We start from the raw sequence: 45,049 nt of genomic DNA on the forward strand, positions 1-45,049 counted from the left end.
AGCGGCTCCGGGCATGTGGGCGCGCCGACGTCCGCCGCATACGCGAGCGACGGCAAGGAGGGACAGATGGCAGCGGCTACGAGCATGCTCCGTAACTTAGACCTCGTCTCGATTGGCTGCGATAGAAGGACGAGCCCGGCCGTGGATCTCGGGCGCTTCTGCTAGGTCCTCGGTCAGATTGTGTTGGCAGCGCCGTGTGGACGATCATGCTTCGATGGAGATGGACTATTGGGCGGTGCTCGCAGACTCGGAGCGGGAGCAGTGGGACTACGTTCCCTGCCAGACGGTGGGGCCGCTGAGCTTCGGAGACGATCGACATGAGGCGATAGCGATCATGGCGGGGCATGGTTTCGCCGCCGAGCAGCGTGAGATCGAGCGGTGGAATCCGCAGCGGGCCCAGTGGCGCATCGAGTTTCGCAGGGCTGAGTCGGACAAGCATCGGTCTGCCGTGAAGTGCTACTTCGTTGAAGGCGTGGGCTTGACCTGCGTGCTCGTCGATGGGCTGCGCGGGCCCCAGGTCACCTGCGAGGGGATCCGCCTGATCGGCCGTGTGCCATCGGAGCTGGACGCGGAGATGGAGGCGCGAGCTGATGAACGCGGCTTGGGCATCATGTACTGCCTGACGGGCGACCTGTGCTGGCCCCACTTTGCGTTCGATCGGGGCGGGCAGCGCGCTGGCGATATGGTCCTGAGCTGGGCATCGTTCTTCAACACAGGGGAGATCGCGGGCACTTCCTGGGACATCACTCCTGCCGAGGTCTGGCACCACTGGTAGATCGCTCCTGGGATTGGGCCCGGGGGAAGGTGCGCCTCAGCGGATGAGTCGGCGGTAGCAGATGAGGGTGCTGCCGATGCCGACGAAGGCGAGGAAGTGTTCAGCCGTTCGCTTGTAGCGGCGGTGCAGACGGCGGCAGCCGTTCAACCAGGACATCGTGCGTTCGACCACCCAGCGATGTCGGCCCAGACGGCCGGACGGCTCGATGCCGCGGCGGGCGATGCGAGGCACGATCTGTCGACGGCGCAGCCAGCCGCGCAGGTGGTCGAAGTCGTAGCCCTTGTCGGCGTGGAGTTTGGCCGGGCGGCGGCGTCGGGGCCCGAATCGGGAGCGGATCGGCGGGATGCCGCGCATCAGCGGTATCAGGGCTTGGCTGTCGTGGAGGTTGGCCCCGGAGATGCCCACCGAGATCGGCAGCCCGTTGCGGTCACAGATGACGTGAATTTTCGAACCGAGCTTGCCGCGATCGGTCGGATTCGGTCCAGTCAGGGGCCCCCTTTTACAGCCCGGACACTGGCCGAGTCGATAGCGCAGCGCGACCAGTCCAGCTCGCCGCTCTCGCCGAGCCGGTCTAGCACCACGCGGTGCAGCTTGGCCCACACCCGGGCCGCCGACCAGGCGGTGAAGCGGCGGTGGACCGTCTGCCATGAGGCGCCGAAGACCGGTGGCAGTTGCCGCCAGGTGCAGCCCGAGGTGGCGACGAAGACGATCGCAGCCAGTACCGCGCGGTCGTCGCACCGCCGCCGGCCTCCGCCTTGGGCGCGCACCGGCGGCTCCGGCGCCACCATCTGGAAGATTTCCCACAGCCCGTGCGGCACCAGCCGCTCAACTATGTCCATGCTCGGCGCAACGAGCCATCGCCAATCAAGACACCGTCTAAGGAGGGGGGTTCTGAATGCTGCGGAGTCCCGTTCGAACGGCGTGGGTGAGTTCGTCAAGGGTGAAGGCGGCGCGGCTCGGCAGGTCGGGGCAGTCCCCTGGGACGCGCCACGCTCCGCCAAGCACACACGGCGCACCGGCCACCGTTTCCCCAGCTACGCAGCCCTGTTGGCGATCGAGATCGACAGTCCTTCGGTGAGCCACCTGTGAGCCACCGTCATGTTCAGCACACGCCCGCCGGTGACGGTGCCGACCAGGGCCCAGTAGCGTTCCAGACGGGGGTCGAAGCCGGAGGAGCTCGACACAAGCCCATGCAGGTGTTCGCGGAAGGCGGGGGTGTCCGACTCCCGCCGGGCACGTGCGTGGGCGGATACGAAGGCGTTCACCGCGTCCCCGGGGCCGGGCTGGAGGCCCTGGGCCAGTGCTGCGGCCGTGAGATCGGCAGCGTCGTCGATCTCTCCGTAGAAGGCCGGGGCGTCCCGCATCTCTTCGTCGTGGTCCCGGGTCCAGCGGTTGAAACCGGGTGTGGAGATGAGCAGATGAAGCTCGGCGTATGCCAGGACCGTAGCGGGATCAGGGTCCTGCGGCGGGTCGGGGGACAGCATGGCGATCATGATGTCGAGCCGGCGCTTGGGCATCGTCGCGGGTAGCGCGCGATACCAGTGGTCGGTGAGGGTGCGATGCGCCTGCGGGAGCCGCTGCACGCGAGAGAGGATCTCCAGGCGTCGGAGCCGTTCCTCGCTCGGGCAGTCGTCCAGGGACTTGAGTGTGGCCTGACGCCACCGCAGTTCGGTCAGTCGTTCCTGCACCACTTCGAGCTCGGTTGCTACCAGTTCACCGAACGAGCACTCGCCGGTGACCACCTGCGCGATGGTGGCGATCGGGGTGTCCAGCGCCCGTAAGCGCCTGATGAGACGGATTCGCTCCCACGCCTCAGGACCGTAGCGCCGATGACCACCGGCGCTACGGCCGGCGACGGGCAGCAGACCGCTGTCGGAGTAGTAGCGGAGGGTCTTCACCGCGACCCCCGTGCCGGCCGCCAGTTCACCGATGCTCCATGTGCGCTGCGTCACAGTCTCTTGAACCTCCAGCGCGCGGGAGGTCCTAGCGTACTGAGCACTGACCGCGGCAGTCCGGCCATTCCCTCATCTCTCAGGCCTCGTTGCGGCCTGACCGGGCTTGTCCGATCCCGTCCGACCAAGAACGGTGGGTACGCATGTCCCCGACCATCACAGCACCGAATCCCTCCCGAAGAGACAAGCTCCGTGCGGTGCTCTTCCCCTTGCTCTGCGCGGTGGTACTGCTGGCAGCCACCGCCCTGCCGGCGACCGGCGCGCAACCCGCTTCCCCGCACCCTGCGAGCCGGAGCGGGGCCGTCGTACGGACCGACCACGGCCTGATACGCGGTGCGTCACACGGCTCGTACACCACCTTCAGCGGCATTCCCTATGCGGCGCCGCCGACCGGACCGCTGCGCTGGCGGGCTCCGGTGCCCGCCGCCACGTGGCATGGTGTCCGCGATGCGACGACGGCCGCTCAACGCTGCGTACAGATGCCGACACCGGGTGCCGGCGCGGTCCTCGGGTCGGAGGACTGCCTCTACCTCAACGTCACGATGCCGACGCCAGAGCCCGCCGGGCGCAAGCGGCCCGTGCTGGTGTGGATGCACGGCGGCGCGTTCCTGGGCGGATCCGGCAGTGACTACAGCACCGAAGCGCTCGCGGTCCGGGGCGACACGGTCGTCGTCACGGTCAACTACCGGTTGGGGATCTTCGGCTACTTCGGACACCCTGGCTTGGGCTCCGCCCCACCGTTCGGTCTGGCGGACCAGCAGGCCGCGCTGCGCTGGGTGCGCGCGAACGCGGAGCGCTTCGGCGGCGATCCGGGCAATGTCACGCTGTTCGGCGAGTCCGCAGGCGCCCTCAGCATCTGTGCCCACCTCACCTCGCCGACAGCCGTCGGACTCTTCCAACGGGCCGTACTTCAGAGCGGTTCCTGCCTCATGTCCTTCCCACGGGGCGCTCTTGGACCAGGAACCCCGGCGTACGAGCCGTTCGCCTCGCAACGCGCCGTCCAGACGGCCGGTGCACAGGCCGCCCGACAACTGGGCTGCACAGTGGGCGGCGCAGACCAGGTGCTGGCATGCCTGCGCGGGCAGAGCACGGATCGCCTCGCCACCGCGGAACTGATGCAGTCCTTCAACCGGCCCGCCTTCGGAAACACGCTGCTGCCCATGGCGCCGGACCAGGCGTTGACGTCGGGACGCTTCCACCGCGTGCCGGTCGTCCAGGGCACCAACCACGACGAGATGCGGATGTTCGTCGGCCTGTCGCTCGCGGCGTTCCCGATCCGCACCGAGAACGACTATCGCGCCCGTCTGGTGGACGCCTTCGGGCGTGCGGCCCCGGCCATTGAGGCGCGGTATCCGGCAGCACGCCATCCCACGCCCGCACTGGCCTGGGCCGCGGTGCTGACCGACCGATCTCTCACATGCACCACACTGGCAGCCGGCCGGGCCATCGCCGCAAATGCCCCCGGCCTGCCGGTCTACGGCTACGAGTTCAACGATCCGGACGCTCCGGTCCCCACGGGTCTGCCGGCGAACCCGGGCTTCCCCTATGGTGCGGCGCACGGCTTCGAGATGCCGTACCTGTTCTCCTCCATCCCCACCGAGCGGCCGCTGGCCGATGCTCAGCGGACCCTGTCGGACCGGATGGTCGACTACTGGACGAACTTCGCACGCACCGGCAACCCGAACGCCCCCGACGCCCCGCTCTGGCCTGTCCTCCGCCCTGCGTCCCCTCACGCACGGTCGGTGCAGTCATTGACTCCTGGACCAGGCGGAATCCACCCCGTCGATGCGGCCTCCGCACACCACTGTTCGTTCTGGGACCGCCTGCGTCGGTAGAGTTTCCCGAGGAAGCGGGGGCGATCGGGGGACCCGAAATTGCGGCTCGCTGCCCCCGGCTCCGCGACAGCACCTGTGGTCCGAGGAAGGACTCGGCACATCACGCAGATTGTCCTGCGCCGCGACCTTCGGCTCACCTGATCTCCCCGTCGGCGTACCAGCGCGATCGACGTGTCGATCGCGCTGGCCGAGCCGAGAGCCCTGACATCACATCCCGGCGCATGGCGGCCTACAGGGCGTTGTGCACAGCCGGGGCCCTTCCCCGGCCGCGCCCACCGTTTTCCAGTGGCCGTGTGGACGCACTTCACGACGCCCAGCCGCTGCTCGTTGCCCAGACCATGGCCAAGGTGTGCCGAGGCAGTGAACACAGCACCAGGCGCACATGCCGCAGGTCGCCGCCCCGGGATGTGAGTGACAGCTCAACCCCTGTGGCCCACCCCGGCCCGTCGGCGGCGGTGGTGTCGCCTCCGGCTCGTAAAGCCACGGCATGGATGCCATGTGGATAACGCTTCCTGGCCTGGCCTGGCCTGGCCAGGCCAGACCCGCCAGCGCCTGACGCACGTCCACCTCCCCGTCCCGGATCAGCTCCGCCTCCAGGTCGGGCGCCAGGCGGCACCGTTGGAGCGCCTGCCGCGGGTCGGGCAGAGCGGCGAAGGCCTCGCGAGGCATGGGTACGCCGGTGTGGTGGGCGAGCAGCGGGGCCGCTCGCACCTCGGGGTCGGTGTCGGTCAGCAGCCGCTCGCGCAGTGGCGCAGCGAGGTTCTCCCACCGGGCACAGACTGCGGCCCGCGCCCGGGGATCGGTGTCGGCCGCGAGGCCGGGGAGGTGTCGTGCGGGGAGCCCTGGGAGTTCGGCGGCCCCCGCGCGGGTCGGGCCGGGGAGTTGCGTGACAGCCCACACATTCCCGCACGGCCGAGCACATCAGGCGCGACGCACAAGTTCAGCCGTTGGCTGACATGCTGGAGACGCGGAAGCGAAACGCTCAGCGTGCATCTCCGAAGCGCAGGGTGCGCTGGATGGCGACGATGGCCAGGTCGTCCCGGAGTTGCAGCCCTGCATAGGTGCCCACGTCACTGCTGACGTACTGCAGGAGTCGACCGGGGGAGTCCCACGTCCATGTTGTGGCACGGTCGAGGACGGGGAAGAAGTCCCCTGCGGCATTACGGGCCTCGGAAAGGCCATCGGTGTAGAGCAGAAGCGTGTCGCCACATTCGAAAGCGGCAACTTCGAGGTTGAAGGCGTCGGGGGTGTCTCCCGCGAGCCCCAGCGGCGGGGCGGGCCGGATCATACGCAACGGCGTCACCTGGCTGTGGTGGCGCAGCAGGGGCGGTGGATGACCGCAGCTGACGGCCCTGACGATCTCTTCCTCATCGGCGAGTTCGATGAGCAGGACCGTGATGAACCGTTCGGCGCTCTGGGGATCGCCTTCGTCTGCCAGCTCGCCCAGGTGCCAGCGGACGCTGCGTTCCAGCGAGGCCGCCAGCCCGGGTAGCGTGCGCTGCTGATGCGTCGATTCACGGAATGCGTCGAGGACGACCGACGCGTCCTCGACGGCGGGAAGGCCCTTGCCCCGCACATCTCCGATGAGGATGCGAGTGATCTCCCCGGCACGGGAAGACGCATACAAATCACCCCCGACCAGGGCTTGTGTTGTTGCTGTGCGGTATGTCGAGGCAACGCGGAAGGGACCCAGCTCCTGCGGGAGCGGCCGGAGCAGAACCCGCTGGGCCGCCTCGGAGACAGCCCGTACTCGGGCGAGTTCCTTCTGGTCGCGCTGGTGCAGGGCTGCTGTGGCGAGGACGAAAACCGAAACGGTCAGTACTGCTCCGATGTGAATGGGCAGCAGCGGCGAGTGGAGCAGTCCGTCGTGCCGGTCGATGACCACCACCGCTGCGGTCGTGATGAGCGCGATGACGGCCGTGAGGCGCGTTCGCGCGCGGGTTCCCGTCAATGTGGGGGCCGCCACCAGCAGTCCGGACAGGTGCACTGTCAAAGGAGCGAGCAACGCGCCCGTGGTGATCGCCGCGATCAGCAGGAGCGAAGGGTAGACCTGACCGCGCTTTTTCCCGGATGGCGCGCCGGCGTCGCGGGCTCTGCGCCACGCACGGGGGCCAAGGCCGGAGGACCGGAACAAGCGGGCCCTGTGGCCGGTCGGGGGTTCTGTGACAGGAACGCGTGAGAAGAAGTACATGGCGGACCGTGAGTGATCGGATTCTTATGGGATGGCTGCTTCCCGCTGGGTGCATGATTTTTGTGCCACCTGCCCAGCGAACGGTTTTCCCAACCAGATGGGTCCAACGACCTGAGGCCGGCGACCAAGGTCAATCGGCCAGGTGGAGAGGCAGCAAGGAAAAATCAAAGCGCCGCACTGGGCGTCGCGGAACTGCAGGAGGATTACGTCTACTTGCCCTGAGGGGACAGCGAGACTGGATGAGGCCCGTCACCGGTGCGGTGATGCCCTCGACATGCACACAGTTGCATGGATCACAACTCCGCCCGTCCTTGGTTCTTCCGCATTGCGGAAGTCATCTTTTGATGTCGAAATCAACTGTGCGACGTGCGATTCGTCACGTCAAGCGAAATTCATCGCTCCTTCGCCGAGTCTGGCACGGTAGGTGCCACCTAGAATCAATCCTGCCCCAGGCGTGGGAAGTTGGGAAACCTGAAGCCACGGCAAGCGCACAAAGACCAGACGAGCGATGGCATGTCCACGTTTTCGCGTATGGAAGAAGTGATGCCGGAAAGCGATGGTCAATGCGATTTCATTGCTCTATTTTTGTGTTTCGGAAATTGTTCGGAGCCTTCACAAACCCGGGACCGGGCCGTTGGCGTCGACTTCCACCCCGGGCGGCAAGGTGATGCCGAAAGCCAGCCGCCACGCCCGGCGCAGCCCCGCCGGATACCCGCACCCGGCCAGCACGCCCTCCACCGCCTCGATGAACGCCGTCGCCCCGTCGGCCGGCGCCTGCTCCATGGCCGGGACGTGGGTGCGCCCACCGATCCTGATCGACCGATTACTCCTGGCCCTGCCGAACAGAGGTCTTCAGGATTCGGCTGTCGCACATCGATCAGCCCGTCTGTCAGTTGGGCTGCATGGCGGGGACTCGGCCGACCGGTGGAGCGCCGACACCCCTGTGCGCGAACCAGTGATCTCCAGTGGTCAGGCCGGACCTGTGGGCTCGGCGGCGTCCGCAGACCCCTGCTTGGCGGCTCAGTGAAACTCGGCGAATCGGCGGCGCAGTCCCAGGGCCACGAGTCCTGCGGCCAAAAGTGCGGTTCCGGCGAGGCCCACGTACGTGGTCAGCGCCCGGTCCGCGCCCCTGGCGGAGGCGTTTTCGTAGGCGGACGTGTTGATGGAGATCAGCTGGCGGAGTGCGGTGTCGTACTGGTCGAAGTCGTAGTTGGAGTTTCCGGGGGCATGGCTGGTGCAGAAGGAGATCACCTTGGCGACATCCCCGGAGGAGGCAAGCTCACGGATGGTGCGGTCGTCACGCTGGTAGACCTGGTAGGCGAGGAGTGCACGTTCTGCTGCGGACCGCTCGCCGGTGAAGGTGATGTTGCGGAATTCGTCGCCGAAATAGCCGGTGAAGGGCAGGTCGGTATGGTCGGCGCGGTACCTGCTGAAGGCAGCCGCGAGGTCGGCATCGTAGGTACCGACAGTGGCACCGGGCAGGTTCATGAGCTGCTGACTCGTGACGAGGAAGTGCCGTTCGTGCCCGGCGGTGCCGGCGCGGTCCAGGAGGTATCGGGACTCGTCGGCGTTGGCGTCGTACGAGACCGCCCGCGCCCGTGTGAGGGCGACGACGGAATCGAAGGCGTCATGCCGCGCGATACGCAACTGCTCGCGTTGGCCGGAGATCTCGACCAGCCCGGTGACCAGCACAACGAGCACGAGGGCGCTGGCGGCTGCCGCACCGGGGTTGATCACGCGACGGAAACGCGAGAACAGGTAGAGCTGCAGTGCGGTCAGAAGCGCCAGCAGTACGAGTGTGGTCAGGAGGAACGCGATGCGGATGGCGGACTGGGTGCCCGAGCTGTCCTGATAGGTGCGCTCGAAGGCGGCGTCGTTGACGGTGACCAGGCGATCGGCCTCCGGCAGCAGATGCGTGCGCATGAGGTCCGAGGCGGAGTTGTACGTGGCCACCGCCGCAGGGCGGTGGCCCTGCTCGCCGAGCAACAGGGCGCGGGCAGCCAGTTCCTCGTAGGCGCCGAGGTCGCTGATGGCCTCGGCAACGTCGCGTTCGGCCTTCGGATCGTCCCCGGCCGCTTCCGCGAGTTCACGGAGGTGGCCGGCGGCCTCGGCACGCCGCTGGTCGTAGAGCGCGGAGGCCTCGGTCTGCTGGACCCCCGGCATCAGCCGGTTGGCGAGCTGGGCGTCCATGTCGTTGAGGGTGAAGTACAGGCCCGTGGCACTGGTCACCTGAGGCGCGGAGTGGTGACGTATGTCCGACCACGATCCGCTCAGCGTGATGCCGCCCGCCGTGAGGATGCCCGCCAGTCCGGCCGCAGTCGCGCATAACACGGCACGCAGCAGTCGGAGCCGGGAGGGGACGGTGCCGGGGTGGTGGCGGGACGGCTGCGATCACCCCGGGGGAGTGGTCGGAGATGACGGGAAGGGGCGCGATCTGTGGGGGCCGTCGGGATTCGACGGCACTTCCGGCCCGTTTTCCGGACCTGAAGAAGGGGTCCCTTGAAGTGCGGCAACGGCGACCGTGTCCGGCATCGCGCAGTGTCTCCCCTTCGCGCCCCCGGAGCGGCCTTGGCGCCACTCTGCCTCGCGAGCCATCACTGTCGCGCGGTGCCGGCGGGCGCGGAGTTTCCCTGGCGAGGCCTTGACGCCGGGCCGGGCGAGCTTGATGAATTCCTGATGCCCCGTGACGTGCGTGCCCGATGTCGTCAGAATGGCGTCAGCAGCGCGGCCCGCGGCACCAGGGTTGTGGAACGACACGGGAGAGCCGTGCGGTTCCGCCTTCGCGCGCATGACGGAGACCACCGACCCCGCACCGTCGACGACCACCTGCACCGACGACACCGCCAAGGACTCCCGCGGTCTGGAACCTCCCGCACCCGACTCCGTCGCCGGCGTCTTCTCCGCGACCTACGACGCGGACAGCGACCTCGCCACCCGGAGCCCCAGCCATGGTGGTCCTCCTCCGCGCGGGCCGCCGTGTCGCGGGCCGGGCGCGGTACGGCGGACGAACCCACACCCGCATGCCGATGCCGGGATGCGGTGTCCGCCCGGACCTGTCGTCAGGGCGCCATCAAAAATGAGAGCGGTCCCAGATGATGGCCGCGGTGGATCGCCGTCACCGGCCCGCGGGGTGCCCGGGCCCCGGTCCTCCGGATCGGGCCCACCCGATTCCCACTTCTTTCGAGGGGCACGGCCCAGGGCGGCCGGGGCGTACGGCCCGATCGCCCAGTCGGCCCTCATGGATCGGTTGCCCCCCTGTCCGTGCAACGGCTGTCTTCCTGACTCACCACAGCTGCCGCCACGCCCGTCGCACTTCCCGGCGCATTCAGGTGAACACGGACAAGAGGTCTGAAAAGCACGGTTGTTAAGGTCTCATCAGCACCTCTGTGGCGTTCGACCGGCTGTTCCTAGTGTGACTCGCGGCCCTGTCCGGGCGAGAGGAGCAGAGGACGTGCAACACATTCCGGGTGCCGGATCCGTGGAACTTGCGGGACCCAAGGTCATGAGGGACTGTCCGACCGGTTTGCCAGGACTGATCAGGGACGTGGCGGAGCGGCACCCGGACCGCCCGGCCGTCCGGTCCGGGGTGGACGTCCTCACCTATCGGCAGCTCGACGCGTGGTCGGACGCCATCGGCCGGACCCTGCGTGACCGGGCTCCGGAGGGCGTGCCGGTGGTGGTGGCCGTGCCCCGCAGCAACGGGCTTCTCGCGGCGCTGCTGGGCGTTCTGAAGGCCGGGTTGCCCTACCTGCCCGTCGACCCGAACGAGCCGCCGGCCCGGCTGGCCGCCGTCCTGGAGACCGCGGGCAGCCGGGTGGCGCTCGTCGGCGGGCAGGCCGGACCGGTGCTGGCCGAGCACGGACTGCGCACGGTCGAGGTCGATGCGCTGCGTGTCGCGGCGGACTTCGGGGGCCCCGGGTTCGTGGCGGATCCGCTGCCGCAGGTGGCCGACGACCAGCCTGTGTACGTCCTGTTCACCTCCGGCTCCACGGGCGCGCCCAAGGGCGTCGTGCTGCCGAGCCTGGCGCTGTGCAACCGGCTGCTGTGGATGCGCGACACCTACGACATCGGGCCGGAGGACCGGATCCTGCAGAAGACCCCGGTCACCTTCGACGTCTCCGGCTGGGAGCTGTGGCTCCCGCTGATCTCGGGATCCACCTGCGTCTTCCTGCCGCCGGAGGAGCACCGCGACCCGGCTCTGGTGGCGCGCGCCGTCCAGGACCACCGGATCACCGTGTGCCACTTCGTGCCGTCGATGCTCCGCGAGTTCCTGCGCGGGCCCGCCGCGCGGGACTGCACCTCGCTGCGACATGTCTTCTGCAGCGGCGAGGCCCTGCCCGTCGCCGTGGCACGCGACTTCACCGCGAGCCTGCCCGCCCGGCTGCACAACCTGTACGGCCCCACCGAGGCGGCCATCGACGTCACGCACTGGACCTGTCCGCAGGACGCCGCCGACGTCGACCGGGTCCTCATCGGGCTGCCTGTCGACAACTGTGTCCTCGGCGTCTTCGGCGGCGACGGCAAGCCGGTCCCCACCGGGGAGGAAGGCGAACTGCGCATCGGTGGCATGCCACTGGCCCTGGGCTACCTCAACCGGCCGGACCTGACGGAGCGGGCCTTCGTCCCCGCGGACGCCGACGCGTCCGTGCCTGTCTGGTACCGCACCGGAGACCGGGTGCGCGTGGTGGACGGCGGCCTCGAGTACCTGGGCCGAGTCGACGACCAGGTGAAGATCCGCGGCCAGCGCATAGAACCGCAGGAGGTCGAACACCACCTGAACGGTCACCCCGAGGTGGCCGAGGGCACCGTGGTGGCGGCCAAGGTGGGCGAGGACGTGGAACTGGTGGCCTGGGTCCGTCCCACCGCCGACGCCGCCGGGACGCCGGCCGGGGACGGCCTGCCCCGCAGGCTCCGCGAGCACCTGGCCGACCGGGTACCGCCCGCCTACGTGCCGACCCGCTTCCTCATCGCCGCCGAACTCCCCCTCAGCAGCAGCGGCAAGCGGGACCGCAAACTCCTGCGGCAGCGAGCCGAGGAGCAGTTGAACGCGCAGCGGTCCGCGTCAGGCACCGGCCCGGTGGACGGCGGACGTCCGCTGCTCCAGCGCCTCCTGCGCGAACGCTCCGGCCGGACGGGCGCCTCCGCCGAGGAGGACGACCCGGACGCCGTGGCGTCGATCTGGTACGAGTCCCTCCCGCAGGCCTCCGAGGCAGGCGATCCGCAGGCCCGCTTCGTGGCGCTCGGGGGGCACAGCCTGCCGGGCCCACGCGTGGCCGCCGAGATCCACAACCGGCTCGGGGTCTCCCTGCCGCCCCTCGACGCGGAAGGCGGTGCCCGATGACGCCGTCCACCATCCACTCGCCGGGCAGCGACCAGGACCGGCTGCGCGCCCTGCTGGCCACTCGAGCCGCGGCCGCCCGGCAGGGCGCCCCCCGCGACGACGACGCCACCGCGCCGCTCAGCACGGCCCAGGAACGCCTGTGGTTCCAGGCACAGTTGCAGCCCGAAAGCCCGGCCTACCTGGTACCCGTGCTGCTGCGGCTGCGAGGCCCCCTGGACCGGGAGGCCCTGTTCGGCGCGGTGCGCGACCTCGCCGAGCGCCACCGGGTGCTGCGCGGCGTCGTGGACGCCTCCGGTCCACGGCCCGTGCTGCGGACCCGCGCCGTCGCCGACGTTCCCGTGGAGGACGTCGACCTCACCGCCCACCCCGACCCCGACGAGGAACTGGACCGCCAGGTCGGCGAACGCGTCCGCCGGCCGATCGCGCCGGAGCAGGAGTGCCCCCTGCGCGCCGCCTGCTTCACCGTGGGCGAGCAGGACCATGCGCTGCTGCTGGTCGTCCATCACATCGCCACCGACGCGTGGTCCAACGGCCTGATGGTCGCCGACCTGGCCGCGCTGTACGCCGCCCGCCGCGGACTCGGTCCGGTACCGCAGGCGGCACCGCAGTACGCGGACGTCGCCGACCGGCTGCCCGCGGAACTTGAGGACGCCCGCCTGGGCTGGTGGGAGGAGCGGCTGTCCGGCTGCGGTGCGGGACTCGACCTGCCCGCCGACCGTCCGCACCGTCCGGTCCCCTCCGACCTGGGCGGCTCGGTGCCGCTGGTTTTCCCCGCCGAACTCCACGCGCGGCTGCGTGCACTGGCCTCGTCGTCCGGCTGCACACCCTTCATGGTGCTGCTCGCGACCTGGCAGACCCTGCTGGCCCGCGTTTCGGGCAGCACGGACATCCCCGTCGGCGTCCCGGACGGCGGCCGACGCAACCCCGGCAGCGACCGGGCGGTGGGCCTGTTCGTCAACACCGTCGTGATGCGCACCGACCTGTCCGGCGACCCCTCCGGGCGGACGCTGCTCGAACGGGTGCGGAGCACCGTCCTGGACGCCATCGGCAACGGAGACGTGCCGTTCGAGCGGGTGGTGGAACGGGTGCGACCGGAGCGCTCGGCAGGTGTCAACCCGCTGTTCGACACCATGGCCAACCTCTACCGCCGCCCCGACGTCAGCGAACTCTTCGCGGGCCTCACCACGGAGTTCCGCGAGGTGCCGACCGGTTCGGTCAAGGCCGACCTCGCCCTCCAGCTCTTCGAGCGGGAGTCCGACGGCACCCTCAGCGGCGTCCTGGAGTACCGGGCCGAGCGCTTCGAGCGCGACAGCGCTGAACGGCTCGCCGACTGGTACCGGCGGCTGCTCGACGCGCTGCTGGCCGACCCCGACGCCCCCGTGGGCGCCCTCGCGCTCGACGAGCCCGGCGCCGGCGTCGTCCACGGTCCGGTCCGGCGCTTCCCGCTGGACCGCCCCGTGCACGCCCTGATCGAGGACTGGGCGGACCGCACTCCCGACAGCGTGGCGGTGGTGGCCGCCGAGGGCTCGCTGACCTATGCCGAGCTGGACCGCCGGGCCAACCGCGTGGCCCACCGGCTGCTGGCGACGGGAGTCCGACCCCAGGACCCGGTCGCCGTTCTCGCCGAACGCGGTCTCGACCTGGCGGTCGCCGTCCTCGGAACCCTCAAGGCGGGAGCGGCCTTCGTACCGCTGGAGCCCTCCTACCCCGACCAGCGGCTGGCGGCCACGCTCGCGGCCGCCGGGAGCGAGCACCTGCTCGTCCAGTCCGGTCTCGCCGCACGCGCCACCGCCCCCCGACGCACCCTGATCGGTGAGACCGCCGCGGACGCGACGCTTCCCGACACCAGGCCGGACCCCGGGACCTCCCCGGCCGACCTCGCGTACGTGATCTTCACCTCGGGCTCCACCGGCACCCCCAAGGGCGTGGCCGTCGAGCACCGCAGCCTCGTGCACTACACGCACGGAGGACTGGAACGCGTCGACGGCCACGGCAGTTCCTTCGCCCTGCTGTCCACCGCGGCCGCCGACCTCGGCTACCTGTCGGTCTTCGGCGCCCTGATCAGCGGCGGAACCCTGCATCTTGTCGACCGCGAGACCGCTACCGACCCGCAGCGGCTCGCCGCGTACTTCACCACGCACCCCGTGGACGTGGTCAAGATGGTGCCCAGCCACATCGAACTCCTCGCCGGGCACGGCGACCTGGCGGCCGTCCTGCCGCGCCGCACCCTGGTACTGGCGGGGGAGCCCTGCCCGTGGGAACTGGCCGACCGCATCCGCGCCGCCCGCCCCGACCTGGTCCTGCACAACCACTACGGCCCCACCGAGACCACCGTCTCGGTCCTCGGCTGCGACCTCGGCCAAGTGGATCCGGACTGGCGCGGCGGGCCGGTGGCCCCGCTCGGCACGCCCTTCCCCAACGCCGTCTGCTTCGTCGTGGACCCGGCGGGGCGGCCGCTGCCGCCCACCGTTCCGGGCGAACTCCTCATCGCGGGCCCCGGTGTGTCCCGCGGCTACCTCGGCAACCAGCAGGCCACGGATCGGGCCTTCGTCCCGGACCCCCTGGACGGAACCCGCCGCTGCTACCGCACAGGTGACCGCGTCCGCGTGCGCGCCGACGGCCTCATCGAGTTCCTCGGCCGCCTTGACGACCAGGTCAAAATCCGCGGCTACCGGGTCGAACTCGGCGAGGTCGCTGCCGCCTGCCGCGCCCTGCCCGACGTACGCGAGGCCGTCGTCCTGGCCGTCGGTTCGGGCAACCAGCGCCACCTCGCGGCCTGGCTCGTCCCCGCCGGTGACGAACTGGACATCAAGGCCGCCCGCACCGCGTTGCGCGCCGACCTGCCGAGCCACATGGTGCCCACCGCGCTGATGGCCGTTCCCGCGATCCCGCTGACCCCCAACGGGAAGGTGGACCGCGCCGCCCTGCCCCAGCCGTCGGGCCAGACCCCGGCCGAGCGGGTCACGCCGCGCACCGGGACCGAGCGCCGCATCGCCGCCGTCTGGCAGGAGGTGCTGGAGCTCCCCGACGCCGAACTGGACGTCGACGAGGACTTCTTCGCCCTCGGCGGTGACTCCTTCCGTGCCCTGCGGGCCGCCCGTGCCATCGACCCGGACCTTCGGGTCATCGACCTGTTCACCCGCCCCACGGTGCGCGACCTGGCGCTCTTCCTGGACGGGCCCGCCGAGCGGGACACCCGGCTGCTCCAGCGGCTGGCCGGACCGGCGCAGGGGGCCACCGTCGGACTCACCGTGCTCTGCGTCCCGTACGCGGGCGGTTCCGCCGCCTCATACGGCCCGCTGGCCGCCGAGCTGGCGGCGCGTCACCCCGACGCGGAGGTCCTCGCCCTGGAACCGCCGGGGCACGACCCGGCCCGTCCGGACGAGGTCATGCCGAGCCTTGCCGAGCTGATCGACGGCTGCCGGGACGAACTCGCCGGACGCGACGGACCGGTGCTGGTCTACGGGCACTGCGTGGGCACGGCCACGGCGGTGGGCCTCGCCCTGGAACTCGAGGCGCGCGGCACCGAACTGGCCGGCGTCGTCCTCGGCGCGTCCTTCCCGACGGCCCGACTGCCCGGACGCCTCTCCTCCCTGGTGGACCGCTGGTTCCCCAGCGACCGCTGGACCTCCGACCGGGCCTACCGCGAGGTCCTCTCCGCCCTCGGCGGCCAGTTGGAGGAGGCGACCGAGGAGGCCGTGATCCGCGGCGTGCGGCACGACGTGCGCCAGGCCGTGGACTGGTTCAGCGCGCGCCTCGCGGCCCCCGAGGCGGCACGCCTGCGTACGCCCGTACTGTGCGTCATCGGTGACCGAGACCGCACGACGGAACTGTCCCAGGAGCGGTACGCCGAGTGGTACGCCTTCGCGGACCGGGTCGACCTGGTCCGGATCCCCGACGCCGGCCACTACTTCGTCAAGCATCAGGCGGCCCGACTGGCGGACCTGATCTCCGGACGGATCACCGCCCCTCCGGCCGCGGACGCCACTGCCGGCAGCACGCCACCCGGCGTCCCGGCACGTCCCGGCAGGCCCGCCGGCCAGGACCTGCGGGATCTGAGGAGGTTCGCCCTGCTGGCGCTGAGCCAGACGATCCTGCTGACGGGCGCGAGCCTGACCGCCTTCGGCCTCGGCGTCTGGGTCTACCAGCGCACCCACAACGTCGGCTACTACTCGATGATCACCATGCTGGCCCTGCTGCCCGCCGTACTCGGCGCCCCCCTCGGAGGCGCGGTGGCCGACCGGTACGAGCGGCGCAAGGTCATGCTGGGCTGCACGGCCGTCTACGGCACGGCTCTGGCCGCGCTCACCGCGGTCGCGGCCGCCGGGGCGCTCCAGGTGTGGCAGATCGCGGTGTTCGCCGGGCTCACCTCGCTCACCGCGGCGTTCCAGCGCCCCGCCTACCTCGCGGCCGTCGGCCAGCTCGTACCGAAGCCCTACCTGGCGCAGGCCAACGGCGTGGCGCAACTCGGCACCGCGCTGAGCACGCTGATCGCCCCCGTCCTCGGCGGAGCGCTCATCACACTGGCCGGTCTCAGCGGCGTGATCGCGCTGGACCTCGTGGGCCTCGCGGGCGGTGCGGCGGTCCTGCTGGCCGTGCGTTTCCCGGACCGCCTCTTCCGCAAGCGACGGGAGACCTTCGCCTCCGCCATCACCGGCGGCTGGCGCTTCATCACGCGCCGCAAACCCATGGTGGCGATGGTGGTCTTCTTCGTGGTGGTCAACTACATCACGGCCACCACCACGGTGCTCACCGCCCCGCTGGTGCTGTCCTTCAGCACCCCGGCGGTCCTCGGCCTGGTGACCGCCGCCGGAGGACTGGGCGCCGCGGTCGGCGGACTGGCCATGGCCTTCTGGGGCGGCACCCGCCGCCGCGCGGACGGCATGATCGCCACCACGGTCGGCATGGGCCTGGCCACCGTCCTGATCGGCCTGCGGCCGGCGCCGGTGCTGATGGGCATCGGCCTGTTCCTGTGGTGGGCGCTGAACGCCGTGCTCAACGCGCACTGGCTGGCGATCATCCAGGCGAAGGTCGGCCTGGATCTCCAGGGCCGGGTCGTGGCGACCAATCAGATGCTGGCCACTGCCATGATGCCGCTCGGCTTCCTGCTGACCCCGGTGCTCAACGAGCACGTCTTCGGACCGCTGGTCAGCGGAAACCACGTGCTGCACGCCGTACTGGGCGACGGACCGAGCCGCGGCATGGGACTGCTCATGATCACGGGCGGGCTCCTGCTGTCCTGCTGGGGCGTCCTCGGGCTGCGCTACCGCCCGTTGCGACGCATCGAGGACAGGCTGCCCGACATCCCGACCGGCAGCGTCATATCCGAGGACCTCGACGTCCTGCAGGGCCAGGCGGACGCCCTGCAGGACGAGTCGGAGGCGGCGGTGCTCAGCCGAGCAGCCGAGGGCGCGGCACGGCGCTGACGGTGTCGACGACGGGGGACCCACCCTTCACGTGTGAACAGGTGGGTCCCCGGCTCGTTGCGCAGCTCGAACCCCGCAGCGGTGCGCTCCGCTACGACACCATGTCCGCGGGGGGCACCACCTGGTCCTGGTCCCCGGCGAAGCCGGTGATGGCCGCGCCGAGCCGCCACGGTGCGCCCGGACGCGGACGGTACGAGCGGTACAACGCGAAGTCCACGCCCGGCAGCAGCGTCAACCGGCGGGCCCAGGCCTCGTCGTCGCGGATCTCCGGGGAGCCCGCCGAAGTGGCGGTCGATGTGATGCGCCAACTCCTCCGGCGGTGCATCGGTCGGCACCGTGCCCGTACCAGGCGCATGCGCGGCGCTGACGAACAGGTGGACCGGGCCCTGCCCGGTCGTCGAGCCGGGTGGCCAACTCGTACGCCACCATGGCTCCCATGCTGTGCCCGAAGAACGCAGAGGGAACCTCGGGAAGTTCGGCCCAGGCACTGGAGAGCCGGTCGAGGAACTCGCCCATGTCCCCGATGAGTTCCTCACGCCGGCGGTCCTCGCGTCCCGGGTACTGGACCGTCAGGAGTTCGACACCGTCGGGCAACCGCGAGCCCCATCCGTGGAACAACGACGCCGCGCCACCCGCATAAGGGGAAACAGACCAGCCGCAAGGCGGGATGGTCTCCGCCGGAGTATTGGCGGAACCACGACTCGGCCGAGGAGAAGGGCATGCGAACGCCTTTCGCGGAAGCGTTGTCCGACGCGCGGGTCGACGACCCGAGCGGAATACCGGAGCGCGATTGCATCTCGCGTTCACGCAAGGACCATGCCCGAACGAGCAAGTCGACAGGCGCACGGTACAAGCTCCGGGCACCGATTGGCCTGACCGAACCGACGCAACGACTACGGACGCGCTCGCGTTCTCAGGCGTAGTTAAACACCAGATAAGATGTGCCCTACATCCTGCAGGCAGCATGGTTCTGCCCGCATTTCCTGAAGGAGCCGGCCATGCGTGCCCGCCTCGCTGTCACCACCCTGTCGATAGCCGTCGCTGTCGCTACCGCGGCCACCGCCTGCGGCACGGTCAAGGAACTCACCACGGCACAAAAGGTCCAGGGCGCCTTCACCGAGCTCGGCAACAGCAACGCGGTCACCGTCGACTTCCGCTTCAACGCGACCGTGGACCAGGTCCTGGCCCTCGACGCCCAGGACACCAGCAGCACGCCGAAACTGACCAAAGCCCAGGCGAAGCAGCTGGCCGGTCTCGGCATCACAGTCTCCCTGAAGACCGACAAGCTGCCGCTGAAGGAAGCCCTCAAGGGCGACGGCACCAACAGCGCCAAGATCGACCCGAGCCTGAACATGGCGCTCGCAGTCCACACGGGCGACGGCACCAATCTGGCCGAGGTTCGCGCCGTCTCCGGCAAGGAATACGTCAAGTTCAACCTTGCCGCACTGGCCGAGTTCGCCGACACCAAGACCGCCGCCAGCGGCCTCAACGACATCACGAAGGCGGCCGACTCCCTGCCGGCCAGCATGGCTCCGCTCAAGCGGCTCCTCAAGGGCGACTGGGTGTCCATCGACCCGGAGAAGTTCGCCAAGCTCGCCAAGCAGCTCAGCGGCAGGACAACGCCCAGCCCGGCGCCCTCCCTGAACGCCTCCCAGCAGGAGAAGCTGAAGGACGCGCTCACCAACGTCTTCAAGAAGAACGTCACCCTTACCGACAAGGGCACCGCCAACGGGCTCGACACAGTCGAGGTCAAGGCCAAAAACACCCGTGGCCTCATCAACGACATCCAGAACCAGGTTTTCCCCGTCCTCAGCGACATTCCTGGCTTCGACAGCCTGCCCACCTCCGCCCCCACGGACGCGCCGTCCATCCCGGTCACCGCGGCGATCCAGCTCAACGAGAACGACGGCAGCCTGAACAACATCAACTTCGACCTGGGGCAGTTCGACACCGAGCACAAGGGCACCCACATCCCCCTGGTCCTCGGCTTCAAGAACACGGCCACCACCGCTACCGCACCCGCCGGAGCGACCGAGTTCGACCCCAGCGTCCTCAAGGACATGCTGGGCCCGCTCCTCGGAGCCGGCACCCCGGGACAGGCGGCCTGACGGGTCTGTAGGTGCTGGACCAGCCTGCTTGCCGCTCTCGCTCCGAGCTTGAACTGGGTCGTGGTCCCGGTGATCGGGGGAGACGGGCTTCGGCACTGGGGTCGCGTACCGGCAGCTTGATTCTTTTGGCGGGGCTGATCGTGACGTGGAGCGGGGAGTCGGTCGGTGGCGGACGCCGAACCGACAGCCATTCCCAGGGACGTACGGCCGCCGGTGACGGCCCGACCGGCCGGCCGTTCATCTTGCCGTCCGGCGCCTCACCGGACAGTTCTCGGGGCGAACACGGGGAAGAGCCCGAGAGAGTGGGTCGGGATTCCGCGGGTGCGTACCGGCCGTGACCGTGACGTGAGCGCGCGGCCCCGAGACCGGTCTCGGCCGTGTTCCGGTGCGGAATCGCCGGGCTGCGGGCCATCAGGGGTCTGCCGCGGCTGCGGCGGGCGGGCCCCATGGGGGCCACCCGCCGCAGCCACGTTCTGCGTCAGCCGGTCGTGTCGCACCGAGCGGTGTGCGTTCGCGCATCGCGCCAGCGTCCGCGGAACCCGTCGCTTCTGGTCGCCGGCATGTGAGATTGCCGCGAGTTGCGCGCGGCCGGTCGCAACCGTCCCGCAACGTCCGACACCAACCGGCCGGTTCCGGAGCGCCGCCGACCGCGACAGCCCGACCGCCAACGCAGGCAGCCGGCCTGTCCGCGACCGGTCCAGTGCGGCCCCCAGCGCCGACCGGGCGCCATCAGTACCGCCGGGGCGAGGAAGAGCCGGATCCACTCGGCGTGTTTGGAAGGTCGCCCTTCGATGCGCGATGGTGGCCTTTCCGCGGGACGCATGGGCGGCCCGATTCCTTGAGGGCATGGCATGAAGCGCATCATCGCCGGACTGTGGCGGACCATTCGGGGACCCCTGCAGTGGCGGGTCATGTGGCTGGCGAACAGCAAATACATGGTCGGTGTGACCGGCGTTGTACGCGACAGCGAGGGCCGCGTGTTGCTGCTGCGTCACCGGCTGTGGCCCGAAGACCGCCCGTGGGGCCTGCCCGGCGGCTATGCCAAAGCGGGGGAGGACTTCCGTGACACCGTCGCCCGCGAGGTGCGTGAGGAGACCGGCCTCGAAGTCCGGGTCGGCGAGCTGGTCCACCTCAAGAGCGGCTTCAGGCTGCGCGTGGAGGTGGCGTATGCCGCGACGCTCGTCGGTGGTTCGCTGAAGATCGACGCGTTCGAGGTTCTGGAGGCCAAGTGGGCATCGCCGGACGACCTGCCGCAGGGATTGCAGGAAACGCACCGGCTCCTGATCCAGGGCAGACCCGACGACTGATCCGTCGGATCTGTCCCGGCCTCCACCGCTTGCCCCGGACGAACATCCGGAGGCACGAGCCGGCAGCGGTTGGTGGACGCCCCCCCCCGCACCTGGCGCGGGTGTGAGGGGTCGGTACACAGAACATCCCGACGCGATGGACCGGGGTCGGGCAAGGACTCTCGGGCAGCCCTCTCTGCCCTGGCTCGATCTCTGAGCAGGTGGGCATCGGCAACTCAGGGTTCGGAAGAACTGGACGGCACGGAGAGCCCTTGTCGCGCACGCCATGTCGCGCACGCTGAACATCGACCGGGCAGGCGCAAAATGACACGTGTGGGTGTGAACCATGAAGGTTCGCATCTGCGCTCAGTGTGAGGCAGGGCCCTGGTGCCGGCGTTGCGGATCGACTCGGGTGCCGCGGGAATAGACTGCCGCAATCCGGTGCAGGGCGGAGGGATCTGAGATCGGATCGCCCTGTACGACAACGACATCTGCGTCGTACCCCGGCTTCAGCTTGCCCTTGCGGTGGCCGAGACCGCAGACACTGGCGGCGACCGACGTCATACTCCGCAGGATGGCCATCCGGCCCATTCCGTATGCGGCCAGCCGATCCTGCGCGTAGGGGAGCACATCGTGCGGTTTGTACGGGCCGATTCCCGCGTCCGAGCCCGCGACGATCACCGCTCCCGCCGCGTGCAGGGCCGCGAAGTTGGCGATGATTTCAGGCATTCTCCGGGATACGGCCGCAGGCACCACCGAGCCAGATCCGGGTAGCGCTCCGGCGGTGGCGCCGAGCGCGACGCGCTGGGAGACGATCCGCTCGACGAGTTCACGCCCCGGCGCGACGACTCCTTCGGCCGACCAGAAACCGGCGTGTTCCACACCATCCGCCCCGGCCTCGATCGCGTCGAGTGCAGCGTCGTAACCGTGGGCGTGCGCGGTCACGGGGATCCCGTGCCGGTGCGCCTCCGTGACAGCAGCACGCAGGGCTTCCCGGGCGAACTGTGATTGCTCCGGGGAGCTGGCCGTCGTCATTGTGCCGCCGCTGGCCATGATCTTGACGATGTCGACACCACGTTCTACATGGGCACGCACCGCGGCCCGGAGTTCGGCGGGGCTGGGCCCGACCTCACCGCCGAGGAAATGACAGTGCCCGCCCACGGTGGTCAGCGGCGGCCCGGACGCCACGATGGTCGGCAGGTCCGTCGCGCCTCGCAGGGCCAGTGACAGGAAGTTTCGGTCGCCGAGGTCCCGCACGGTCGTGATGCCGGCGCGCAATGCTGTCGCGGCCGCGACGCGCATCGCGGCCACGACAGCATCGTCGTCGCGATCGGCGAGTGACTTCACCGGGTCGGGGCTCGCGTCGAAGGCGAGGTGCACGTGGGGATCGATCAGACCGGGAATGAGGGTGGCGCCCGGAAAGTCCACAACGGTCTCGCCAAGCCGCAGATCCGCCGTACGGCCGATTCCGACTATTGTCGATCCTTCGAGGATTACGACAGGGTCGTCCCACGGCATGACCGTTTCGCCGTCGAACAGCCGTGACGCCCGCAGCACCGTGGTGCCGTGATGTGCGGCTTCGTTCACCATAGACATGTACTTGGCCTTAACCAATCGTTTCAGATTGCCGCTCGCGGAAGGCCCGCCTTCCAGATGTCGAGCAGGACGACGGGCAGCTGAACACCCCGCGGAACGGCGACCGCTACCGCCAGTCCTGACGGCGCCTCGACGCGGAGAGTGCGGCCCAGTTCGTCGGACCCCGCCTCGAGTTGTGCATACGTGAGCCGCTCGGTGCCTCACTCGACGGCGACAGCCTTCGGCCTCGTCCTGGACACTTCCCTGATCGGCCCGGGCACTCCGGCAGAGAAAGAAAGGGACGTCCGTCAACCTGCCACCTCGGCTATGGCAGGGCTCAGTTGGGGCCGCACATGTGCTCCGCTTGCTTGTAGCTGATTTCAGCGCGAAACCTATAGAGGGTGCGAAGCACAACACAAGAGCCTTTAATGACATGCTAACTCGTCCGTCGTGTTCGGAACGGAATGTGCAGGCCGTCACAGGTCTCGGCCAACCGGACCGGATGGGCTGATTTGCAGGGATTTGTCAGTCGAAGGTCACAGGCCGACGCGAAGGGCACGATTGTGTGGGACCTGAGCCTCGACTCGACGGTGTGCCACACCGCCAAGCCTCTCCCGGTCGTCGAACCAACTGATCGTCCGACACCGCCTCCGCAGCCGGCTCGATGACCGGCTCCTCCACGGCCTCGTGCTCGGTGATGGTCTCGCTCATCAGGCATCTCCTTGATCATCGGATCCGCGGCTGATTGGACGCTCTCGTAGGTCCGGACCTGCTGGGTCATCGCGAGCGGGGTGGGGTCCGACCCACGCGCCTGGTCAAGTAGCCCCAGATCCCTTGCTCGCCTGCGCTGATGATCCTGACCGGTGTGTGATCCGGTTGCCGGAACCTGGCGCCCGTTAGTTCTTCGTATGAATGCCGAAGCCGGGCTTCCCCGTCGCGCACAGGTACTGCTGAACTTGGCGCCGAGACGGTCCACGCCGAAAAGAAACCGCGTCAGGTCGGCTTCCGGCGCCACCAGTCCGGCCGGCGAACTGGACCCTCCCTGCCCCGATTCTCGAAGAGAACGCAATGACGACTGTCTATGATCTTGTGGCCGCCCAGGCCGAACGTGTTCCCACTGCCACAGCGGTCATCGCGGGCGAACGCCGGACCAGCTACCAGGAGTTGACGGCCCTGGCCGCCCGATACGCGCACGGCCTGGCCGAGCCCGCGGCGAACCTGATCGGTGTCTGCCTCCCTCGCGATGAGCGGATGGTCGCGGGAATTCTCGCGGTGTGGCGGGCAGGGTGCGGCTACGTCCCGCTCGACCCGCTACTGCCGTTGTCCCGCATGAAGGAAATGGTCCGGCTGGCGGCGATCCGGTACGTGCTGACCACCCGCGAGCTGGCCCCCACCTGCGCGGCGGCTGGTGCCCAGCCCGTCATCGTCGAGGACCTGAACGACAGCGGCGGCGCCCCTGTTCCAGCGGACGGTCTCGCGTACGTCCTGTTCACGTCCGGCTCCACCGGCGCACCCAAGGGTGTGGCGGTCGAGCACTCCTCAGTGGTCGCCTTCCTGCGGTGGGTGGAACGCACGAGCGATCCCGCGCATCTGCGAGCGGGACTGGCCACCGCATCGCTCAGCTTCGACGCGTCGGTCCACCAGATCTTCGGGCCGTTGAGCACCGGAGGTGCCGTAGTCCTGGCCGACGACATCCTTGCCCTGCCGACGCTGCCGGCCCGCGACGAGGTCACGATGATCGGCGCGCCGCCTTCCGCGATCGCCGCCCTGCTGGAGCAGCCGCTGCCCAGCGGGGTGCGCCGGGTGAACCTCGGAGGGGAGGCGGCCACTCGCTCGCTGGTCGATCGTCTGTACGCGCAGCCGGGAGTGGAGACCGTCGTCAATGTGTACGGGCCGACCGAGTGCACCGTCTTCTGCGCCACACACGTCATCGGCCGGGCGGAGAAGGGGAACCCGCCCATCGGCCAGCCTGTCGCCGGCAGCGAGCTGACCGTCCGCGACGCCGATCAGCGGGTGGTCGACGACGGGACACCTGGCGAGCTGTGGGTGGCAGGACCACTCGTGGCCCGCGGCTATCTCGGCGCGCCGGAGCTGACTGCCGAGCGATTCGTCGAGGACCCCGCCTCCCTGGGTGCGCGGCGCTACCGCACCGGCGACCTCGTCCGCCGCGTCGATGGTGTCCTGCACTACCTCGGCCGCCTGGACGACCAGGTCAAGGTGCGCGGTTTCCGGGTGGAGTTCGGCGAGGTCGAGTCCGCACTGGCCGCGCACCCGGGCGTGCGCCACGCCGTGGCCACCGCCCCGGCGGACCCCCAGGGCGTCCGCACGCTGCACGCCTATGTGGAGGCGCCGGCGGGGACCGCGCCGGTCACCGAGGCCGAGCTTCACGATCACCTGCGCGGCAGGCTGCCCGACTACATGGTCCCCGCTCGCATCATGGTGCTGGAGAACCTGCCCCTGAACTCGAGCGGCAAGGCGGACCGGGCAGCGCTGCCTCCCATCCCCGCCACCGGCGGCACCGGTGGCGGCGACGGTGAGCAGCCGCACGGCGCGGTCGAGGAGCAGGTGGCCGCCATCATCGCGGACGTGCTGGGCCTGCCCCGGGTGGGCCGGTCGGACCGGTTCGACGTTCTGGGTGGCCATTCGCTGGCCGCCGCCCGGGTGGTCGCCCGCGTCCGAGCAGAACTGGGCACCGCGGTCCAGCCCGGAGCGTTCCTGACCGAGCCGACCGTGGCGGGCCTGGCGCGCCGGCTGGCTGATGCCGGGACGGCCCTGCCACCACCGGTGCGGCATGTCGGCGCCGCGAGTGTGCCGTTGACCGACATGCAGCGCCAGCTGTGGATGACTCGCCAGGTCAGCGGCTTTCCCGGCGCCACTGCAGAAGCGTTCGCGATCGGCATAACCGGCCGGGTCGACTCGGCCGCTCTGACCGCCGCCCTGAATGCTCTCGTCGTCCGGCACGAGGCGCTGCGCACGGTGGTGCGGGCGAACGGGACGGAGGTGACGGGCGAGGTTCGCCCGCCGGCCGGGGTCCCCTTCACCGAGTACGACGCGCAGGCCATGAGCGATGAGGAGATCCCCTCCGTCCTCGACGAGACAGCCCGGCAGCCCTTCGCGCTCGACGTCGACGTGCCGCTGCTGCGCGCCGCCTTGGTCCGGACCGCGGAGGACACGGCCACCTTGGTCATCGCGGTGGACCATGTGGCCTTCGACGGCTGGTCCGCCGGCATCCTTCTGCAGGAACTGGCCACGCACCTCGCCGGGTCCGAGCAGTCGATGGCGGAACCAGCCGTGCAGTTGAGTGACGTGGCCCGCTGGGAACAAACGTTGTTCGCCGCGAACACCACCGCCGATCGGGAGTTCTGGACGAAGGAACTGGCCGGCGCGCGGCCACCGTACGACGTGTCCCGCCGTGCCCGGGGCGGTGCTCTGAGCTGCCGGGGAAAGCGCCTGAGCCGTCCACTCGCTCCGGAGACGGTTGACGCGGTGCGCAAGCTGGGTTCACTCAGTGGGCTGAGCCCCTTCGCGGTGTACTTGGCGGCGTTGGACGTGCTGCTCGCCAGGTGGACCGGTAGCCGTGACGTTCTCGTCGGGGTGCCTGCGGCGCGACGCGATGTGGTGGAACTCGACCACGTGGTCGGTCCGTTGATCGCGACCCTGCCCGTCCGGGTGCGGTGGGAACCCGAGCAGAGCTTCCGGACGGTGGTGGCAGAGGCGGCGCTGGCCCGCAACCGCTCACTGACGCACCGCGATCTGCCGTCCGCAGCACTGTCGGACGCAGCCGACGCCGCTGGCGTGGTGCGGCCGCCGGGAGTACCGCTGACCCCGGTGGTCCTGTCGGTGCGCCCGTCCGGGATGCCGGTACGCCTGCGGTCAGGTGCCGCGGAGCTCCACGTGCTCGGCGAGCGGGACTCCGGCGCGGCTCCCAACGAAGCCACCTTCCTGGTCAACGACACGATCGCCGGGACCGAGGTGCAGCTCTGCTACGACGTGGAGCGCTTCGATCACGCGACCGCCTCGGCGTTGCTCGATGGATTCTGCCAGGTCCTCACCGAGGGCAGCGCCCATCCCGACCGCGTCTGCTCGGCGCTCGCGGTGCCCGTTCCGCCATCGCATGAGCCGGATGCGCTCCCCGGGGCGCGGCGCGAGCCGGCGGCGCGCAAGCGGGTGGAGCCCGCGACCGTGGTGGAGGAGTTTCTGGCGGAAACGTGGGAACGGGTGCTCGGAGTGCAGGGGGTGGCCGCTTCCGACTCCTTCTTCGACTGCGGGGGCAGCTCGATGACCGCGATCCGGGTGACCCGGGAGATCTTCGACGCGTTGGGCGTCGACGTCTCCGTCCGCACCGTGTTCGAGTTTCCGGTGCTGGGCGATCTGGCCACGGTGGTCGAGCAGCGGGCACTCGCCGCGCTGGCGACCGAGGAGGGAGTCGCGCCTTGAGCGCGGCCGCCGGCACATCCTCCGGCAACGACCAGCAGCGGCCGAGGACACTCGGCAGTTGTCCGGTGGCTGACGGATGCGGCATCGCATGGCCGAGGACGCAGGCGACTCGGGCTTGCTGCGACCCGTTCTGAGTGCCGTTCCACTTATGTGGGCCGGCCGAATTCGTCGGCCGGAACCCGATTCAGATGCGCCCTGCTGCGCCTCGCGGCGGGCGCCGCCGTCATGATCAAATTTTGGAGCTACGTTGAATCACTCACGACTTCGGAACCGTGTGCGGGGGCTGCGGTCCGATCTGGTCCCGAGCATTGCCGGTGTGGCCGACGCGACGGGCGGCAGTGTGCTGGGGCGGATCATCTTCGCCGACAGACCGGCCGAGCCCGCCTTGGTCGATGGGATCCCCTGCCTGACCACCCACATGGCGAACGGTCATGGCGCTCCGTTCGAGGAGGTCTGGCAGACCGACCGGCCCGGGCGCTCCGGCACGTCGGGGGACGCTGTCTATTCCGAGGACGGCGAATACCTGTTCTACGCCGTACGTCTCGGGCCTCAGCCGGTGTACCGGGAGCGGGTTCGCGAATTGTACGATGACGCCCTGCGGTTCATCTGGGAAAGCGGCTACACCCACCTGGTACGCATGTGGAACCTGATCGGCGACATCACCGGCCCGAACGCGGAAGGTGTCGAGATCTACCGCGACTTCTGCGTCGGCCGGGCCGAAGCATTCGCTGCTTGGGCCGAACAGTTCCCGCAGTTGCCGGCCGCCACCGGAATCGGCACGCTCAGTCCCGGCATCGACCTCTGCGTCCTCGCCGCGAAACAGGGCCGGACCGTCCACCTGGAAAATCCGCGGCAGACCCCGGCCTACAAGTACCCGGCACGGTATGGACCGAAGTCTCCGAGCTTCGCCCGCGCCACATTCCTGCGGGGGCAGCAGACGGGGAGCGTGTTCGTGTCGGGCACAGCCAGCATCCTGGGTGAGGACACCGTGCACGCGGACGACGTCACACGGCAGACCCTTGAGACCCTCTGCAACATCGACGCACTCGTCGGTCGCGACAATCTGCGCCGGCACGGCGTGGAAGGCCACGGTTACGCCGCGCGGGATCTCGACCAGGTCAAGGTCTACGTCCGCGATCCCGAGCACCTTGCCACCGTTCGCGACATCTGCGCGCAGGTTTTCCGCGCCGACTCCGAGATCGCCTACTTCAACGTCGACGTGTGCCGGCCCGACCTGCTCGTGGAGATCGAGGGGGTGTGCCGGCAACGCCCGGCCAGTTCGGACCCGGATTCGCGAGTCGCCGCCGAGCTGATGTCGGATGTCGATGGTGTCGGGGTATCGGGTCGGGAGCCGGGCAGCTCCGAATCGGGCGAGAATGCCCGCGATTAGGCCGGAGCAGGGTGAGGTGGGCGGCGCGGTGACCGCGGCAGGCTCGACCACTGCGTCCGAGCTGAGCGACTCGGACGAGTTCGACCCACGATCACACCGCCGCTCCACTGGTGGGTTCTTCGATCACGGGAAGGTGTAGGCATGCCACAGATCACGGTCCAGTACCCGGAAGCCCTGGCGGCGGGTTTCGACAGGAGAGGGTTCGCCTTGGCCACGCACGCTGCGGCCTCCGACCTGATCAGTAGTGCGCTGGGGGGATTCAAGACCCGGTTCCTCGCCCTCGACGAGACCGTTGTCGGCGACGGAAGCCCCCACCACCACATGGTTCACGCAATCGTCGACATTCTGCCAGGCCGTCCTGAGGAGCTGAAGGAACGCTTGGGAAATCTGATACTGGGCCTGCTCAAGGAGCACCTCACGATCCCCAGCGCATACTCCGTCCAAGTAACCACTGAGATTCGGGAACTGCAGGGGTATTACCAGCTCGTTCTCCCCTGATCTCGGTCATGGGCGGGACTGTATGCGCCAGGGTCCAGAGGTCATCAGGCTTCAACGGCGAATAAGCGAGACAATCGTTTCCCTTCATTCCGAAGGGCGAGATTAGATATTATGGATACCATGCTGCACTGCACGGAATGTGATTACGAGTACGATCTGGCGTTGGCCGATAAAGTGTCGGTGCTGACCCACCACTATGTCTCCGAATACGTGGAACTGTTGCGCGCCGACCCTGTCGTACTCCGACGACGCGCCGCACCTCAGCTCTGGAGTCCCCTCGAGTACGCCTGTCACATGCGCGATGTGCTGTTCGTCCAGCGAGAACGGCTACTTGCCGCGCGACGCAGCGACTCGCCGGTCACCGAGCCGATGGGGCGGGACGAGCGGGTCGAACACGACGGATACATCAAGCAGGAACCAGCCGATGTCGCTCGTCAACTGCACGACGCGGCCCTGCTGTTCACGCACGGACTCGACCAGCTCGGGCCCGCGGACTGGGAACGCACTCTGAGCGTCCCCTACCCCGAGATGGCCGTGAGATCCCTGCGTTGGTTCGCAGTGCACACGCTGCACGAGTTGCGGCATCATCGACTCGATATTCGCCGCCAGCTGGAACACGCGTAGGCGGCTCCATCCTGTCATCGCCGGAATTTGAGACGACGAACTCGCTGATGAGGCGATCCACAAGCTGTTCCGGCGACCGAGTCTGCTGACCGTGCTCGCGCGACCCACCTGCCCGACTCCGAGGGTCGGCCGCAAACAAGCGTCCTGTCCCAGCAACTTCACCACTCGCTGCGCCGCTCGATGGGCGTGCTCACGATCACGACGCAGCCGGCCGGGAACGACCAGGTCGCCCGCAGACAGGTAGGTCATGACGGTTCCCGCCTCGTCCCTGTCGACAGCCGTCAGGGCATCGGCGATGTCGGCGGGGCGGGTCGGCCCCCGAGAACCCACGACCGCATAGGGCGCCCAAGCTTTCTGGGCATCAAGGACCAAGCCGTACACGAGCTCCTCGACGGAGCCCGCATCGCCGCTGTCGACTCGGCCGAAGACACCGTCTTCCTTGGCCAACGACTCAAGCCCCACTCGCAGGTCCGCCACGGTCTCCACGCCCACATACACCCACGTGGCGGCAGCACCAGAGCGAGGTCCGGAGCCGTATCGACGGCCAGCCGAGCCGTCTCAGTTTCCGTCTCATTGAGCCGCGTTCACTGCCGTTCAGCTTGCCCCACCAGTTGATGAATCGTTCGCGTCAGGCGTCGCCACCGGAGAGGCCAGCCGGCCGGACGCGAACGGCTCGAGGGGCTCCGAGCGCGCCAGAAGATCGGGCCGAACGCCGGCACAGCGCACCCGGAGCCCACCAAATGCCCGCAACTCCGCGACCCAGGAATCCAGTTCACGCGTACGCCGCTGGGCTTCTCGGCCGGTTCCTTGACGCCGGCACCGAGTGGGCTGGGTCGCGAGGGACGTCGTCCACGGGGGGCGTGTCAGGCTCGCGGCCTCATGGGCACCCGCGGGAGTTCGGGCGCGGGAAGGGGATCTCCCGGGTACCCGCTCACCTCTCCGAAGCGGGAGCCGCTCATCCACTCCTCGCGGGCCTGCTCGATGTCCTCCTGGGTACGGCCTACGAAATTCCACCACATGAGGATCTCCTCGCCGAAGGGGGGCCCGCCGAGCAACAAAGTCACCGCGGGTACGTCCGAGTGGTTGGTCACGGTCAAGGTGTCCTTGCCGACGGGGAGATAGCCCAGATGGGACGGGCTCAAGCGCGTGCCGGCCAAGGAGACGTCGCCACTGTTGACCAGGAGGCCGTGCTCGAAGGCGGGGTCGACCGTGAGGGTGACGGTCGCACCGGGGTCGATACGCAGTTCGGCGCCAAGCAGGGGGCTGAAGGTCGGGACCGGTGAGGTGTCACCGGCGAGGGAGCCCAGGAACACCTTGGCCTCGCCTCCGTCGAGGGCGGCGGCCTGCGGGACGTAGTGGTGGAAGGCGGGGCCGGTGTCCCGGTGCCGGTCCGGGAGTGCCACCCACAACTGCGCCCCATGCAGGACGTCGGTGCTCGCGGTGGAGACCTCCGAATGGCAGATGCCGTATCCGCCGGTCATGAGGTTGAGCTCGCCGGGGCGGATTGTCGAGTGTGTCCCCGTGCTGTCGCGGTGTTCGATCTCTCCCTTGAAGAGCCAGGAGACGGTCTGAAGCCCGGTATGGGGATGCGGGGCGACGTCCATGCCGCCGGTGACCGCTGTCTCGTCCGGACCGTAGTAGTCGGCGAAGCACCACGCGCCGATCAGCGATCGGGATCGCTGCGGCAGGGTGCGCCGCACGCCCATCGCCCGGGGGCCGCCCAGGGGCACGTCGCGCGGGGACAGGATCTCTACGGTGGCCTCGGCCGGGGTCTCATTCATCGTCACACTTCTCACTACAGGTAGTTGCGACTTCAATGACTGTTCTTGTGGACACGGGGGTGCTGTGGCGTTCTTGGACGGGCGGGCGCCTGACGGTATGCCAGGACGCATCGGTTGCCGCGGTCTCGGTATCCGAGCCGAACCGCCCACGGCCCCGCGGGTTCACGCCTGCTCCGGGCCGGCGGCCGGCAGGCGCAGGTGGTCCTCCACGGTGTCCGTCGTCGCCTTGCCTGCGCGCGGCTCACCGGCGGGCGAGATCCGGACGTGCCCGTGGGCACGCCGCCGGCTCGACACGTGTCGGCGTGCCACGGGCGACGCACCCTGAGGGGACCGATCCCCTCACGGACCCAGGGCAGCCACGGGACATCCGATGAGAGGCCCGGTATCCGGGAGGCTGCGGTTCACCGGGTCGCGGGGTTGCGCAGCGACGGCCCGTCGGCGTCGGGCAACTGGTGGGCGGGCGCCCGGAGGCGTCCGGGAAGCAGATTCGCCGCCACCGCCGCCAGGACGGCGCCGACCATGGGTGCCAGGAGATAGACCCACAGGAAGCCGTACTGCCCGGCGGCCAGCGCAGGGCCGAACTGGCGGGCGGGATTGAGGCTGCCACCCGTGCTCGTGCCCAGCAGGACGATGCACAGGCAGACGAGGACGCCCACCAGACAGGGGATGAAGCGCGTCAGCCGGTGCGTCGTCAGGAACAGACCCACGACGAGCACGATGACGGCAGTGGACGCCGCCTCGGCCAGGAAGAATCCCGCGGTCGACCAGCCGGGCGCGGGCTGCAGGGCGGCATAGGCCACCGGAGGAGCGCCGACGGCGCTGCCCCACACGCCCCGCGCCGCGAGTACGCCGAGCAGCGATCCGGCGAGCTGGGCCACGATGTACGGCGCCACCGCCGCGCCGGGGAAAACCTCGAAGCGCCACATGGCCAAGGAGATCGCCGGGTTCATGTGTCCGCCTGACCGCCTGCCGGGAGGGCTGAGGATGAGCCCGGTGACCAGCAGACCGGCGGCAACGCCGACGACGAGCAGCTTCAGGCGGATTCCGGGGATCGCCTCGGAGATCGCGGACGGGCCGACGACCCACCGCACGATGGTCGTCACGCCGAACAGCAGGACGAAGGTCAGCAGGAACTCATGCGAGCTGCGCCGGAAGACCGAGGAGGCTGCGTTGGGGTCGCTCATGTGGAGGGATTTCTTGTTGCCGGGGATGGGGTGAACTCGTTCCGCGTCGGCGCGCCCGTGTGATCCCGCCGACGCGAGGCGGTCAGGACAACTGCCGGCTGACGACGAGCGGGGAATCCGAACCGGGGGCGGGTGCTCGGCTCACGAGGTCCTGGGGGCGTTGCGAACTGCGGGACGGCGGTGCCGTCCCTGGCCGGGGAGCCTGAGGTCCGGCAGGCGTTCGGACGCTGCTCGTCCGCGGTGCCTGCCGCGGGCGAGCCCGGCACGTTGCGGCGGCCGTGCACCTGTGATCACAGTCGCGGATGGGGACATGGCTCCTCCTGAGATGACACACCGGATGATGGTTACTGCTAGGGCAAATGCGCGGCATGGGTTGCTGCCGGAGCTCGGTATCTGCGGTGTGGCTGTCCCGTCCCCCGGGGCGCAGAATGCCCTTGACGTCGGACTCACCGGTCGGCTTCACGCCGCCCTGGGTGCGGAAGGCGGGCGAAACAGGGCCTCCCGGTATGTCCGGCTTGATTCCCATGCCCGAGCCGCCGAGAGGCGCTGCCTTCATGCGCGTGGAGTCCGAAGGTCACCCGGCCAGTCGGCTCCACGTTCCCTGACCGGTTGAGATGCCGCTTCTATGCGGGGAGCACCGGCAGCGTGAGGTGGGAGGGGTACTCCGCCGTGTGCAGGACGGTCTGGGTGGCCACCTGAGGCACTCCGTCGCCGGGGTAACCGGAGTTGGAGTTCCGCGCCCACTGCGGGAAGTCCGAACTCGTGACGTCGATGCGCAGCCGCGCCCCGGCCGGGACGCGAGTCGACACCGGGCCCAGGTCGATGACGTACTCATGGACCTCACCGGGGCTGATGGGCCGCGGCGTGGTCAGGGAGTCACGGAAGGCGGCCCGTACGATGCCCTCCTGCAGGTTGCGCGAGCAGCCGTCCTCGCCGACCAGGCACAGGCGCGCGGTCCAGTCCGTGTCGGTGGCCGAGGAGACCGCGTAGAGGGTCAGCGTCACATCGCCGACCACGTCCACATCCCGCTCCTGTGTAGCGGTGGTGTAGACGAGCACAGCCTTGCCGTTCTCCCGCTGGCACTGACAGGCCGGCCCCATCGGCGTCAGCTCCTCGACGCAGCAGGAATGGCCGCCGGCGCTCATGACCGGCGCGTTCGGGTCGTAGATGTAGAGGTCGGGCAACTCGTCACCCGGTGTCCGGGTGTCCAGGGTGCCGTCGCCGAAACGGGTGTTGGCGCGTCCCTGCGAGTGCAGGAAGAGCCGCTCCATCCGTGCCTCTTGCGGCGGCCAGGCTGAGAAGTCACGCCAGCCCGCACCGAGGACGTACGAACTGACCGGGGATTCGAAGGTGCCGGTGCCCGACTCCTTGAGCGTCTCCGAGAAGAACCGCACCTGCCAGTCGTCGACGGCCATGGAGTTCGCGTCCTCCACTTGGACAACCGGGTACCACGGCATGTGGTGGAAGGGTGCCACCACGAACTTCTGCCGTGCGGCCACCTCGGGGGTGCTCGCACCGCTGCGGAGCCCGACGAAGTTGCGCTTGGTCCCGGAAACGAACACGTCGTAGAGACCGGCCACATGCAACGCCGGCACCTGGATGCGGCTGTAGTCGCTGTCGATGGACCAGCGCGCCCAGTAGTCGTCGTACGTAGGGTGCTCGATCCAGTCGAAGTAGTAGGGCGTGATGTCCCGGTCGAGGGCGGGAAAGGCTTCCGGAGCCATCCAGAAGTTGTCAGGAGCGTGCATCAGAGCGCCACTGAGCGCCTCAACACGCTCCAGGTCGCCGCGCCGGGCCGCTTCGGCGATACCCAGGTAGGCGGACCAGAACGCGTTGAACCCGTACGCGAAGGCACCCTTGTTGTGGGTCCATCCCTCATAGGCCTGGGAATTCGTCATGGCCGGGCTGATCGCGGCCAGGCCGGGCGGCTGCTCGACCGCGGCGAGCAGCTGGGTGAACCCGGCGTAGGAGAACCCGTACATGCCCACCCGGCCGGTCGTCCCGGGCAGGCCGGCCGCCCATTCCACGGCGTCGTAGCCGTCACGGCCCTCGTCACGGAAAGGGTAGAACTCGCCCTCGGACGCGTACCGCCCCCGAACGTCCTGGACGACAACGATGAATCCCTGCCGGGCGTACCAGGCCGGGTGCGCGAACGCCGTTTCCGACTGGGCGCCCTGCTTCCCGTACGGGGTGCGCTGCAGCAGAACCGGATAGGGACCCCCTGCCGCATCCGGGCGGTACACGTCCGCGAGCAGTTCGACGCCGTCACGCAACCGGCACCGCACATCGGTTTCCACGGTCACGCCGGGATAGCCCGTGACAGGCTGCACCATGATTACTGACTCCTCATTGCTACTGGTGTTGCATCTTCGCTGTCGGAACGGATCGATCCGAGCGTCGAGCCCGCGCGCCGGACCGAGCCGTCGATTCGTCCCCGCCCGCATTCCGGCCCGGGCAAGTACTGATCGGTACCCGCACGGCGAACTCGTACCCGATCCACTGGATCAGGCTGTTCCGAGTCTCCGGCCGGTTGAGATCCCAGGCATCAGTCAAGTGACTACGCGCGGACACGATGGGTCGGGGCACTGCCTGCTGCGGACCGCGCGCGGCGACGTATCGCGGCTCTCCGTCCGGAAGGCGTGAGAAGGCTCGCTCCCGGGCCTCCCGCGGCCTGCGGCCATGCCCGTGATCGCGGCGCGCAGTCGGATGACCGATGTTCGGACTCGGGTGGCGAGTAGCGGCTGGTCCCCAGGTGTTCCAGCCGGCAGCGGGCCCCTGGAGGCGATCATCGTGTTTCGGTCACCGGGCCTGCGCCTCGCTGTCGGCCCCTGAAGGTGACCCCGTACACGAATACGGGGAACCTTGATTCAACTCGACGTAATCAATGAACTACCCATGCTTGTGAACAACCCGTCCCTTTGCGTTCCAAAGCGAGAGCCGCCGTAGCGTTCCTTGTTCCGCAGGGCGCCGCTTGTCGGGTGATGCGCAGCATGCTGGTGAAGATCCGAAGAAACGACTATGGAAATCGCTGGGCCCGCGGACCCAGCCACGCTTGACGACGCCACGCGGCAGTTCGCCAAGGTGTGCCCAAAGCTCATCGGCCTCGCCTACTCGATGCTCGGCAGCAGGGCAGAGGCCGAAGAGATCGTTCAGGAGGTATGGCTTCGGTGGCGGGGAGTCGACCGGTCCGGCAGCCGTTCCACAACGGCGTTCCTGATGACCATGACCATCCGCCTGGCGATCGGCTGCGCTCGGTCGGCCCAGGTGCGGCGGGAAACCTACGTCGGGCCCTGGCTGCCTGAACCTGTCGACACGAGCCTGGACCCACAGGTAGGGACTGAGCAGTACGAGACGCTGAGTTTCGCGGTTCTCTCCCTCATGGAGGAACTGAACCCGACAGAACGGGCCGCCTACATCCTCAGGGAGGCCTCCGACTTCCCGTACGCCCTGGTCGCAGCCATCGTGCAGACCAGCGAGGGCGATGCTCGACAGTTGGTCCGCCAGGCCCGTGAACATCTCAAGATCGGGTGATGGGCCCTTCGGCCACGACGGCCATCGCCCGCTGGACGGGCCGCAGCCGACGCGCTGTTCGGCACGCTGCCGACCGGCTGACGCGACAACTACCGGGTGGGCGGCCCGGCCGTGCGCCGACCGTTCACCCCGGGCCCTCGGACAGGGTGCCCTCGGCTCGTTGCTCCGGGAGCGCGGCGAGCGCGGCGAGCGCGGCGGCGAGCTTGCCCCGGCTGGTGATGCCCAGGCGTGGATAGATCCGGTACAGGTGGGCTCCGACGGTGCGGTGCGAGATGAACAGCCGCTGGCCGATCTCCCGGTTGCTCAACCCCTGTGCCGCCAGCTCGGCCACCTGCATTTCCTGGGCCGACAGCTGCTCACTGGTGTGCGCCTGCCGCCGTCCGCTCGACTCGCCGGTGGCGCGCAACTGCTCGCGGGCCAGCTCGGCCCAAGGCCGCGCGCCGATCCGGTCGAACTCGTCGCGGGCCGTGCGCAGCGGGTTCCGGGCGTCCACGTTGCGGCGCTGCCGGCGCAGCCAGCGGCCGTGGTGCAGGTGCAGCCGGGCACGCGACAGCGTCCAGCTCACCGGCAGCGCGGTGAGCGCCGCGGCGTAGCGCTCCTCGGCTGTGTCGTCCGGGGCCAGCACCGCGTCGGTGTAGGCGTGCGCGACCACCATCATTTCCGAGGGCAGGCGACCGGCCAGCCGGGGAAGTTCTGCGAGCAGTTCCCTGGCGTGCTCCACGGTGCCTGCGGCCACCGCGGCGTCCACCAGGTCCGGCGCGAGCAGCCAGCGGCTCACCGAGTGGTAGCCCGCGTCGGCCGGATCGAACGCGCGGGCGAAGATGTCGTACGCCTCGGTTGTGTGCCCGTCGAAAAGGGCGAGCAGCCCGTCGACCTGCTGCGCCACCACGGTGACGAACGGCATGCCTGCGAACAGGCTGTGGGCGCGCAGTTCGCGGATCGACCGCACTGCTTCCTCGGCCTCACCGCGCAGCGCCGCCACCAGGCCGGCCGCCGCCTTCAGGGCGAGCCACACGATCCACTCTCCGGTGTCCTCGGCCAGAGCGAGCCCTTCGGCGGACTCCTCGCGCACGCGGTCGAGCTGACCGAGGAACACCCGCGGCCAGCCGGCGGCCAGCGAACGGGCGAGCAGCCCGAGCATGCCCTGCGACCGCCACGCCGCGGCCGCCAGCCCGAGATACCGGGCACCGCGGCTGACGTCGCCCATGGCCATGGCGCCGTCGCCGAGGAAGTGCAGGATCCGGCCGTCCTCACGATCCGGCTCGAGGCCGTCCAGCCGTAGGAGTACGTCCGCCCCGTGCCGGAACGGCTCGGCGTAGGCCCGCACCACCAGCACGTGGGGGGCGTTCGGATCGGGGTTCCACCTGTCCAGTTCGGCCACGGTCTGAGCGCGGACCTGTGGGTCGCCGTCCTGGCAGAAGCATCGTGCGGCGGCACGCCACAGCAGGTTCTCGACGACGTCCGCGCCCCCGGCGTCGAACGCGCCGCCCGCCGCGGTGACCATGTCGTGGATCCGCCGGTGCGGTTCGTCCGGTTCGAACGCGGCGTTGTCGTGCACGACCAGGAGGCGGGCCCGCTCCACCGGGCCCAGCACGCTCATATCGGTGCGGTCCAGCAGCATCCGGGTCTGGACGCGGTCATTGATCCCGCTGGACAGCTCGGCGGCCCGGACCAGGAGGCCGGTCCGGCGCTGCGCGTCGTGGACGAGTTCGGCCGCCTGGCGCAGGGCCGGGACGGCCACCGCCACCTTGCCCTGGGCCTGCGACATGTCGGCGAAACGCTCGAGCCGGACGGCCAGGGCCTCATCCGGGCCGATCGCGGCCGCGGCCTGGTGAGCGAGCTGGCGATCGGGGGTGTCCCCCATCACCGCTGCCAGGGCGCGGTGGGTGGCCAGCCGCTCGGCGACCGAGGCGCGCGCGTAGATCGCCGAGCGCATCAGCGGATGTCGGAACTCGGGGGTCCGGCCGACCAGGGCGACCAGACCCGCGTCGACCGCCTCCTGCACCCCGTCCACGGAGACCGCGACACCGGAAAGGTGAGTGGATACCTCAAGCAGCCGGTTCAGCGGCACGGTCGGCTCGGCGGCCAGGGCCAGCAGGAACGCGCGGCACTCCCGGCTCGCCGAGTCGCTCCGCGCGGCGAACGCGTCCTCCAGCCGCTGGGTCAGCGGCAGGCCGTCCATCTGGGCAGTCGTGCTCTGCACCGCCTTGGGCAGCTCGACCAAGGCCAGCGGATTGCCCGCGGCGCGTTCCAGGATGTGTTCCCGCAGCAGCGCCGGCAGGCCGGGCGCGCCGGCGTCGAGCAGGTCGGCGGAGGCCTTCGGGCCGAGCGGTCCCAGACGGAGGTCCCGATTGACTCTCGGGGTGTACGAGGCGGAGGAGTCGATTCGCGCGGCGCAGACGGCCAGTATGGCGAAGTCGCGGGCGCGCCGGGTCACGAACCTCAGTACGTCCCGGCTGGACGAATCGATCCACTGCAGGTCGTCGAGGAGCAGCAGGACTGGCTGCCGCTCGGCCACGTCGGCGAGCAGTTCGAGTACGGCAAGTCCCACCCGGAATATCTCGGGCTCGGTCTCCGTGACGCCGAGGGCACCGCTCAGCGCCAGCCGATGTGGGGCCGGCAGGTTCTCCACACCCCGGGCGACCGGTTGCAGCAGCAGTTGCAGCGCGGCAAACGGCAGCCATTGCTCGGTCTCCACGCCCGACGTCCGCAGCACCCTGAAACCGCTTTCCACGGCCTCGGCGCCGACAGTGCGCAACAGTGCCGACTTGCCGACGCCGGCGGTGCCATGGACCAGCAGCACGTCTCCGTGCCCCGCCGCCGCCTCCGACAACCCCTCGCGCAGGGTGCGCAGTTCCTCATCCCGGCCGATCATCGCGCGCGTGCTGGTCCTGGCGTGCGGACCGGAGCGGACGGCACGGAGATGGTCCCGGTTGCCGTCCGGCAATATCCTCCGACGTTGTCCCTGTCACGGCCGGCTTGCATGGTGACGACACGTTCAGGCATGGCCGGACGTTCGGTCGGCAGTACCGCAGGTATCGGGCTCAGCACGTGGAGATTCCTCCGATAATGGTTATTGCACGCCATATGGTACCCGCCGGCTGCGATGGCCCAGTACGCGGCATGCGGGGGGCGAGATCCGTCGATGTAACGGTCTGCAGTGGGTCGTGACGCCAGGTGCCCGTCGTATTGACGCTCTTGGTGCAGCCGTTGCGGCAGGGCGGGGTGCGGTCGGCGGCGACGGCGGGAAAGGCCGCCGCGGTAGGCAACAGGAATTGTCCTGGTTTCCTCACATCGTGCGTCACAAGCAGAACGACTGCCCGGTCTGGTCTGTGCCGGATCAGGAAAGCTCCGAGAGGAATCCCGTTATGAAGGTCGTAGTGATCGGTGGAACCGGGCTCATCGGCTCGAAGGTGGTCGCCCTCCTGGGCCGGCACGGGCACGAGGCGGTCGCGGCCTCACCCAACACCGGCGTCAACACGCTGACGGGCGAGGGGCTGGCCGACGTCCTGCAGGGTGCACAGGTCGTGGTCGACGTGTCCAACTCCCCTTCGTTCGAGGACGACGCGGTCATGGAGTTCTTCCGTACCTCCACGACCAACCTCCTCAATGCGGAGGCGGACGCCGGCGTGACACACCACGTGGCGCTGTCCGTGGTCGGCACCGATCGCCTCCAGGGGAGCGGCTACTTCCGTGCCAAGCAGGTCCAGGAGGACCTGATCAAGGCATCCGGGCTCCCGTACTCCATCGTTCATGCCACGCAGTTCTTCGAGTTCGCGAAGGGGCTCGCCGACGGCATGACCGACGGCGACACCGTGCGCCTGCCGGCCGCCAAGATCCAGCCCATGGTGTCCGACGACGTGGCCAAGGCCGTCGGTCGCACCTCGGCCGGCGCCCCGGTGCACGGCGTGGTGGAGGTCGGGGGCCCGGAGACGTTCGAGATCGAGGAGTTCATCCGCATGGGACTCGACGCCCAGGGCGACCCCCGCAAGGTCGTCACCGACCCGCAGGCGACGTACTGGGGTGCCGCCCTCAGCGAGGACACGCTGCTCCCTCGGCCCGACGCACACATCGCCGAGACCAAGTTCGCCGACTGGCTCGGGCAGCAGAAGTAGTTGCTCGGGGTGGCCCTCGCCGATAGGAGAGGGCCACCCACACCTTTCGGGCGCCGTCTCCCATGACGGGATCGCCAGTTGAACCGTGCATGACGGATCTGGTGCGGCGACTGGTGCCGGACACGTTGTGACCGCTGAAGCGGAACTCCTGGGAGAGCTCATTGCACGAGCCCTGGCCGGCGTTCGACGGTGGGTCGGCGAACCTCGTCTTCGACGGGCCGATGTGTCCCTGCTGGTCCGTGACGCGGACAGACCGAACCAAACCGTAGGCTTCGACCGTCCGGACGTGCCTCCAGGAGGACGACCTCAAGGCGGCGATGGACGTCGCCGGATGGCTACTTCGACGCGGGCGTCCGTGACAACGGCCTGGGCCAGGTACACCATGTCGTGCGCCACGAGGACGGCTTCCGTCGTGTAGCGGTTCGCCGGCCAGCTCGCCGAGGTTTTCCTGGCCATCGCGGCAGCCCGCCCAACGCGGCACGTGCGACCGACGGTGTTCTCGATCCCGGCGTACAGCAACGGCGACCGTTCCGAGGGGCGCCCGCGGCGCCGGGGGGCCATCGCACCCGGGGATTCCTAGTCGCCGCCACCGTCCCTCCCTCTCATGCTCCGGCGCCGGCTCCTCTCCGATTGCCGGAGCAACTCACCCGCAGCAAGCGTCACGGACGCAACGACACGGACCCAGCGGGGCCCGCCGCGCGCCGCCCACACCACGCATACGCACCCGCCGACAACGAGCGCCAGCACGCCGAGCAACCCCACAACAAACATGTTGTCCATCTCCGAGAACAGAGGGTCCCACCGACCCGTCATCTGGCGGACGCACCTCACGAGCTGTCGGTTCCCGATCGCACTCCAGCCGCGGCCCGCCGCCCCCAGGATCAGTCACCGCGGTTCGGCTGACGGTGACAATGGCCTGGGCCCGCGCTTGATACATCAGGTCGCAGCCCACGAAGACAGCTAAGCGAGCGGTGCAAAGCGGGGTAAGGCACAGGATCGTGCGGCAGACCCGCCCTCCGAATATCGGTCACGTCCGCTGGAGTGGTGTATCGACGGCCACTCGGTGATCTCTGCTTTGAGGCTATGCGGTGAGTTCGGTGGGCAGGACGGCGTCGTGGGTTTCTGACTCGTTCGGGTGGGGGCGGGTCTTGGCGAGGAGATCGCGGCCCATGTAGCGGCGGGCCTCGGTCCACTCGTCGTTCTGCTCGGCCAGGACCGCGCCGACCAGGCGGATCACGGCGGTGCGGTCGGGGAAGATCCCGACCACGTCGGTGCGGCGCCGGATTTCCTTGTTCAGTCGTTCCTGCGGGTTGTTCGACCAGATCTGCCGCCAGATCTCCCGCGGGAACGCGGTGAAGGCCAGCAGGTCGTGCCGGGCGGCGTCCAGGTGCTCGGCGGCCTTGGGGAACTTCCCCTCCAGGGTGTCCAGGACCTGCGTCATCTGGGCCTGGACGGCGTCGGCGTCGGGCTGCTCGAAGACCGTCCGCAGCAGCGTGGCAACCCAGCACGTCACCGACAGGACCGGCTTGCTTCTGGCACTCGGCGAAGCCCTGCTCGGTCCTGGCGCCCACTACGGCAGAGACCTGGACTCGGTGCAGGACTACCTGTGCGGCGGGCTCTGCGTCGTCCCCCCGTTCACCCTCGTCTGGCACCACGCCGACATCGCCCGCCGCGCCCTGGCCGGACACATTCTGGACCACCTTGGCGGCCTGTCCTACTTCGAGGTGACCGTGAACCTCCTGCGCGAGTACGGCGTCACCGTCGTCCTCCAGTGAGGGGGGCGAAGGGTGCTCCCGCCTCCTTGAGGACGGCGCCTGACAGGGAGGAGGAACGAAGTGGGCAACGGCCTGGTCCGTCAGGGCCCGGTTGTCTCGCGTCCTGGGACTCGGCCGGCGCTACGGGTATCGAGGTGCACGGTCCAGTCGGTTGCGTGCCTCACCGCGGCCGTGGCGGATGCCTCAGGTGGTCAGTCCGGCGATGGTCAGCCAGATGTGTTCGCATGTCGCCGACGCGTCTTGGAGCTTCTCGCGGGATTCCTGTGAGGCGTGGTAGAAGGTCCGTTCGATCATCCAGCACAGGGCGCGTGCCATTGCCGGGGCCTGGTCCGGTGCGGGGCCGGCCTGGATGCCGGCGCGTTCCAGGACGGCGGTGATGGCCGCGATGAACAGGTCAGCCGTGTGGTTCCACAGCTCGCCGATCTCCGGCACGGTCAACGACAGGTCGATTGCCGTGCGCATGACCAGGCCGTGCTCGTTCCACAGCTCGACCGTGCGCTGCATGGCTGCCGCGATGGCCCGGTGCGGCTCGTCGGCCTCCGCGGTGGCCCTCGACCGCTCCCACAGGTGCTCGACGGTCCGGGCCACGAGTGCCGTGACCACTTCTTGCTTGGAACCGTAGTAGAAGTACAGCGCGCCGCGGGTGATGCCGGCGCCCTGGGCGATGTCGGCGACGGTCATGGCGTCGTAGCCCTTGTGCGCCAGCAGCGCCTCGCAGGTGTCGAGGATGGCCCGCTCCCGGACGTCGCCCTTGCGTTCGGCGGCGCGACGGCTCCGCGCGGGGTGGTCGCCGGGCATCAGAGCTGCGCGCCGTCGGCGAAGTCGGTCGTACGGGAGAGTGCCTCCCATGCGCGGATGTCCTCGTCCACGGCCGTGCGGGCGGCGGTGACCAGTCGCAGCGCGTCCGAGCCCAGGACGAGGTGGGCCGGCGGGCGCTCGACCGAAGTGATGTGCACGAGGGCGTCCCCGGCCTTGGCCGGATTGCCCAGCTGGTTGCCGCTGGCCTTCTGCCGCGCTTCGCGGATGGGGGTGAACAACCCGTCGTAGTCGTCGACGGTCCGCGCGGCGCGTGTCATGGACCGTCCGGCCCAGTCGGTGCGGAAGGAGCCGGGCTCGATCGCCGTCACGTGGATGCCGAACTGCGCGACTTCCTTGCCCAGCGCCTCGAGGATGCCTTCCAGGGCGAACTTGCTGCCGCAGTAGGCGGACATGCCGGGCACGGCCATGAGCCCGCCCATGGAGGTGACGGCCATCAGGTGTCCGCGGCGACGTCGGCGCATGTGGGGCAGTGCCGCCCGCAGCGTGGCCACCGCCCCGAACACGTTGACCTCGAACTGCCGTCGCACCTCGGCCAGCGGGGTTTCCTCGAAGGTTCCCTCCAGGCCGTAGCCGGCGTTGGCGACGACGACATCCAAAGGGCCGACGCTCTGCTCCACCTCCGCGACCACACCGGGGACGGCGTCATCGTCCGTCACGTCCAGCAGGCGACCGTGAGCGGTACCGGGCCTGAGTTCTTCGAAGGCCCGCAGGTCCTCCGCGGAGCGGACGGTGCCGACGACGGTATGACCTGCGGCCAGGGCGGCCTTGGCGAAGGCACGTCCGAGGCCCGTGCTGACGCCGGTGATGAGCCAGTTCTGCTTTGGCACTGCTCCTCCAGAGAGGCCCTGCGAGGAGCCGGACGGCTCCTCCACCAGAAAGTCTACACGGTGTCGATTTTTACCGTCAGCATGTAGATTCTGGTAGTGCTCGCGAGGTGGAGCACTCAAAGTCATCCGCGTGCCCCGCCCCGCCCGCATCGGCGCCGCCAAGGCCCAGCAGCCAGGCCGTCGACCAGAACCGCACCCCGATCACCCCAGGGACACCCAGCGGGGCCGACCGCGCCCGCCCCGGCACCGCCGCACACATGGCAGCCATGCCCGGCCCGGTCTCGTCGGCGTCTTGGGCGCGGTCGTGTCCCGGGTGGCGGGCCGGGGGGATCGGGGCGGTGGGGGTGCGGGCGATGAGGGCTTGCTCGGTTCTGGTGGCGTGGCCGCTGTGGACGCGGCGCATGAGCTGGTCGAGGGCGTCGGCGAGGTCGGCTTCCTGGCGGTCGGTATCGCCTCGGTGGTTGCTGTGCAGGGTGGCGGTTCTGATGTGGTGCCAGGTGCGGTCGTTGAACGGCCGGTGGACGTGGTCGCGGTGGATCCAGCCGATTTCGGTGAGGTGGCCGTCGGGCAGGCGGACCCAGATCTGGCGGACGTCGTGGGGGTTGTAGTGGATCTCCCATTTCCCGCCCCGCCCGGCGTGGGGGGAGGGCTGGCCGCGGTAGGGGGCCAGCAGGTCGTGGTCGTAGGTGCGGTGGTGGATGCGGATACCGACGGCGGTGATGGCCTGCCAGCGCACGGGCAGCAGTTCGAGGTAGTCGTTCCGAGTGAGGGGGACGGGCACGTACCCGGCGACGGCGACCAGCGCGGCCCACATCTCGTTCGGGGTGAGCGCTTTCTTGGGCATCATCGGGTGGCGCAGGCCCCCGTGGGGGCGGTGGTGGTAGTGCACCAGCCATTCGTCGAGGAGGTCTTGCAGGTGCGGGACGCTGTAGCAGGCCTCGAGTGCGGTGTCGGGGCCGCGGCGGGTGACGTCGGATCCGGTGTAGCCGGGCAGGTGCTGGCAGAACAGCGCGTTGATGGTGCCGAACGCGCGCTCGACGATGCCTTTGGCGGTAGGGGTGTGGGGCGGGGCGGGCTGGACGCTGATGCCGAGGGTCTCGCAGGCGGCGGTGAAGGCCCGGGAGATGAAGACCTTGCCCCGGTCGATGACGATTGTCTCGGGCAGGACGACCGGCCGGGCCGCAGCGCCGGCCAGGCGCTCGTCGAGCGTGACCAGCTGCTGGTGGGGCAGTGTGCGGGCGTGGTCCATGCGCAGGATGTTGGGCCAGGTGGGGCGGGCGGGGTGCGGGACGGCCATCTCCGCCAGGAGCAGGGCCGCGTCGACGGCTTTGGTCGCGCTGGGGCACAGGACGGCGGCGAGGATGGCGCGGGTGGCGACGTCGACGGCGATTGAGAGTTCGGGGCGGGCAAGGGTGCCGTCGTCGAAGAGGGCCAGGACGTCGAGGCGGGTGGTGTCGACCTGGACCTGTTCGCCGGGCCGCAGCGCCATCGTGGGGGTGAAGGCGCGCCCGTCGAAGCTGGCGGGGGTGGGCCGGACGGGCCCGGCGGGCAGTTCGCCGGGGCGGGCGAGGGCGGCCAC

At 69.5% G+C, this 45,049-nt stretch carries 30 protein-coding genes and 1 pseudogene; 13 read left to right on the forward strand and 18 right to left on the reverse strand.

The genetic code is table 11. The features are described from left to right. Window positions 1–214: 214 nt before the first annotated feature. Window positions 215–775 carry a hypothetical protein gene (locus tag ABZ883_RS34615; protein ID WP_360913382.1) on the forward strand — a complete coding sequence of 187 codons (561 nt, stop codon included), beginning with the start codon at window positions 215–217 and terminating at the stop codon, window positions 773–775. 36 nt (window positions 776–811) lie between these two features. Here ABZ883_RS34615 and ABZ883_RS34620 read toward each other — a convergent pair. After that, window positions 812–1,614, reverse strand: a protein-coding gene (locus tag ABZ883_RS34620; RefSeq protein WP_360913384.1) for an IS5 family transposase whose coding sequence is annotated in 2 segments (ribosomal slippage) — window positions 812–1,270 and window positions 1,273–1,614 — 801 coding nt in all. Because the reading frame shifts where the segments join, the coding sequence is not laid out codon by codon here. A 195-nt stretch (window positions 1,615–1,809) separates the two neighbouring features. Next, a complete protein-coding gene (locus ABZ883_RS34625; RefSeq protein ID WP_360913386.1) occupies window positions 1,810–2,727 on the reverse strand; it encodes a MerR family transcriptional regulator in 918 nt (305 codons plus the stop codon). Window positions 2,728–2,870: 143 nt separating this feature from the next. Between ABZ883_RS34625 and ABZ883_RS34630 the strand changes: the two genes are divergently transcribed. Beyond that, window positions 2,871–4,562 (forward strand): carboxylesterase family protein, encoded by a 1,692-nt coding sequence (locus ABZ883_RS34630; protein WP_360913388.1) that lies wholly within the window; start codon window positions 2,871–2,873, stop codon window positions 4,560–4,562. A gap of 982 nt (window positions 4,563–5,544) precedes the next feature. Here ABZ883_RS34630 and ABZ883_RS34635 read toward each other — a convergent pair. The 3 genes from ABZ883_RS34635 to ABZ883_RS34645 form a co-directional block, all read right to left on the reverse strand. Then, a complete protein-coding gene (locus tag ABZ883_RS34635) occupies window positions 5,545–6,696 on the reverse strand; it encodes a PP2C family protein-serine/threonine phosphatase (RefSeq protein ID WP_360913390.1) in 1,152 nt (383 codons plus the stop codon). Between the two features lie 669 nt (window positions 6,697–7,365). After that, a complete protein-coding gene (locus tag ABZ883_RS34640; protein ID WP_360913392.1) occupies window positions 7,366–7,536 on the reverse strand; it encodes a hypothetical protein in 171 nt (56 codons plus the stop codon). 237 nt (window positions 7,537–7,773) lie between these two features. Further along, the gene (locus ABZ883_RS34645) at window positions 7,774–8,982 is read right to left on the reverse strand and encodes a hypothetical protein (RefSeq protein WP_360913394.1); all 1,209 of its coding nucleotides are present in this window, start codon (window positions 8,980–8,982) and stop codon (window positions 7,774–7,776) included. A 1,315-nt stretch (window positions 8,983–10,297) separates the two neighbouring features. On the opposite strand from ABZ883_RS34645, the gene ABZ883_RS34650 reads away from it, so the two are divergent. Together ABZ883_RS34650 and ABZ883_RS34655 are read left to right on the forward strand one after the other, a co-directional pair. After that, window positions 10,298–12,094, forward strand: a complete 1,797-nt coding sequence (locus ABZ883_RS34650; protein ID WP_360913396.1) for a non-ribosomal peptide synthetase — start codon at window positions 10,298–10,300, stop codon at window positions 12,092–12,094. Further along, window positions 12,091–17,520: an amino acid adenylation domain-containing protein gene (locus ABZ883_RS34655; protein ID WP_360913398.1), complete on the forward strand. Its 5,430-nt coding sequence runs from the start codon at window positions 12,091–12,093 to the stop codon at window positions 17,518–17,520. The genes ABZ883_RS34650 and ABZ883_RS34655 overlap by 4 nt, the downstream gene beginning before the upstream one ends. Window positions 17,521–17,611: 91 nt before the next feature. Here ABZ883_RS34655 and ABZ883_RS34660 read toward each other — a convergent pair whose 3' ends face one another. Then, a complete protein-coding gene (locus ABZ883_RS34660) occupies window positions 17,612–17,845 on the reverse strand; it encodes a hypothetical protein (protein ID WP_360913443.1) in 234 nt (77 codons plus the stop codon). Continuing rightward, window positions 17,752–18,486, reverse strand: coding sequence for a thioesterase domain-containing protein (locus ABZ883_RS34665; RefSeq protein WP_360913400.1), 735 nt, complete (start codon window positions 18,484–18,486; stop codon window positions 17,752–17,754). The genes ABZ883_RS34660 and ABZ883_RS34665 overlap by 94 nt, the downstream gene beginning before the upstream one ends. 32 nt (window positions 18,487–18,518) lie before the next feature. On the opposite strand from ABZ883_RS34665, the gene ABZ883_RS34670 reads away from it, so the two are divergent. Both ABZ883_RS34670 and ABZ883_RS34675 read left to right on the forward strand, forming a co-directional pair. Continuing rightward, the gene (locus ABZ883_RS34670) at window positions 18,519–19,628 is read left to right on the forward strand and encodes a hypothetical protein (protein ID WP_360913402.1); all 1,110 of its coding nucleotides are present in this window, start codon (window positions 18,519–18,521) and stop codon (window positions 19,626–19,628) included. A gap of 851 nt (window positions 19,629–20,479) precedes the next feature. Then, complete coding sequence (locus tag ABZ883_RS34675; RefSeq protein WP_360913404.1) at window positions 20,480–20,935, forward strand: NUDIX domain-containing protein; 456 nt, start codon at window positions 20,480–20,482, stop codon at window positions 20,933–20,935. A 345-nt stretch (window positions 20,936–21,280) separates the two neighbouring features. On the opposite strand, the gene ABZ883_RS34680 is transcribed toward ABZ883_RS34675, so the two are convergent. Beyond that, complete coding sequence (locus ABZ883_RS34680; protein WP_360913406.1) at window positions 21,281–22,504, reverse strand: amidohydrolase family protein; 1,224 nt, start codon at window positions 22,502–22,504, stop codon at window positions 21,281–21,283. A 1,053-nt stretch (window positions 22,505–23,557) separates the two neighbouring features. On the opposite strand from ABZ883_RS34680, the gene ABZ883_RS34685 reads away from it, so the two are divergent. The 4 genes from ABZ883_RS34685 (at window position 23,558) to ABZ883_RS34700 (ending at window position 29,438) form a co-directional block, all read left to right on the forward strand. After that, entirely contained in the window at window positions 23,558–26,926 is a 3,369-nt protein-coding gene (locus tag ABZ883_RS34685; RefSeq protein WP_360913408.1) for an amino acid adenylation domain-containing protein, read from the forward strand. A gap of 316 nt (window positions 26,927–27,242) precedes the next feature. Further along, window positions 27,243–28,316 (forward strand): FkbO/Hyg5 family chorismatase, encoded by a 1,074-nt coding sequence (locus ABZ883_RS34690; protein WP_360913411.1) that lies wholly within the window; start codon window positions 27,243–27,245, stop codon window positions 28,314–28,316. A gap of 141 nt (window positions 28,317–28,457) precedes the next feature. Next, complete coding sequence (locus ABZ883_RS34695; RefSeq protein WP_360913413.1) at window positions 28,458–28,814, forward strand: isomerase; 357 nt, start codon at window positions 28,458–28,460, stop codon at window positions 28,812–28,814. A gap of 120 nt (window positions 28,815–28,934) precedes the next feature. Further along, window positions 28,935–29,438 (forward strand): DinB family protein, encoded by a 504-nt coding sequence (locus ABZ883_RS34700; RefSeq protein WP_360913415.1) that lies wholly within the window; start codon window positions 28,935–28,937, stop codon window positions 29,436–29,438. Between the two features lie 863 nt (window positions 29,439–30,301). On the opposite strand, the gene ABZ883_RS34705 is transcribed toward ABZ883_RS34700, so the two are convergent. The 4 genes from ABZ883_RS34705 to ABZ883_RS34720 form a co-directional block, all read right to left on the reverse strand. After that, window positions 30,302–31,219: a pirin family protein gene (locus tag ABZ883_RS34705; protein WP_360913417.1), complete on the reverse strand. Its 918-nt coding sequence runs from the start codon at window positions 31,217–31,219 to the stop codon at window positions 30,302–30,304. Window positions 31,220–31,381: 162 nt separating this feature from the next. Further along, on the reverse strand, window positions 31,382–31,528 hold the full coding sequence (locus tag ABZ883_RS34710; protein WP_360913419.1) for a hypothetical protein: 147 nt from the start codon (window positions 31,526–31,528) through the stop codon (window positions 31,382–31,384). Between the two features lie 92 nt (window positions 31,529–31,620). Beyond that, window positions 31,621–32,403 carry an aquaporin gene (locus tag ABZ883_RS34715; RefSeq protein ID WP_360913421.1) on the reverse strand — a complete coding sequence of 261 codons (783 nt, stop codon included), beginning with the start codon at window positions 32,401–32,403 and terminating at the stop codon, window positions 31,621–31,623. A 623-nt stretch (window positions 32,404–33,026) separates the two neighbouring features. Next, window positions 33,027–34,736, reverse strand: a complete 1,710-nt coding sequence (locus ABZ883_RS34720) for a CocE/NonD family hydrolase (RefSeq protein WP_360913423.1) — start codon at window positions 34,734–34,736, stop codon at window positions 33,027–33,029. A 685-nt stretch (window positions 34,737–35,421) separates the two neighbouring features. Between ABZ883_RS34720 and ABZ883_RS34725 the strand changes: the two genes are divergently transcribed. Then, the gene (locus tag ABZ883_RS34725) at window positions 35,422–35,934 is read left to right on the forward strand and encodes a sigma factor (RefSeq protein ID WP_360913425.1); all 513 of its coding nucleotides are present in this window, start codon (window positions 35,422–35,424) and stop codon (window positions 35,932–35,934) included. 124 nt (window positions 35,935–36,058) lie between these two features. On the opposite strand, the gene ABZ883_RS34730 is transcribed toward ABZ883_RS34725, so the two are convergent. Beyond that, window positions 36,059–38,809 (reverse strand): AAA family ATPase, encoded by a 2,751-nt coding sequence (locus ABZ883_RS34730; RefSeq protein WP_360913427.1) that lies wholly within the window; start codon window positions 38,807–38,809, stop codon window positions 36,059–36,061. 493 nt (window positions 38,810–39,302) lie between these two features. On the opposite strand from ABZ883_RS34730, the gene ABZ883_RS34735 reads away from it, so the two are divergent. Further along, a complete protein-coding gene (locus tag ABZ883_RS34735) occupies window positions 39,303–40,049 on the forward strand; it encodes an SDR family oxidoreductase (RefSeq protein ID WP_360913429.1) in 747 nt (248 codons plus the stop codon). A 576-nt stretch (window positions 40,050–40,625) separates the two neighbouring features. On the opposite strand, the gene ABZ883_RS34740 is transcribed toward ABZ883_RS34735, so the two are convergent. After that, window positions 40,626–40,829: a hypothetical protein gene (locus ABZ883_RS34740; RefSeq protein WP_360913431.1), complete on the reverse strand. Its 204-nt coding sequence runs from the start codon at window positions 40,827–40,829 to the stop codon at window positions 40,626–40,628. Window positions 40,830–41,130: 301 nt separating this feature from the next. Next, window positions 41,131–41,541: pseudogene (locus ABZ883_RS34745) on the reverse strand (transposase); the annotation flags it as partial. Window position 41,542: 1 nt separating this feature from the next. Here ABZ883_RS34745 and ABZ883_RS34750 point away from each other — a divergent pair. Then, entirely contained in the window at window positions 41,543–41,824 is a 282-nt protein-coding gene (locus ABZ883_RS34750) for a barstar family protein (protein ID WP_360913433.1), read from the forward strand. Between the two features lie 183 nt (window positions 41,825–42,007). Here the strand turns inward: ABZ883_RS34750 and ABZ883_RS34755 are convergent, their stop codons facing one another. The 3 genes from ABZ883_RS34755 to ABZ883_RS34765 all read right to left on the reverse strand — a co-directional run. Next, a complete protein-coding gene (locus tag ABZ883_RS34755) occupies window positions 42,008–42,622 on the reverse strand; it encodes a TetR/AcrR family transcriptional regulator (protein WP_360913435.1) in 615 nt (204 codons plus the stop codon). Beyond that, window positions 42,622–43,470 (reverse strand): oxidoreductase, encoded by an 849-nt coding sequence (locus tag ABZ883_RS34760; protein ID WP_360913437.1) that lies wholly within the window; start codon window positions 43,468–43,470, stop codon window positions 42,622–42,624. Before ABZ883_RS34760 ends, ABZ883_RS34755 begins: the two co-directional genes overlap by 1 nt. Before the next feature lie 76 nt (window positions 43,471–43,546). Beyond that, window positions 43,547–45,049: Mu transposase C-terminal domain-containing protein (locus ABZ883_RS34765; protein ID WP_360913439.1), on the reverse strand; the 1,503-nt coding region annotated here is incomplete at its 5' end.

This window comes from Streptomyces sp. NPDC046977, from assembly GCF_040644455.1.
Taxonomy (GTDB): domain Bacteria; phylum Actinomycetota; class Actinomycetes; order Streptomycetales; family Streptomycetaceae; genus Actinacidiphila.

What these genes read in the sequence shown, in the direction of transcription:
- ABZ883_RS34715 (WP_360913421.1), bottom strand. Translation starts at nt 32,403, where the DNA reads ATGAGCGACCCCAACGCAGCCTCCTCGGTCTTCCGGCGCAGCTCGCAT.
- ABZ883_RS34655 (WP_360913398.1), top strand. Translation starts at nt 12,091, where the DNA reads ATGACGCCGTCCACCATCCACTCGCCGGGCAGCGACCAGGACCGGCTG.
- ABZ883_RS34755 (WP_360913435.1), bottom strand. Translation starts at nt 42,622, where the DNA reads ATGCCCGGCGACCACCCCGCGCGGAGCCGTCGCGCCGCCGAACGCAAG.
- ABZ883_RS34630 (WP_360913388.1), top strand. Translation starts at nt 2,871, where the DNA reads ATGTCCCCGACCATCACAGCACCGAATCCCTCCCGAAGAGACAAGCTC.
- ABZ883_RS34685 (WP_360913408.1), top strand. Translation starts at nt 23,558, where the DNA reads ATGACGACTGTCTATGATCTTGTGGCCGCCCAGGCCGAACGTGTTCCC.
- ABZ883_RS34725 (WP_360913425.1), top strand. Translation starts at nt 35,422, where the DNA reads ATGGAAATCGCTGGGCCCGCGGACCCAGCCACGCTTGACGACGCCACG.
- ABZ883_RS34675 (WP_360913404.1), top strand. Translation starts at nt 20,480, where the DNA reads ATGAAGCGCATCATCGCCGGACTGTGGCGGACCATTCGGGGACCCCTG.
- ABZ883_RS34695 (WP_360913413.1), top strand. Translation starts at nt 28,458, where the DNA reads ATGCCACAGATCACGGTCCAGTACCCGGAAGCCCTGGCGGCGGGTTTC.
- ABZ883_RS34705 (WP_360913417.1), bottom strand. Translation starts at nt 31,219, where the DNA reads ATGAATGAGACCCCGGCCGAGGCCACCGTAGAGATCCTGTCCCCGCGC.
- ABZ883_RS34730 (WP_360913427.1), bottom strand. Translation starts at nt 38,809, where the DNA reads ATGATCGGCCGGGATGAGGAACTGCGCACCCTGCGCGAGGGGTTGTCG.
- ABZ883_RS34615 (WP_360913382.1), top strand. Translation starts at nt 215, where the DNA reads ATGGAGATGGACTATTGGGCGGTGCTCGCAGACTCGGAGCGGGAGCAG.
- ABZ883_RS34700 (WP_360913415.1), top strand. Translation starts at nt 28,935, where the DNA reads ATGCTGCACTGCACGGAATGTGATTACGAGTACGATCTGGCGTTGGCC.
- ABZ883_RS34640 (WP_360913392.1), bottom strand. Translation starts at nt 7,536, where the DNA reads ATGGAGCAGGCGCCGGCCGACGGGGCGACGGCGTTCATCGAGGCGGTG.
- ABZ883_RS34740 (WP_360913431.1), bottom strand. Translation starts at nt 40,829, where the DNA reads ATGGACAACATGTTTGTTGTGGGGTTGCTCGGCGTGCTGGCGCTCGTT.
- ABZ883_RS34680 (WP_360913406.1), bottom strand. Translation starts at nt 22,504, where the DNA reads ATGGTGAACGAAGCCGCACATCACGGCACCACGGTGCTGCGGGCGTCA.
- ABZ883_RS34670 (WP_360913402.1), top strand. Translation starts at nt 18,519, where the DNA reads ATGCGTGCCCGCCTCGCTGTCACCACCCTGTCGATAGCCGTCGCTGTC.
- ABZ883_RS34720 (WP_360913423.1), bottom strand. Translation starts at nt 34,736, where the DNA reads ATGGTGCAGCCTGTCACGGGCTATCCCGGCGTGACCGTGGAAACCGAT.
- ABZ883_RS34735 (WP_360913429.1), top strand. Translation starts at nt 39,303, where the DNA reads ATGAAGGTCGTAGTGATCGGTGGAACCGGGCTCATCGGCTCGAAGGTG.
- ABZ883_RS34660 (WP_360913443.1), bottom strand. Translation starts at nt 17,845, where the DNA reads ATGCACCGCCGGAGGAGTTGGCGCATCACATCGACCGCCACTTCGGCG.
- ABZ883_RS34665 (WP_360913400.1), bottom strand. Translation starts at nt 18,486, where the DNA reads ATGCTGCCTGCAGGATGTAGGGCACATCTTATCTGGTGTTTAACTACG.